This window comes from Acinetobacter sp. ANC_7634 (assembly GCF_056779875.1).
The window spans coordinates 230,685-288,355 of sequence record NZ_JBWYIT010000001.1 but is presented as its reverse complement, the minus strand read 5'-3'; the positions used below and the strand labels follow the sequence as shown (position 1 = coordinate 288,355).

The 57,671-nt window shown below is 38.1% G+C and carries 47 protein-coding genes and 1 tRNA gene (2 of these 48 cut by a window edge); 11 read left to right on the top strand and 37 right to left on the bottom strand.

Features of this window, described 5'->3' with window-relative positions; translation table 11 throughout:
• On the bottom strand, positions 1 to 1,845 hold the 5' portion of the coding sequence (gene clpB / locus AC1M9A_RS01335) for an ATP-dependent chaperone ClpB (protein WP_481609464.1). It extends 732 nt beyond the left edge of the window; only the first 1,845 of its 2,577 coding nucleotides appear in the window; it begins with the start codon at positions 1,843 to 1,845; its stop codon lies off the left edge, out of view.
• 442 nt (positions 1,846 to 2,287) lie between these two features.
• On the opposite strand from clpB, the gene AC1M9A_RS01330 reads away from it, so the two are divergent.
• Positions 2,288 to 2,776: a rhodanese-like domain-containing protein gene (locus tag AC1M9A_RS01330; RefSeq protein WP_092766120.1), complete on the top strand. Its 489-nt coding sequence runs from the start codon at positions 2,288 to 2,290 to the stop codon at positions 2,774 to 2,776.
• A gap of 65 nt (positions 2,777 to 2,841) precedes the next feature.
• On the opposite strand, the gene AC1M9A_RS01325 is transcribed toward AC1M9A_RS01330, so the two are convergent.
• Positions 2,842 to 3,267 carry an OsmC family protein gene (locus AC1M9A_RS01325; RefSeq protein ID WP_092766119.1) on the bottom strand — a complete coding sequence of 142 codons (426 nt, stop codon included), beginning with the start codon at positions 3,265 to 3,267 and terminating at the stop codon, positions 2,842 to 2,844.
• A gap of 149 nt (positions 3,268 to 3,416) precedes the next feature.
• On the opposite strand from AC1M9A_RS01325, the gene crp reads away from it, so the two are divergent.
• Together crp and AC1M9A_RS01315 are read left to right on the top strand one after the other, a co-directional pair.
• Complete coding sequence (gene crp / locus AC1M9A_RS01320) at positions 3,417 to 4,130, top strand: cAMP-activated global transcriptional regulator CRP (RefSeq protein WP_035265881.1); 714 nt, start codon at positions 3,417 to 3,419, stop codon at positions 4,128 to 4,130.
• 159 nt (positions 4,131 to 4,289) lie between these two features.
• Entirely contained in the window at positions 4,290 to 5,339 is a 1,050-nt protein-coding gene (locus AC1M9A_RS01315; protein ID WP_481609463.1) for an NADP(H)-dependent aldo-keto reductase, read from the top strand.
• Positions 5,340 to 5,455: 116 nt separating this feature from the next.
• Here AC1M9A_RS01315 and AC1M9A_RS01310 read toward each other — a convergent pair whose 3' ends face one another.
• The 5 genes from AC1M9A_RS01310 to gap all read right to left on the bottom strand — a co-directional run bounded on the left by AC1M9A_RS01310 (position 5,456) and on the right by gap (position 10,596).
• Positions 5,456 to 6,232 (bottom strand): M48 family metallopeptidase, encoded by a 777-nt coding sequence (locus AC1M9A_RS01310; RefSeq protein WP_035265878.1) that lies wholly within the window; start codon positions 6,230 to 6,232, stop codon positions 5,456 to 5,458.
• A gap of 102 nt (positions 6,233 to 6,334) precedes the next feature.
• Positions 6,335 to 6,643, bottom strand: coding sequence for a hypothetical protein (locus AC1M9A_RS01305; protein ID WP_180027584.1), 309 nt, complete (start codon positions 6,641 to 6,643; stop codon positions 6,335 to 6,337).
• Between the two features lie 137 nt (positions 6,644 to 6,780).
• A complete protein-coding gene (locus AC1M9A_RS01300; RefSeq protein WP_035265875.1) occupies positions 6,781 to 8,100 on the bottom strand; it encodes an adenylosuccinate synthase in 1,320 nt (439 codons plus the stop codon).
• 70 nt (positions 8,101 to 8,170) lie between these two features.
• Positions 8,171 to 9,337, bottom strand: a complete 1,167-nt coding sequence (locus tag AC1M9A_RS01295; protein WP_035265874.1) for an ATP phosphoribosyltransferase regulatory subunit — start codon at positions 9,335 to 9,337, stop codon at positions 8,171 to 8,173.
• Positions 9,338 to 9,564: 227 nt separating this feature from the next.
• Complete coding sequence (gap, locus tag AC1M9A_RS01290; protein ID WP_481588434.1) at positions 9,565 to 10,596, bottom strand: type I glyceraldehyde-3-phosphate dehydrogenase; 1,032 nt, start codon at positions 10,594 to 10,596, stop codon at positions 9,565 to 9,567.
• Between the two features lie 368 nt (positions 10,597 to 10,964).
• Between gap and alaS the strand changes: the two genes are divergently transcribed.
• From alaS to csrA, 3 genes are all read left to right on the top strand, one after another.
• Positions 10,965 to 13,658 (top strand): alanine--tRNA ligase, encoded by a 2,694-nt coding sequence (gene alaS / locus AC1M9A_RS01285; protein ID WP_481609462.1) that lies wholly within the window; start codon positions 10,965 to 10,967, stop codon positions 13,656 to 13,658.
• A gap of 65 nt (positions 13,659 to 13,723) precedes the next feature.
• The gene (locus tag AC1M9A_RS01280; protein ID WP_092766113.1) at positions 13,724 to 15,004 is read left to right on the top strand and encodes an aspartate kinase; all 1,281 of its coding nucleotides are present in this window, start codon (positions 13,724 to 13,726) and stop codon (positions 15,002 to 15,004) included.
• 244 nt (positions 15,005 to 15,248) lie between these two features.
• Positions 15,249 to 15,503 (top strand): carbon storage regulator CsrA, encoded by a 255-nt coding sequence (gene csrA, locus AC1M9A_RS01275; RefSeq protein WP_035265869.1) that lies wholly within the window; start codon positions 15,249 to 15,251, stop codon positions 15,501 to 15,503.
• A 66-nt stretch (positions 15,504 to 15,569) separates the two neighbouring features.
• On the opposite strand, the gene rnhB is transcribed toward csrA, so the two are convergent.
• Positions 15,570 to 16,136 (bottom strand): ribonuclease HII, encoded by a 567-nt coding sequence (gene rnhB, locus AC1M9A_RS01270; protein ID WP_092766112.1) that lies wholly within the window; start codon positions 16,134 to 16,136, stop codon positions 15,570 to 15,572.
• Positions 16,137 to 16,202: 66 nt separating this feature from the next.
• On the bottom strand, positions 16,203 to 16,583 hold the full coding sequence (locus AC1M9A_RS01265) for a hypothetical protein (RefSeq protein WP_180027580.1): 381 nt from the start codon (positions 16,581 to 16,583) through the stop codon (positions 16,203 to 16,205).
• A gap of 203 nt (positions 16,584 to 16,786) precedes the next feature.
• On the opposite strand from AC1M9A_RS01265, the gene AC1M9A_RS01260 reads away from it, so the two are divergent.
• On the top strand, positions 16,787 to 17,344 hold the full coding sequence (locus AC1M9A_RS01260; RefSeq protein ID WP_180027579.1) for a cytochrome b: 558 nt from the start codon (positions 16,787 to 16,789) through the stop codon (positions 17,342 to 17,344).
• A gap of 12 nt (positions 17,345 to 17,356) precedes the next feature.
• Here the strand turns inward: AC1M9A_RS01260 and AC1M9A_RS01255 are convergent, their stop codons facing one another.
• The 6 genes from AC1M9A_RS01255 to AC1M9A_RS01230 form a co-directional block, all read right to left on the bottom strand.
• Positions 17,357 to 17,680 carry a hypothetical protein gene (locus tag AC1M9A_RS01255; protein WP_481596856.1) on the bottom strand — a complete coding sequence of 108 codons (324 nt, stop codon included), beginning with the start codon at positions 17,678 to 17,680 and terminating at the stop codon, positions 17,357 to 17,359.
• A gap of 130 nt (positions 17,681 to 17,810) precedes the next feature.
• Positions 17,811 to 18,809: an adenosine deaminase gene (locus AC1M9A_RS01250; protein WP_481609461.1), complete on the bottom strand. Its 999-nt coding sequence runs from the start codon at positions 18,807 to 18,809 to the stop codon at positions 17,811 to 17,813.
• A gap of 73 nt (positions 18,810 to 18,882) precedes the next feature.
• Positions 18,883 to 20,202, bottom strand: coding sequence for an NCS2 family permease (locus AC1M9A_RS01245; protein WP_035265860.1), 1,320 nt, complete (start codon positions 20,200 to 20,202; stop codon positions 18,883 to 18,885).
• A 450-nt stretch (positions 20,203 to 20,652) separates the two neighbouring features.
• Positions 20,653 to 20,769 (bottom strand): hypothetical protein, encoded by a 117-nt coding sequence (locus AC1M9A_RS01240; RefSeq protein ID WP_092766106.1) that lies wholly within the window; start codon positions 20,767 to 20,769, stop codon positions 20,653 to 20,655.
• A gap of 236 nt (positions 20,770 to 21,005) precedes the next feature.
• Positions 21,006 to 23,210, bottom strand: a complete 2,205-nt coding sequence (locus AC1M9A_RS01235; protein ID WP_481586659.1) for an OsmC domain/YcaO domain-containing protein — start codon at positions 23,208 to 23,210, stop codon at positions 21,006 to 21,008.
• Positions 23,211 to 23,445: 235 nt separating this feature from the next.
• A complete protein-coding gene (locus AC1M9A_RS01230; protein ID WP_481586658.1) occupies positions 23,446 to 25,677 on the bottom strand; it encodes an NADP-dependent isocitrate dehydrogenase in 2,232 nt (743 codons plus the stop codon).
• A gap of 977 nt (positions 25,678 to 26,654) precedes the next feature.
• On the opposite strand from AC1M9A_RS01230, the gene AC1M9A_RS01225 reads away from it, so the two are divergent.
• Both AC1M9A_RS01225 and yddG (AC1M9A_RS01220) read left to right on the top strand, forming a co-directional pair.
• Positions 26,655 to 27,707: a GlxA family transcriptional regulator gene (locus AC1M9A_RS01225; protein ID WP_481609460.1), complete on the top strand. Its 1,053-nt coding sequence runs from the start codon at positions 26,655 to 26,657 to the stop codon at positions 27,705 to 27,707.
• A 158-nt stretch (positions 27,708 to 27,865) separates the two neighbouring features.
• Positions 27,866 to 28,813 carry an aromatic amino acid DMT transporter YddG gene (yddG, locus tag AC1M9A_RS01220; protein ID WP_481609459.1) on the top strand — a complete coding sequence of 316 codons (948 nt, stop codon included), beginning with the start codon at positions 27,866 to 27,868 and terminating at the stop codon, positions 28,811 to 28,813.
• A 23-nt stretch (positions 28,814 to 28,836) separates the two neighbouring features.
• Here yddG (AC1M9A_RS01220) and yddG (AC1M9A_RS01215) read toward each other — a convergent pair whose 3' ends face one another.
• The 8 genes from yddG (AC1M9A_RS01215) to AC1M9A_RS01180 form a co-directional block, all read right to left on the bottom strand.
• A complete protein-coding gene (gene yddG, locus AC1M9A_RS01215; protein ID WP_481609458.1) occupies positions 28,837 to 29,724 on the bottom strand; it encodes an aromatic amino acid DMT transporter YddG in 888 nt (295 codons plus the stop codon).
• A 33-nt stretch (positions 29,725 to 29,757) separates the two neighbouring features.
• Positions 29,758 to 33,195, bottom strand: a complete 3,438-nt coding sequence (locus AC1M9A_RS01210) for a pyruvate carboxylase (RefSeq protein WP_481609457.1) — start codon at positions 33,193 to 33,195, stop codon at positions 29,758 to 29,760.
• Between the two features lie 95 nt (positions 33,196 to 33,290).
• Positions 33,291 to 34,466 (bottom strand): hypothetical protein, encoded by a 1,176-nt coding sequence (locus AC1M9A_RS01205; RefSeq protein WP_481609456.1) that lies wholly within the window; start codon positions 34,464 to 34,466, stop codon positions 33,291 to 33,293.
• Between the two features lie 128 nt (positions 34,467 to 34,594).
• Positions 34,595 to 36,091: an aldehyde dehydrogenase gene (locus AC1M9A_RS01200; protein WP_481609455.1), complete on the bottom strand. Its 1,497-nt coding sequence runs from the start codon at positions 36,089 to 36,091 to the stop codon at positions 34,595 to 34,597.
• Positions 36,091 to 36,999: a dihydrodipicolinate synthase family protein gene (locus AC1M9A_RS01195; RefSeq protein WP_481609454.1), complete on the bottom strand. Its 909-nt coding sequence runs from the start codon at positions 36,997 to 36,999 to the stop codon at positions 36,091 to 36,093. The genes AC1M9A_RS01200 and AC1M9A_RS01195 overlap by 1 nt, the downstream gene beginning before the upstream one ends.
• Positions 37,000 to 37,062: 63 nt before the next feature.
• Positions 37,063 to 38,400, bottom strand: coding sequence for an MFS transporter (locus AC1M9A_RS01190; protein WP_481609453.1), 1,338 nt, complete (start codon positions 38,398 to 38,400; stop codon positions 37,063 to 37,065).
• Between the two features lie 171 nt (positions 38,401 to 38,571).
• Positions 38,572 to 39,897 (bottom strand): NAD(P)/FAD-dependent oxidoreductase, encoded by a 1,326-nt coding sequence (locus tag AC1M9A_RS01185; RefSeq protein WP_481609452.1) that lies wholly within the window; start codon positions 39,895 to 39,897, stop codon positions 38,572 to 38,574.
• A gap of 81 nt (positions 39,898 to 39,978) precedes the next feature.
• Complete coding sequence (locus tag AC1M9A_RS01180; protein WP_481609451.1) at positions 39,979 to 40,656, bottom strand: GntR family transcriptional regulator; 678 nt, start codon at positions 40,654 to 40,656, stop codon at positions 39,979 to 39,981.
• A 1,743-nt stretch (positions 40,657 to 42,399) separates the two neighbouring features.
• On the opposite strand from AC1M9A_RS01180, the gene AC1M9A_RS01175 reads away from it, so the two are divergent.
• Positions 42,400 to 44,436 carry an ATP-binding protein gene (locus AC1M9A_RS01175; RefSeq protein WP_481609450.1) on the top strand — a complete coding sequence of 679 codons (2,037 nt, stop codon included), beginning with the start codon at positions 42,400 to 42,402 and terminating at the stop codon, positions 44,434 to 44,436.
• Between the two features lie 88 nt (positions 44,437 to 44,524).
• Positions 44,525 to 45,901 (top strand): hypothetical protein, encoded by a 1,377-nt coding sequence (locus AC1M9A_RS01170; RefSeq protein WP_481609449.1) that lies wholly within the window; start codon positions 44,525 to 44,527, stop codon positions 45,899 to 45,901.
• Between the two features lie 4 nt (positions 45,902 to 45,905).
• Here the strand turns inward: AC1M9A_RS01170 and AC1M9A_RS01165 are convergent, their stop codons facing one another.
• From AC1M9A_RS01165 to AC1M9A_RS01100, 14 genes are all read right to left on the bottom strand, one after another.
• Entirely contained in the window at positions 45,906 to 46,133 is a 228-nt protein-coding gene (locus AC1M9A_RS01165; RefSeq protein WP_481609448.1) for a hypothetical protein, read from the bottom strand.
• A gap of 157 nt (positions 46,134 to 46,290) precedes the next feature.
• Positions 46,291 to 48,735, bottom strand: coding sequence for a DUF927 domain-containing protein (locus AC1M9A_RS01160; RefSeq protein ID WP_481609447.1), 2,445 nt, complete (start codon positions 48,733 to 48,735; stop codon positions 46,291 to 46,293).
• Entirely contained in the window at positions 48,732 to 49,049 is a 318-nt protein-coding gene (locus AC1M9A_RS01155; protein ID WP_045125799.1) for a hypothetical protein, read from the bottom strand. Before AC1M9A_RS01155 ends, AC1M9A_RS01160 begins: the two co-directional genes overlap by 4 nt.
• Positions 49,042 to 49,374 carry a hypothetical protein gene (locus tag AC1M9A_RS01150; protein WP_078221208.1) on the bottom strand — a complete coding sequence of 111 codons (333 nt, stop codon included), beginning with the start codon at positions 49,372 to 49,374 and terminating at the stop codon, positions 49,042 to 49,044. Before AC1M9A_RS01150 ends, AC1M9A_RS01155 begins: the two co-directional genes overlap by 8 nt.
• On the bottom strand, positions 49,361 to 49,612 hold the full coding sequence (locus AC1M9A_RS01145; protein WP_133481100.1) for a hypothetical protein: 252 nt from the start codon (positions 49,610 to 49,612) through the stop codon (positions 49,361 to 49,363). Before AC1M9A_RS01145 ends, AC1M9A_RS01150 begins: the two co-directional genes overlap by 14 nt.
• A 1-nt stretch (position 49,613) precedes the next feature.
• Positions 49,614 to 50,327: a phage antirepressor KilAC domain-containing protein gene (locus AC1M9A_RS01140; RefSeq protein ID WP_481609446.1), complete on the bottom strand. Its 714-nt coding sequence runs from the start codon at positions 50,325 to 50,327 to the stop codon at positions 49,614 to 49,616.
• 3 nt (positions 50,328 to 50,330) lie between these two features.
• Entirely contained in the window at positions 50,331 to 50,546 is a 216-nt protein-coding gene (locus AC1M9A_RS01135; RefSeq protein WP_064785856.1) for a hypothetical protein, read from the bottom strand.
• 131 nt (positions 50,547 to 50,677) lie between these two features.
• Complete coding sequence (locus tag AC1M9A_RS01130; RefSeq protein WP_481609445.1) at positions 50,678 to 52,054, bottom strand: hypothetical protein; 1,377 nt, start codon at positions 52,052 to 52,054, stop codon at positions 50,678 to 50,680.
• A gap of 396 nt (positions 52,055 to 52,450) precedes the next feature.
• Positions 52,451 to 52,930 (bottom strand): hypothetical protein, encoded by a 480-nt coding sequence (locus tag AC1M9A_RS01125; protein WP_481609444.1) that lies wholly within the window; start codon positions 52,928 to 52,930, stop codon positions 52,451 to 52,453.
• The gene (locus AC1M9A_RS01120; protein ID WP_481609443.1) at positions 52,923 to 54,128 is read right to left on the bottom strand and encodes a tyrosine-type recombinase/integrase; all 1,206 of its coding nucleotides are present in this window, start codon (positions 54,126 to 54,128) and stop codon (positions 52,923 to 52,925) included. Before AC1M9A_RS01120 ends, AC1M9A_RS01125 begins: the two co-directional genes overlap by 8 nt.
• A gap of 192 nt (positions 54,129 to 54,320) precedes the next feature.
• Positions 54,321 to 54,397, bottom strand: a tRNA-Val gene (locus AC1M9A_RS01115).
• 26 nt (positions 54,398 to 54,423) lie between these two features.
• The gene (locus tag AC1M9A_RS01110) at positions 54,424 to 56,436 is read right to left on the bottom strand and encodes a transglutaminase TgpA family protein (protein ID WP_481609442.1); all 2,013 of its coding nucleotides are present in this window, start codon (positions 56,434 to 56,436) and stop codon (positions 54,424 to 54,426) included.
• Between the two features lie 29 nt (positions 56,437 to 56,465).
• Positions 56,466 to 57,371, bottom strand: a complete 906-nt coding sequence (locus tag AC1M9A_RS01105; protein WP_481609441.1) for a DUF58 domain-containing protein — start codon at positions 57,369 to 57,371, stop codon at positions 56,466 to 56,468.
• A 10-nt stretch (positions 57,372 to 57,381) separates the two neighbouring features.
• Positions 57,382 to 57,671, bottom strand: the final stretch of a protein-coding gene (locus AC1M9A_RS01100) for an AAA family ATPase (RefSeq protein WP_035265922.1). The gene runs 670 nt beyond the window's last position; only the last 290 of its 960 coding nucleotides appear in the window; its start codon lies off the right edge, out of view; its stop codon occupies positions 57,382 to 57,384.

Here is a 57,671-nt window from a genome sequence, read left to right as displayed (position 1 = left end):
TAAAGCTTTAGTTAACTCAGTTTTACCGACACCTGTTGGACCTAAAAATAAGAAAGAACCACTTGGGCGATTTGGATCTGAAAGTCCAGCACGTGAGCGTCGTACAGCATTAGAAACTGCAACTACCGCTTCATCTTGGCCTACGACGCGGTTATGTAAAAATTTTTCCATACTGAGTAATTTTTCACGCTCACCCTGTAGCATTTTTGCTACAGGAATTCCTGTAGCTGCACTTACAACTTCGGCAATTTCATTGTCCGTCACTTTATTACGCAATAATTTAGGTTCAACTTTCTCTTCAGATGCTTCTTCACTGAGTCGTTTCTCCAAATCAGGAATTACTCCATATTGAAGTCGTGCCATTTCAGCTAGATCATTTTCACGTTGTGCCTTTTGCATCGCAATACGTGCTTGATCAAGCTCCGCCTGAGTTTGTTGATCGCCTTGGACCAAACGCTTTTCAGAAATCCACACTTCTTCAAGATCGCTGTATTCCTTCTCCACTTCAGCAATTTGTTTTTCTAAGTGTGAAACTTCAGCTTTACTTCCCGCATCTTCGTCTTTTTTTACAGCCTCAAGCTGTAATTTGAGTTGAATAAGACGACGCTCTAATTTATCTAGAGACTCAGGTTTTGAATCAAGCTCCATCTTAATTCGAGATGCCGCTTCATCAATTAGATCAATCGCTTTATCTGGTAGTTGACGATCTGTAATGTAGCGATGTGACATTTTAGCTGCAGCAATGATGGCAGAATCTAAGATTTTGACACCATGATGTACTTCATAGCGCTCTTTTAATCCACGTAAAATCGCAATCGTGTCTTCAACGCTAGGCTCGTCAACCAATACTTTCTGGAATCGACGTTCAAGTGCTGCATCTTTTTCAATGAATTGTCGATATTCATCTAAAGTTGTAGCACCTACACAACGTAATTCTCCGCGTGCTAAAGCAGGTTTCAACATGTTACCTGCATCCATTGCACCGTCGCCTTTACCTGCACCGACTAGAGTGTGCAACTCATCGATAAACAGAATAATTTCACCATCATGTTTAGCAAGATCTTTTAATACTGCTTTTAAACGCTCTTCAAATTCACCACGATATTTTGCACCAGCTAAAAGCGATCCAAGATCAAGTGATAAGACACGTTTATTTTTTAAACTTTCAGGCACTTCTCCATTGACGATACGCTGTGCTAAACCCTCAACAATGGCAGTTTTACCAACACCCGGTTCACCAATCAAAACAGGATTATTTTTTGTACGGCGTGATAAAACTTGGACTGTTCGACGAATTTCATCATCTCGCCCAATCACTGGATCAAGCTTGCCAGAAAGTGCTCGCTCAGTGAGATCAATGGTGTATTTGTTTAATGAATCACGTTGATCTTCATGATTGTTACTCATGACTTTTTCATCACCTCGAACTTTAGTTATCGCCGCTTTTAAACCTGCAGATTGAACACCAACCGCATTTAAAATAGTTTTGGTTGCACCTGTTTCTGCTAAACCAAGTAACACCCAATCTGTTGAAAGAAACTCATCACCCGATTTTTGTGCATAACTATCTGCTAAGTTAAGCGCTTTAACCGCATCTGGACTCAGATTAATATCACCAGTTGGATGAGCAAGTGTTGGTGCATCATCAAGCGCCTGTTGCAACTTTGTGCTTAATTCTCGTAAATTCGCCCCTGCCTGCTGCAACAAACTCATATTTGATGGCTCTTCAAGCAGGGTCGATAGTATATGGATGCCTTCAATCGCTGTATGATCCTTGCCCATTGCTAAAGATTGCGCATCAGATAAGGCTTGCTGTAAGCGATTTGTAAATTTTTCAAAACGCATTATTATTTTCCTCACAACAAATTTGGTACTTGCTTAGTTAATGGGTGAGAAGCGTCATATTTCAAGTCGGTTTTTTAATTATTTTCTTATATTTCAATTATTTAAAAAATAAAGATAGATTATAATTATAATATTTGTGCTGCTCATACATTTTTCAATACCACTTCACAATTTTTTCATGGTGATTATGATATTTATCTAATATTCACTAGATATGACAAAGAAAATATATTCTCAGTAAACGGTCATTATTGTTCTCAAATCATCACATAGGAGTACGCCGAACTTATATCGACTTAATCGGTACATGTTGTGCAAAATCATTCAATATGAATTTATAAGATAAACAATCAATTTTATATTTATTTAAAGAATATAGATAAAACTTATAATAATCACCGTTTTCCATAAACGGATGATTTAATCATTCAGGCATACTTACATGAATCATTTTATAAATCTCTCAGAAAATAAAGTTCATCAAGATAAAATTAAATTTATTTTATCTGAAGCAAAAAAAAATGTAGAAGATCATACACTCCTTTTTGCAGGCTCTTTAAAACCCCAAGATGCGTGGCTTTTGTTCCAATCCCAACAAGCGATCATTATTGATGTCAGAACACATGAAGAGCGAAAATTCGTAGGTTATGTCGAACATTCAGAACATATTCCTTGGCTGACAGGCATCTCACTTGAACGTAACCCAGAGTTTTTAGAGAAGTTACAATCTTTTGTTAATGTATATGACATCATTTTGCTCATGTGCCGTAGTGGAAAGCGCTCTGCGGCAGCAGCAAGTGTTGCGTATAATGCAGGTTTCACGAACGTATACAATATCGATCAAGGTTTTGAAGGTGATTTAGACCCTAACTCCCATCGTGGTACTTATAATGGTTGGCGATTTCACAATCTGCCATGGGTACAAGAGTAAAATTGATTTAATGACTTTACATAAAAAAAGCAACCTTAAGGTTGCTTTTTTTCAACTCGATAAAATCAAGCTTCAGCTTCAATAATTTCAAAATCATGTGTAATTTCAACACCGCCATCTGAAAGCATTTTACTTGCTGAACAATATTTTTCTGCAGATAAGTCAACCGCTTTAGCGACTTGCTTTTCTTTGACTGCTTTTCCTGTAACCACAAAATGCAAATGTATCTTCGTGAAAACCGCAGGAACTGTGTCTGCCCTCTCGGCTTTCAACTGACATTCAACACCAGTCACATCTTGTCTAGATTTCTTTAATATAGTCACAATATCAAACGAAGCACACCCACCAAGCCCCATTAATATAAGTTCCATCGGACGTGGACCACGGTTTTCACCACCGTAAGCTTCAGCACCATCCATGATAATTTGGTGACCGCTTTCAGATTTTGCTTCAAAAGCAACATTCTCTAACCAATGTACGCTAGTATGCATTGCAACTACCTAAAAAAAACTATAAATTTACTTAGGACTGTACACTAGCATATATTGAGCTGATAAGGAATTTCACCTCTTATGCTTCACGTGGCAAGTTTATTTAGGTCTAAAGATCTAGTTACTATCCAAATCGGAATTTAAAAAGCATGACTTCTAATTTTTCACAACTTAGTACAGATGCTTTGTCGCCAGGTCAATTACCTGAATCTGTCAAAGCTTTGCTCAAGCGTGCGCACATCAATAGATTTCCAAAACGAACTTCAATTATTGATGCGGGCTCAGAGTCGAAATCTCTGTATCTAATTTTAAAAGGGTCGGTTTCAATTATTTTACGTGAAGATGATGAACGTGAAATTGTTGTAGCCTATTTAAACCCAGGGGACTTTTTTGGAGAGATGGGATTATTTGAAAGTAATCCTCAGCGTACTGCAGAAGTACGTACACGTGATGTATGTGAGATTGCTGAAATTTCATATGCTAACTTCCATGAAGTAAGTAAGCAGTATCCAGATCTTAGCTATGCGGTGTTCGCACAGCTCGTTCGTCGCTTAAAAAATACAACTCGAAAAGTAACTGACCTAGCATTTATTGATGTATCGGGTCGTATTGCACGTTGTTTAATCGACTTGTCAGCTCAACCTGAAGCAATGATTCTTCCAAATGGACGCCAAATTCGTATTACTCGTCAAGAAATTGGTCGTATTGTAGGTTGTTCACGTGAAATGGTTGGTCGTGTTCTTAAAACACTTGAAGAACAAGGCATGATTGAAACTGATGGTAAAGCTATCTTAATTTTTGATTCATCATTAGAAGCAGTAAATTCTGTTGAAGAAGACTTTGACAACAATGATGATGAATAAATTTTCATCTGATCTAGATTCAAAAAAGCAAATCTGACGATTTGCTTTTTTATTGCCTTTTTTCTGAAAACTTTCGAATTTATTTGACATACGTTTTGAATCTTAGATTAGGTATGATTTAAATATATCAACTTAAAAAATACAGCAAGGATGTTTAGCATGAAATTTAATCGACTTGGGCAAACAGATATACACGTTCCCGAAATTTGTTTAGGAACAATGACCTTTGGTGAGCAAAATAGCCAGTCCGAGGCTTTCCAACAACTGGAATATGCACTCGAGCGGGGGTTAAATTTTTGGGATACTGCAGAGATGTACCCAGTACCACCTAAAGTCGAAACTCGAGGCGCGACGGAAGAAATTATCGGCAATTGGATTCAGCAGCGCGGCCAACGTGATCAACTTTTTCTTGCTTCAAAAATTGCAGGTCCAGGCCAAGGTGGTAGCAATATTAGAGGCGGCACAACTCGCTATACTGCCAGCGACATCAGCTCAGCCTTAGACTCAAATCTTAGACGCTTAAAAACTGACTATATTGATCTTTATCAGCTGCATTGGCCTCAACGCCCAACCAATATGTTTGGTCAATTGGGTTATACCAATCACCATGCTCACAGTACACTAGATATCACACCACTCGAGGAAACCTTATCTGCCCTTCAAGCGGAAATTAATAGAGGTAGAATTCGTTATATCGGACTCTCCAATGAGACACCATGGGGAACCATGAAATTTCTACATTTAGCTGAAAAGTTAGGGCTGTCTAAATTTGTTTCTGTACAAAACCCCTATAACTTATTAAATCGTACCTATGAAATCGGCATGTCGGAGATTGCTAAATTTGAAGGCATCGGTTTACTGGCCTATTCACCGCTCGCTTTTGGCTATTTAACAGGAAAATTTAGACATGGTGCGAGACCTGCAAATGCCAGAGTCACCTTATACTCTAGATTTGTGCGTTATAGTAATCCTGAAAGTGAATGGGCAACTGAACAATACGCCCTCTTAGCAGAAAAACATGGACTGACATTAACGCAATTGGCGTTAGCTTTCATTAAGCAGCAGTTCTTCGTGACCAGCACAATCATTGGTGCAACCGATTTAAATCAACTCAAAGAAAATATTGATGCTTTTAATGTGTCATTGTCAGAAGAAATACTTCAGGAAATTGAGATCATCCATAAACAACAGCCAAATCCAGCACCTTAAGTGTCTAATAAATTCGATTTCAATACATTTGAATCAAAGCCATACTGTGATAACAATTTACTAAGTGGTGAATATAAAAAAAGGATGCTAACGCATCCTTTTTTAGCTTTATTCTTTTAACGGCGACTTTGGTTATAAATCGCTTGAGCTGCAGGTAAGTTTTTACGCATCGCCTCAATTCGTTGAGCATTTGAAGGGTGTGTTGATAAGAAAGATGCATTGCCGCCATTACTTGCTTTAGCCATCTTTTCCCATAATGTAATCGCTGCTTGTGGGTTATACCCAGCTCGAGCCATTAACATTAATCCGCCCTGATCAGCACGGCTCTCCAAGTTACGTGAATAAGGCAACCCTACACCCAGTTGAGAACCAATTTGTGCAACTGCTGCGCCACCTTGACCTACCCCAGCTGCACTTAAACCAACACCTAAAGCCAAGTCAGTTAAAGCTTGAGCACCCAATTTACTTTTTGCATGCTCTTCTAAAGCATGGATCATTTCATGTCCCATGATGGCCGCAATTTCAGCATCTGTTAAATTTAAACGTTCCACAATACCTGTATAAAAAACAACTTTACCACCCGGCATGACAGAAGCATTTAATTCACTTGATTTAATTACAGATACCTGCCATTGGAATGGCTGACCCGTTTGATTCATTTGATCAGCATATGGACGCAAACGATTGTAGACATTGGTAATACGCTTATAGGTATTTGAGCTTGTATCCAATAAGCCCTTGCTGCGAGCTGTATCAATGGCTTGCGAGTAACTTTGTGCAGCAGCTGCATTTAATGTCGCTGAGTCCGCACCCGCCATATCCGCAAATGTTGTACACCCTGAAATCGAGATCACCGCAGATGCTGTAAGACCGAGCAATAATTTGTTCTTCATTATAATGTTCCAATCTACTTGAAAGTACTTGTTCATAATTATAGACAAACTCAGCTAAGCTTAATATCTCATTTTTCTTCACTTTTTTATTTGTTATGTAATTTAGTAAACAAATTGATAGCTGATCCAAAAGACCAAACAAAAAATATTAAGCACGAGATAGGTTTGACTCCACGGTTTTAAACGAGTTTCAAGCTTCTCATCTTTACGTTTAAAAAATAAATAGGTGTTCTGAATTAAAATAATAGGGACCAATATGCAAGCGATCATAATCGACAGCCCAATAAAGACTTGGTAAACCACATCTTCGGCTACTGTTTGAGATCGAATTATCATCATCGCAATCGTGGGTGCCCCCCCCATTGCAAATAACAACGAATAAAACATCGTTCCAGAAATATTTTTATGCATCCTGCACACTCTATTATTTTATACATTCGATTTTAACAATCTCTAAGATTCAGCACAGCCAATTTTTATACAACTTTGGTCGTTGTTTAGATCAAAAAAAGCCCTGTGATATCACAGGGCTTTTTTAAAACTTTTAATTAAGCTTCGAACGGGTGACGAAGAATAATCGTTTCATCACGGTCTGGACCAGTTGATACGATGTCGATTGGACATTCGATTAACTGTTCAAGTCGCTTAATATAGTTGATTGCTGCTTCTGGCAATTGGTCTAAAGATTTAGCACCAAAAGTAGACTCAGTCCAACCAGGCATTGTTTCGTAAATTGGTTTTAAAGTTTCAAATGCAAGTGCATCAGAAGAACCTACGCAGCCCGAATCTGCAGCTTCATAACCTACACAGATTTTGATTTCTTCTAAACCATCAAGAACGTCAAGTTTAGTCAAGCAAATACCCGAAAGTGAGTTTACTTCTACTGAACGACGAAGGATTTCAGCATCGAACCAACCACAGCGACGTTGGCGACCAGTAGATGCGCCAAATTCTGAACCTACAGTACCAAGGTGCTTACCAATTGCATCACCAACATCGTTTGCAGCATCATAAACCAACTCAGTTGGGAATGGACCTGCACCTACGCGAGTTGTATAAGCTTTGGTAATACCCAATACATAGTCAAGGTGTAATGGACCAAGACCAGAACCAGAACTCACACCACCAGCAGTCGTATTTGAAGATGTTACGTATGGATAAGTACCATGGTCAACATCAAGAAGTGAGCCTTGAGCACCTTCAAACATGATGTTGTCACCATTCTTACGATATTTATGCAATTCGCCAGTAACATCAACAACCAGTGGAGCAACAACTTCACGCCATTGATCACATAACGCAAGCACGTCTTCAAGCTTAACCGCTTCTACACCGTAGAATTGTGTTAATTGGAAGTTATGGTATTCAAGTAACTCTTCAAGCAATGCTTTAAGATGATCACCACCACGCACTAAATCAGCGACACGAACCGCACGACGTGCAACTTTATCCTCATACGCTGGACCAATACCACGACCTGTTGTACCAATCTTGGCATTCCCACGTTTTTTCTCACGTGCTTGGTCTAATGCAATATGGTTTGGCAAAATTAATGGACAGTTTGGAGAAATACGTAAACGTTCTTTAACTGGCACACCTTGCTCTTCAAGAATCGTCATCTCTTTGATTAACGCTTCAGGAGAAAGCACTACACCGTTACCAATTAAGCAAAGTACGTTTTCACGTAAAATACCAGATGGAATGAGGTGTAAAACAGTTTTCTTACCACCTACGACGAGAGTATGACCTGCATTGTGTCCACCTTGATAGCGAACAACTGCAGCCGCTTGATCTGTGAGCAGGTCAACGATTTTACCTTTACCTTCGTCGCCCCATTGGGTACCAAGTACCACAACATTCTTGCCCATAATAGCCTCATTGCATCATGCTGTTAAAATTGAAGAACATGATTTGAAATTTAGTATTCAAATCAGGTGATTAAATCTGTTCGAGTTTCCACTCACCCGCTTGATTCACCAACTGGTGAGTCGCGTTAGGTACTGAATTCAACTCATCTTGACCAAGCAACTGCACAACGCTTTTACCTTGATCACGTAATCCTTGAATTGCTTTGACTAGGTCAGCATTATTGCCCTTAGGTGCAACGATCACTTCCAATGCTTTAAATTGACCAGCGCTTAAAGCGTATAAGTCACATGAAAAGCCAGTTGCTGGACGTGCACGACCAAAATGCTCACCAATACCATCATAACGTCCACCTTGAGCTAATGGCGCAGCACGATTTGGTGCATACACTGCATACATTAAGCCAGTGTGATAGTGATATGAACGAAGCTCTACTACATCGATACCAATATGCAGATTTGGCCAACGTTGCTGAATCGCATCTTGTGTGCTTTGAACTGCATTAAATGCTTCTTGGAATGCCGAATCTTCTAAGATTTCTTGGCTTAAATGTGATTTTAAAGCGACTAAATCACTTGCATAACGACCAAGCGAATAAAAATCAGATCCGAATTTAAGTTGTTGCGTATATTCAGCAAGTTCTGGCAATGCTTTACGCTGATATAAATCAGATAGATGCGACTCTGTAGCTTTGTTCAATCCTGCATGTTTAACTAAGCTACGGAATAGACCAACGTGTCCAATATCTAAATGGATCGCCTCAGTTACACCTGTATTTTTTAATAATTCCAACATAACATCGATCATTTCGACGTCAGCATCGATACTGTCTGAACCAAACAACTCAGCACCGAGCTGTAAAGGCGCACGTGTGGTATTGAAACCTTGTGGTTTGGTATGAAGTACCGTTCCAGCGTAGCAATAGCGTGCAACACCTTCAACTGGATACACGTGTGCATCAATACGCGCCACCTGAGGCGTCATATCTGCACGCACACCAAGTAAACGACCTGAAAGTTGATCGATTACTTTAAATGTGGCTAAGTCTAAATCTTGATTCGATTCTGAAAGAGAAGATAGAGATTCGATGTATTCAATAAATGGCGTGTACACCAATTGATAACCTCGAGCTGCGAGGAAATCTAACGCGGTACGACGCAAAGTTTCAATAACTTGCGCTTGCTCTGGTAATACATCAGCTACACCATCAGGTAATAACCATGTCTCTGAAATGGGCATGTTGTAAACCTAAATTCTGTCAGCGCGGAACAAATCCGCATAAAAAAATCGGGAACACACCCGATTTCTCCTAGTCTATCACGATCAACCCCCATGTGCATCAGACTTTTAAATAATTAAATCGGAATTTTAGATTATTCATAAGCTTCTATTGGTAATTCTGAACGCACTAGCAGTTGATCTATGTTATAGACTTAAGCCTTTATAAAAGACACAGCATTTCAGTTTCATGACTGATCTGGAAATGAATGACATAAATCCAGTAAACGATTGGTATATCCCCATTCATTATCATACCAAGCATAGACTTTAGCTTGCTTCCCGACCACCATGGTTTGAGTTAAATCAACAATGAGTGAAAACGGAGAATGATTAAAGTCAGATGATACTAAAGGCTCATCTGTTACCGACATAATTTCCGAAAATTGCTCTCGTGCTGCTGAAATTAACGCTTCATTTAACTGATGGTCTGTAATTGGCTGTTGCGCTATAAATGTCAAATCAATAGCTGCCACATTAATGGTAGGAACACGAATTGAGTAACCGTCTATTCGCCCTTCCATTTTTGGCATGACACGTTTGATTGCACCTAGAGCAGATGAAGTCGTTGGAATAATGTTTTGCCCAGATGCCCTCGCACGACGTAAATCGCGGTGAACATGATCTAAAACGGATTGATCCGCTGTAACAGCATGAATTTCTGTCATTAACGCACTTTCTATGCCAAAGGCATCGTCAATAATTTTGACCAGAGGAACCAATGCTTGTGTCGTACATGAAACACTCGAAATAATCTGATCCGTAGTTTTAACCTCTGTATGATTTACCCCGTAGACAATTGCAGCATCAACCGTATCAAAAGGTGCAGCCCCAATTATCACACGTTGAGCGCCAGCATTGAGATGGCGTGTCGCTTCTGCTCGAGATCTAAATAAACCAGTACACTCTAAAACAACATCAACGTTTAAACGCTTCCATGGCAGTTGATCAGGTTCTGTTTGACAGTGGACTTCAATAGATAATTTTTTTTGATAGGCATAAATATTGAGAAATACTTGCTCTGCAACATAACTCAACTCCACTTCCCCATGAAATCTTCCATGTGTGGTGTCATATTTAAATAAATGAATTAAAGTTTCTACATCAGCCACATCATTAATCGCAACGATTTCAAAATTGAATTGTTTTGGATTTTCAAACCAAGCTCTTAAAACATTTCGCCCGATTCGTCCAAATCCATTAATTGCGATACGCTGCATATGTAACCTTCAACTCTTTAATACAAGTTCTTGAAAGCTCTATGTTAAAGTATTTCTAAAATATTCAGTAATAAATAATGGTCTTATGACTACTCAATATTTTTGATTGATCTTCGTGCGAGATACACTGCTTAAGCATTTGAAAATGATCTCAACACCAATAATGATTAAAATTTCACCTAAAATCAGAATTAAAGAGAATTGTCATTAAAACACTTTAAAATCATTGGTACAGGTGGCAAATTCCGTTATAATTTGGCGTTTTTAAACTTTTAGCCCGGTATGCTGGGGTGAATTTTTTTGTGAATTCGCACTTTATTTCCCAGACATATTATTTGCCAATACAGAATTAATGGAGTGACTTGGTTGTGAGTACTCGTTTTATGACATCAGCTGAAATTCGTGAAGCATTTTTGCGTTACTTTGAATCGCAAGGCCACACACGTGTCGCGTCGAGTTCTCTAGTTCCTGCCAACGACCCAACTTTGCTCTTTACAAATGCTGGTATGAACCAGTTCAAAGATTGCTTCTTAGGCCTAGAAAAACGAGATTATGTACGTGCAGTGTCATCACAAAAATGTGTTCGTGCTGGCGGTAAACATAACGACTTAGATAACGTGGGCTACACAGCTCGTCACCATACGTTTTTTGAAATGTTAGGTAACTTCTCTTTCGGAGATTACTTTAAACGTGACGCGATTAAATTCGCTTGGGATTTCTTAACCAATGAAAAATGGTTAGGTCTACCTAAAGACAAATTATATGCAACGGTTTATCACACTGATGATGAAGCATTCGACATCTGGAACAAAGAAATCGGTCTAGATGAGTCTCGCATTATCCGTATCGGCGACAACAAAGGCGGTCAATACGCTTCAGATAACTTCTGGGCAATGGGCGATACAGGTCCTTGTGGTCCATGTTCTGAAATTTTCTATGACCATGGCGATCACATTTGGGGCGGCTTACCAGGCACACCTGAAGAAGATGGCGACCGCTTCATCGAAATTTGGAACAACGTATTCATGCAGTTTAACCGTACTGCTGATGGCGTACTCCATCCGCTTCCTGCTCCGTCTGTCGATACAGGTATGGGCTTAGAGCGTATTTCTGCTGTTTTACAACACGTCAACTCAAACTACGAAATTGATCTATTCCAACACTTATTAAAATCTGCAGCTGAAATTATTGGTTTAGATACTGCTGAACTTGAAGCGAAAGCGCAAGCGGAAGGCAAACCAGTTGAATACCCAGCATCACTTAAAGTCGTTGCCGACCATGCACGCTCGTGCTCATTCCTAATCGCTGATGGCGTAAACCCATCAAATGAAGGGCGTGGCTACGTTCTACGTCGTATCATCCGTCGTGCAGTTCGTCATGGTAACAAGTTGGGTGCGACAGGTTCATTCTTCCACAAAATGTTAAAGCCTTTAATTGAGGTGATGGGCGCTGCCTATCCTGAACTTGAAGCACAACAAGCGCGTATCGAAGCGCAACTTTTAAAAGAAGAAGAGCAATTTGCTAAAACCTTAGAACAAGGTTTGAAATTGCTTGAGGGCGAACTTGCTAACTTAAAAGGTTCTGTAATTCCAGGCGAAGTAGTATTCAAACTTTACGACACGTACGGCTTCCCAACTGACTTAACGGCTGACATCGCACGTGAACGTGATTTAACGATTGACGAAGCTGGTTTTGAAAAAGAAATGGCTGCTCAACGTCAACGTGCACGTGATGCGGGTAAATTCGCAATCGACTACAACAGCGTTGTAAAAGTTGAAGGCGAAACTCAGTTTGACGGCTACGATGCAACTGCTGGTGAGGGTCAAATCATCGCAATCTATAAGGATGGCGAACAAGTTGATGAAGTCGTTGAAGGTGATGAAGCTTTAATCGTTCTAAACCAAACACCTTTCTATGCAGAAAGCGGTGGTCAAATTGGTGATACAGGTATCTTTAAAAACGATACAGGTATTTTCGAAGTTCAAGACACGAAAAAATCTGGTGGTGCGTTCGTTCACCAAGGTATCGTGACCATGGGTAACTTTAAAGTTACTCAAAATGTAGAAGCAACAGTTAAAGCAGACATTCGTGCAGCAACAGCACGTAACCACTCTGCGACTCACCTTCTACATGCTGCACTTCGTCAAATCTTGGGTTCACATGTTCAACAAAAAGGTTCATTGGTTGCTTCTGACGTGTTACGTTTCGACTTTGCCAATGATCAACCCGTGACATTTGAACAGATTCAAGAAATTGAACGTCTGGTAAATGCTGAAGTGATTGCCAATACGCCTGTAACAACCGAACTCCTTGACATCGAATCTGCAAAAGCTAAAGGCGCGATGATGTTGTTTGGTGAGAAATATGGCGAAGAAGTTCGCGTACTTTCTATGGGTTCAATCATTGAAGAGAAAAACTTCTCGATCGAACTTTGTGGCGGTATTCACGTAAAACGTACAGGTGACATTGGTCTGTTCAAAATCACTTCTGAAGGCGGTGTTGCTGCAGGTGTACGTCGTATTGAGGCAGTTACAGGTACGAAAGCAATTGAGGTGGCTCAAAAAGCTGATCGAGACATCAACACGATTAATGGCTTATTGAAAGCACAAAAAGATCAAACGATTGAGAAAGTTGAAGCCTTAGCGGACACAGCATCAAGCTTACAAAAGCAAATTGATCAATTGAATCAAAAACTTGCACATTTACAGGCGGCTGAACTACTTAGCCAAGTTAAGGAAATTGCAGGTCGCAAAACATTAATCACGACTGTTCAAGGTATGGATGCGAAATCACTTCGCAATCTACACGACGGCGTGAAATCAAAATTAGAAAATGCTGTGATTGTCCTTGCAGGTGTAGAGGGTGACAAGGTGAGCTTGATCGCATCTGTAGCTAAAGACTTCACAGCTTCTATAAAAGCAGGTGACATCATCAAACACTTAGCAACTGAGCTAGGTGGTAAAGGTGGTGGTAAGCCTGATTTGGCACAAGGTGGCGCGCCACTTAACGAGAAGTTTGCTTCTGTCATGGCAGAATTAACTGCTTGGCTAGCTGCAAAATAAAACTTCACCTTTTGTGTAACTGACCTTGAACAACTCTTCAAGGTCATGGTTTATATGGAACAACTATGGCATTAATCGTTCAAAAATATGGCGGTACTTCAATGGGTACTCCTGAGCGCATTTTAAATGTTGCTCGTCGTGTAAAGCGTTGGCATGATCACGGCCACAAGGTTGTGGTTGTTGTATCAGCAATGAGTGGTGAAACTAATCGCCTACTCGCTTTAGCGAAAGCCATTACCGACACCCCTGACCCACGAGAATTAGACCAAATGGTTTCAACGGGTGAACAGGTAACGATTTCAATGTTAGCAATGGCACTGAACTCTATCGGTGTGGAAGCGAAATCTTTGACTGGACGCCAAGTTGGTATTAAAACTGACAGCTCATTCACAAAAGCACGTATTGAATCAATTGATACAGATGTCATGACTGAACAATTAGATGCTGGTCGTGTCATCGTTGTTGCAGGTTTCCAAGGTTTTGATGCTAATGGAAACACAACAACTTTGGGTCGTGGTGGTTCTGATACTTCTGGTGTTGCATTAGCAGCTGCACTCAAAGCGGATGAATGCCAAATTTATACAGATGTGGATGGTGTATATACAACAGATCCACGTGTTGCACCAAAAGCGAAGAAAGTTGATCGTATTTCTTTTGAAGAAATGCTTGAAATGGCTTCTCTTGGTTCTAAAGTTTTACAGATACGTTCTGTTGAGTTCGCGGGTAAATATCAAGTCCCTTTACGCGTACTCTCTAGCTTCGACAATGAAAATGATGGCGCATTTGACGAAGAATTTAAAAACAACGTCGGAACACTTATCACTACTGAATTGGAAGACAACATGGAACAGCCAATTATCTCTGGTATCGCATTTAACCGTGACGAAGCTAAATTAACTATCTTAGGTGTGCCTGATCTTCCTGGTATTGCATCTAAAATTTTAAAACCGATTGGTGATGCTAATATCGAAGTGGATATGATCATCCAAAACGTTGAAGAAGATGGTACAACTGACTTCACATTCACAGTCAATCGTGGCGAACTTGCTAAAGCTAAAAAAATTCTTGAAGAAACTGCTCAAGCAATCGGTGCTCGTGAAGTTGCAACACGTGATGATATTGTAAAAGTATCTATCGTAGGTGTTGGTATGCGCTCTCATGCTGGTGTTGCAAGTAAAATGTTTACAGCACTTGCTGATGAAGGCATCAATATCCTGATGATTTCAACTTCTGAAATCAAAATCTCTGTTATTATTGAAGAAAATTATTTAGAGCTTGCTGTTCGCTCACTTCACACTGCGTTTGGTCTTGACCGCGAACATGGTGAGTCTAGCGCACGTGCTTAATTTTCTGCCATGAGTTAGCAGAAACAATGCATACTTGATGAAGAAATATTCAGAGCCACTATAGTTTTTCCTATAGTGGCTCTGTTATATTAGGTCTAGAGGTTTATGGGATAATTTCAATAGTCCTGTGCGAATGGTTAAATTCGTCACATTTATCTATTAAAATATTTCGTGGTGCCGAGGTTGTTATTTTCACTTTTTGAAAAAACTATCGCAGGTTTAGCGTTTAAGCAAGGAGATAAACATGCTGATTCTCACCCGTCGTGTTGGTGAAACATTAATGATTGGGGATCAAGTCAGTGTCACTGTACTTGGTGTAAAAGGTAACCAAGTGCGAATTGGTGTGAATGCGCCTAAAGAAGTATCTGTACATCGTGAAGAAATCTATCAACGAATTCAGCATGAACGTGCGATGCATGAGCACTTGCAACATCTTGACCAAGATTACCAACCTTCTTACGAAGAAGAGAATTACACTCAAAATGATTTCAATCGTTGATTAGAAATGATTTTGTGACTAAAGCGGCTAAATTTAGCCGCTTTAAATTTTTGGTGTTTAAGCTGTTTAAAGTCCCAATGATTTGCGTACTGGACCAAAACTACGCCTGTGCTCTTCAACCACGCCAAACTGTGCAATAGCTTCAAAATGAGCTTTGGTCGGGTAGCCTTTATGTTTTGCAAAACCAAACTGAGGATATTTAGCATCAAGTTCTAACATTTGATGATCACGTGTCACCTTAGCCAGGATACTGGCAGCAGAAATTTCTGGATGTAATGCATCTCCTCCAACTACAGCATCACAACTCATACTCAATCCTTGGGGAATTTTATTACCATCAACCAATACATGTTGTGGTTGCACAGTCAATTGTTCAACGGCACGACGCATTGCCAACAACGAAGCATTCAATATATTGAGGTCATCAATTTCTTGATGACTCGCTTCAGCGATAGCCCAAGCTAGTGCTTTTTCTTTGATCTCTATAAATAATTTTTCACGTTTCTTTTCACTGAGTTTTTTAGAATCATTTAACCCAAGAATCGGATTGTTAGGATCCAAAATTACAGCAGCCGCAACGACCGATCCCACCAGCGGACCGCGCCCTGCTTCATCAGCACCAGCAATCAACATCATTTTCCTAATTTATCCTTAAAAAAATAGGCCGATCATAATCAGCCTATTCATGTATCTTTGAAATTAACGTACAGCTTCAGCTACACATTCATTAATAGTTTTAGTCACGATATTGCTGACGATTGTTGCACGTGCTGTTGGATCAATCGCTGCTGTAGCCAAATCAACCGTAGTTACGCTTTGCGGAGCCTTTTCACTTACACATCCACAAATTTCACCTTGGATATTTTCTTTCTGCTCTGCAGTCATTAATTTCGTTGCAGTTTTCCAAGCAGAAATATTGTTCAATTCAGTTGTGCATTTTGCATTGATCGCAATTTTAAGTGCAGCCGAACCTAACTGTTGAGTAGTATTTGCGGCAGGTGATGATGTCCCCGTTGTACCTGTAGCACAAGCACCGAGTACTAATGTCATTGGTGCAAGTAAAGCAATTAATTTTTTCACAGTGTTGTCCTTATGATCTTACGAATTGAGCTATTTTGCCTAATGTAACATCATGAAGAAATAGATTTTTTGTATTTACCGACTATATGTTCAGTTATAAGTCGCATTCCGTTGCATATTTTCAACACTGTGTCTCATTTCAATACTTATAAATCATTTATGCTTAAATTATTATGTGCGAAATTCAATCATAAGTTTATATCATGAATAATAAATCCAAATATTACACACGTACGGCTCAAGTCTTGCATTGGGTCATGGCGATTATTTTTATCACGGCGTGGACGATCGGCTTTTATAGCGGCAATTTTTTAAGTTATGAAGTAGATGGTAGCTTCAAAGGTGACGTCATCACGCTTCACAAAAATATTGCAACCACTATTATTTTTCTGGTCGTGGTTCGTATCTTTTGGCGCTACACCCATCCTGCACCCGAGTTACCAGAGACAATGTCTCCCCTCATGAAAAGACTCGCACATTTAGGGCATCTTGGACTTTATTTTATGCTTCTGGCTTTACCAATTACGGGTTGCTTATGGAGTTGGAGTCTCGGCTACCCTGCACCAGTATTATTCTTATTTGATCTACCTGCTTTAATAGGTGAGAATCCTCAAGTAACTGAAATTGTAAAACCACTTCATATTTGGATTTCTTGGGCTGCAGGTTTACTTTTACTCGGACATATTGCTGCGGCATTAAAGCATCACTTTATAGATAAAGATCATGTCTTAGACAGCATGACCAAACAACCTAAAGATTGATTGAGTACGGCTCTAAATTTCTGAGTGAGATTTAGAGCTAATCACACATGCTTTTAGGCTATTCAACATGGCTTTTCGAATGACTTCTTGCTTGATATCTTCGTTAACTGTTGCTTTGGCAAGTTCCTGAGCCGGAATATCTTTTAAAGCATGATTTGATACACAATCACAGGTTTCTAATTTTAATTTCTTTTTGTTTTCTTCATTCATTAAATATGTCGTTATTTTCCATATTTTTGAATGGTCGACTTCACGCTCACATTGATACTGGATGACAGGCTTTAATATACGCTGTGTCAATATCGTATTTGCATTCGCGATAACTACGGGCAACATTAGCAGACTCAGGCAAAACAAAGACTTCAATTTCAACATCACATTCGGCTCTATTGTTTAAAGCATATTAAACCAAAGGTGGGATTTTGCCCCCACCTTCCAGTATTTCACATAAACAAATTTAACTGTTTTAAATTGCGAGAATTTTATCTTTCCACTTTTGTTTTTGCACATCGGAAATAAACGATGCTTCAAATGAATTTATAGCGAGTTGCTTTAATTCATAATTTGTTAAATCTAAGGCCTCAGCAATCGCAATAAAGTTATCATTCATATACCCACCGAAATAAGATGGATCATCTGAATTGACGGTTACATGCACACCCTGCTGTAACAAACGGCGAATATTATGATCTGCCATATCATCTACAACACAAAGCTTTAAATTTGATAATGGACAAACCGTTAAAGGCATTTTTTCAGCAATCAAACGCGCCAACAACTTTGGATCTTCTTCAGAGCGTACGCCGTGATCAATACGATTCACTTTAAGTACATCCAAAGCTTCCCAAACATATTCTGCTGGACCTTCTTCACCTGCATGAGCAACAACCAAAAATCCTTCATCACGTGCTTTTGTGAATACCCTTTCAAATTTAGAAGGTGGATGCCCAACTTCACTTGAATCTAACCCTACCCCAATAATTTGGTCTTTGTAAGGTAAAGCTTGTTCAAGTGTTTCAAATGCTGCCTCTTCACTCAAATGACGTAAGAAACACATAATCAAATGCGTTGTGATGCCTAATTTTACCTCAGCATCGTGGCAAGCTCGTTTTAAGCCTTTAATTACCGTTTCAAATGACACACCACGATCCGTATGGGTTTGCGGATCAAAAAACATTTCAGTATGAACCACTCGATCTTCTGCACATTTTTCAAAATATGCCCATGCAAGATCATAAAAATCTTGCTCATTGATCAATACATTCGCACCTGCATAGTAAATATCTAGAAATGATTGCAGATTGTGAAAATTATAAGCCTGTTTGACTTCTTCAACTGATTGATATGGGATTGCAATTTCATTGCGCTGAGCAATGGCAAACATCAACTCAGGTTCAAATGTCCCTTCAATATGGACATGAAGCTCAGCTTTAGGTAAAGCTTTAATTAACTCAACACGGTTCATTGCTACTCCTCATGAAACCAAAAAATAAAAAGGGTGCAAACTGAGTTTACACCCTTTTAAAAACTGTTAAAAATTAGCCGCCAAACATTGCAAATTTTAGCGCCCATAATACTGCGATAATCCATACCATATATGGTACTGTAGATGCTTTACCTGTAAGTAACTTCACCAATGCATAACTGATAAAGCCCATGGCAATACCATCAGCGATTGAGTAAGTGAACGGCATAAACACGATCGTTAAGAAAGCAGGAACCGCTTCAGTAATATCATCCCAATCAATATGCGTAATTCCCTGAATCATCAATACCCCTACAAAGAGTAAGGCTGGTGCAGTTGCAAACCCAGGAACAGATTGAGCTAACGGTGCTAAGAACAAACAAGCAATAAAAAGTAAGCCAACTATTACCGCTGTAAGACCTGTACGCCCCCCTGCTGCTACACCCGCAGAAGACTCAATATATGGTGTCGTTGATGATGTACCTAATGCAGCACCAGCAACAATCGCTGAAGAGTCCGCAAACAGAGCTTTCTTTAAGCGTGGCAATTTACCATCTTTGAGTAAACCAGCACGATGTGAAACACCAACCAGCGTTCCTGTTGAATCAAATAGATCAACTAAGAAGAACACAAAAATTACACCGATTAAACTTGCGGTAAATAAGCCTTCAAAATCCATTTGCATGAATGTTGGTGCAATTGAAGGAATTTGACCAACCACACCTTTAAATTCACTCAATCCTAGGAATGTTGAGATTGCAGTCAACACTAAAATACTAATGATAATCGCACCACGTATTTTAAAGTGATGCATAACAACAACCATCAAAAAACCGAATAAGGCTAAGAGAACGGTTGGTTGTTTTAAATCACCTAAACCCACTAGAGTCGCAGGATTATCCACAATGATGCCAGCATTTTTCAAAGCGATTAATGCTAGGAATAAACCAATACCACCACCAATAGCCAATTTTAAAGACATTGGAATGGCATTCACGATAGCTTCACGAATTTTAAACATACTGATCGCGATGAAGACCAGACCAGACACAAATACCGCAGCTAAAGCGGTTTGCCAAGGCACACCCATTCCTAAACATACCGAATAGGTGAAATATGCATTTAAGCCCATACCCGGAGCCAATGCGATTGGGTAATTGGCAATAATACCCATGACAAAACAACCAATTGCTGCTGCCAAACATGTCGCAACAAATACCGCACCATGATCCATTCCTGTTTCAGACAGAATCATTGGATTGACAATGATGATGTAGCACATTGTCAGGAATGTCGTCATCCCTGCAATCATTTCAGTTCGAAAAGTTGTTTTGTTTTCGCTTAGTTTAAATAAGCGTTCAAGCAAACCCGCTGAAGAATTTGGATTTGTCATTGTCGAGCCCCTGCTTAAGATCGAGCGAGTCGTAAAAATTATTTAGATCATTTATTCAATGATTCATTGGCAAATGTAGCTCAGATGACGCATTCAATAAACGTACCAAAATGACATTTCCGATAAATTGAAGCACAATTAAAAAAGCTGCAATAAAGCAGCTTTGATATGATGATCTATCAATTGAACAGTCGCTAGACAATTCGATCTATCGGGATATATTTTTAATTATAACATAGACTGAATTTGAAGGGCTGAATACACAGTCATAGGTTATAAAGCGCAAAAATTTAATCTTTATTTAAATTATGTTAAAAAATATAAATTTAAATATACCCCTTAAAAAATCACTGATGATTTTTAGATCATTTAATTTTAAATGGTAAATAGATTAAGCTTGCTGACAGTGAATACTTTCTAAATTTGCATTCTCACCGATCAGCATGAACTTTATTTCATTTGGAGGTATTCCCAAATCAGGTAACCTAATCCAAAGCCTAGACAGGAATACGCAGTAATAATAAAGAAAACGAAACTTGCTTTATTCTTTTTTTTCAAGAAATTCATAATGTTCGCCTTAAGTTAACTCGTCATGCACTATGATAATGCATTTAGCAAATAATACTAGTGAAATAGAATTATTTTCCTTAAATATCAATAAATTACTATTTTTAATAAATACTATCAGTACTTTTCATAACCACTTCATTTTATTATAAAAAAATTGAATATCCCACCTAAATGCATCAATTTTCAGATCTTTAAAATAAAAAGGCCACTCTTCATAGTGGCCTTTCATTCGATCAGTTTTGTTGAGAAACAAAACGTGCTCTGGCAGCATGAAGCTTCTTATAGCTCTCAATAAGTTTTAAATGACGATCGAGGCCTTCGAGTTGCATATTGGTTGGCGTTAATCCATAAAAACGTACATCGCCTTCGATTGAGCCTATTGCAGCATCGACTCTCTCATCACCAAACATACGTCTAAAATTTGGTTCGTAGTCTTCAATTTCCATCTCTTCATCTAACAATACTTCTAATACAACATCCATGCATTGATAGAATAAACCGCGTTCTACAGTATTGGTGTTGTATTGTAAGAACTGTTCTACTTGGTCTTTCGCTTCTTCGAAATTTTCCAAAGCTAAGTTAATCAATAATTTTAATTCAAGAATAGTTAACTGACCCCACACCGTATTATCGTCAAATTCAACACCAATCAAGGTAATAATATCGGTATAGTCATCCACTTCAACTTCTTCAAGTTTCTCAAGCAAAGCTTCGAGCTGTTCATTATCCAAACGATGTAAATTAAGAATATCTTCTCTAAAGGCTAAAGCTTTATTGGTATTGTCCCAAACCAGATCCTCAACCAAATACACCTCAGAATATCCTGGCACCAGAATTCGGCATGCAGTTGCACCTAAATGTTGGTATACAGCCATGTAAACTTCTTTACCCATCTCTTTTAGGATATTGAACATCTTTTCAGCTTCTTCAGCATTTGTATTTTCACCCTGACTGGTGAAATCCCACTCTACGAAATCATAATCAGATTTCGAACTAAAGAATCTCCAAGATACAACGCCCGATGAATCAATAAAGTGTTCCACAAAGTTATTTGGTTCTGTCAGTGCATGGCTATTGAAAGTAGGACGTGGTAAGTCATTTAAACCTTCAAAACTACGACCTTGTAAAAGTTCGGTAAGGCTGCGTTCCAATGCAACTTCAAAGTTTGGATGAGCCCCGAATGATGCAAAAACACCACCCGTTCTTGGATTCATTAATGTCACGCACATGACTGGGAATTTCCCACCTAATGAAGCATCTTTGACCAGCACTGGAAAACCTTGCTCCTCAAGTCCCTTAATACCCTCAACTATTTTTGGGTACTTTGCTAGAACATGTTCAGGTACATCTGGCAGGGTAATTTCACCCTCTAAAATTTCGCGCTTCACCGCACGCTCAAATATTTCAGATAAACATTGTACTTGTGCTTCAGCCAAGGTATTTCCTGCGCTCATACCATTTGACAGATACAAATTTTCGATCAAATTTGAAGGGAAATATACAATCTCACCGTCTGACTGGCGCACAAATGGTAACGAACAGATACCTCTCTCAATATTGCCAGAATTTGTGTCGTACAGATGTGTGCCTAATAACTCATCTTCGGGATCGTAAATTTCAAGTGTATATTCATCTAAAATTTCTGATGGCAATTCACCATTTGGACCTGGTTGGAACCACTTTTCATCTGGGTAATGCACAAATTCAGCATTTGCGATTTCTTCACCCCAAAATTGGTCGTTATAGAAGAAATTACAATTCAAACGTTCAATAAACTCGCCTAATGCAGATGCTAAGGCACTCTCTTTCGTTGAACCTTTACCATTGGTAAAACACATTGGCGCTTGTGCATCGCGAATATGTAAAGACCATACGTTTGGCACTATATTCCGCCAAGACGCAATTTCAATCTTCATCCCTAAGCCCGCCAAAATTGCAGACATGTTGGCAATCGTTTCTTCAAGCGGCAAATCTTTGCCCGGAATAACAGTCACATTTTCCTTGGCAATATTTGGCATAAGTAAAGCTTGAGCATCCGCATCAATGCTTTCAACTTCCTCAATAACAAATTCTGGACCTGTTTGAATCACTTTTTTTACAGTGCAACGGTCGATTGAACGTAAAATACCTTGTCGATCCTTATCAGAGATATCTGAGGGTAATTCGACTTGAATTTTAAAAATTTGTTTATAACGGTTTTCTGGATCAACAATATTATTTTGGGATAATCGAATATTTTCTGTAGGAATATCTCGTGCAGCACAATACACCTTTACAAAATAAGCTGCACATAATGCTGAAGACGCAAGAAAATAGTCAAATGGGCCTGGCGCAGATCCATCACCTTTATAACGAATAGGTTGATCGGCAATAACCGTGAAATCATCGAACTTTGCTTCCTGTCGAAGATTGTCGAGATAATTGACTTTGATTTCCATGCGGGCACCTACAGAACTTATCCAAACAGCTAGATAAGTTAAAAATAAATTAAAACGCATTGTAATCAGAAATGCTTGCAAATTGAATGAAAGTTTTTTAAATCCTCCCCTTAAGCTCTCTCTAATTGGGCGTAATCAGTATTTTATTTACAAAAATTTTAACAAAAAAAAGCTGGTACCGTAGTACCAGCTTTTTTAATCCGCCAAACTGAAATTCAGTTCAACTTAAGTGTTATTAGATGCTTGCAATAGCAGCATTTAAAGTTGCACTTGGACGCATAACTGCATTTACTTTCTCTGGATCGATTGCGTAGTAACCACCGATATCAACAGATTTACCTTGAACTTCTGCAAGTTCAGCAACGATCTTCTCTTCATTTTCAGCTAAAGTCTTCGCTAAAGTAGAGAATGTCGCTTTTAATTCAGCATCTTCGTCTTGAGCTGCTAATTCTTCAGCCCAGAACTTCGCTAAATAGAAATGGCTACCACGGTTGTCTAACTCACCTGTACGACGTGATGGAGATTTGTCGTTGTCAAGTAATTTACCAGTTGCAGCATCCAATGTTTTCGCAAGAAGTTTAGCTTTAGGGTTGTTTTCTTTAATACCAAGCTCTTCAAGTGAAACAGCGAGTGCAAGGAACTCACCTAAAGAATCCCAACGTAAGTGGTTTTCTTCAACAAGTTGTTGTACGTGTTTAGGTGCTGAACCACCTGCACCAGTTTCGTACATACCGCCACCCGCCATTAAAGGCACGATAGACAGCATTTTCGCAGAAGTACCAAGCTCCATAATTGGGAACAAGTCAGTGAGGTAGTCACGTAGAATGTTACCCGTTACAGAGATTGTATCTAGACCACGAGCAACACGTTCAAGTGTGTAACGCATTGCACGTACTTGAGACATGATTTGGATGTCTAGACCATCTGTATCGTGATCTTTTAAGTATTTTTGAACTTTCTTGATCAATTCGTTTTCGTGTGGACGGTATGGGTCTAACCAGAAGATTGCTGGCATACCAGAGTTACGTGCACGTGTTACAGCTAGTTTTACCCAGTCGCGGATCGGTGCATCTTTCACCTGACACATACGCCAGATATCACCTTCTTCCACGTTTTGAGACATTAAAACTTCGCCAGTTTCAATATCTGTGATGTTAGCAACACCAGCTTGCGCGATTTCGAAAGTTTTGTCGTGTGAACCGTATTCTTCAGCTTTTTGAGCCATTAGACCAACGTTAGGTACAGTACCCATTGTACGTGGGTCAAAGTTACCATTCCACTTACAGAAGTTGATCATTTCTTGGTAAATACGTGCAAATGTAGATTCAGGCATTACTGCTTTACAGTCGTAAGGCTTGCCGTCAGCACCCCACATTTTACCACCACCACGGATCATTGCAGGCATAGAAGCATCTACGATCACGTCGTTTGGAGAATGGAAATTAGTGATACCTTTTGCTGAATCCACCATTGCTAAAGCAGGACGGTGTTCTTGACATGCGTGTAGATCTTCGATGATCTCTTCACGTAAAGAAGTCGGTAAAGTTTCGATCTTCTCGTAAAGACCAGCCATACCGTTGTTTACGTTAATACCTAGTTCGTCGAACAGTTTACCGTGTTTTTCGAACGCTTCTTTGTAATAAATCTTCACACAGTGACCAAATACGATCGGGTGTGAAACTTTCATCATGGTTGCTTTAACGTGTAAAGAGAACAAGATGCCCGCTTCTTTACAATCATCTAATTCTTTTTCATAGAAGTCACAAAGCGCTTTCTTGCTCATGAACATTGAATCGATGATTTCGCCGTCTTGCAGTGCAACTTTGTCTTTAAGAACGATAGTTTCACCAGAATTCGTGATCAATTCCATTTTCACATTGCGAGGACGATCTAAAGTCATAGACTTTTCGCCGTGATAGAAGTCACCTTCATCCATGTGAGAAACGTGAGTTTGTGACCACTGTTTCCACTCACCCATAGAATGTGGGTGTTTTTTCGCATAGTTTTTAACAGCAGCAGGCGCACGACGGTCAGAGTTCCCTTCACGCAATACTGGGTTTACTGCTGAACCTAAGCATTTACCAAAACGTGCTTTGAGTGCTTTTTCTTCTTCAGTCGTAGGATTCTCAGGATAATCTGGAATTGCATAGCCTTTTGATTGAAGCTCTTTGATACATGCAGTCAACTGAGCTACAGATGCACTGATGTTTGGAAGTTTGATGATGTTTGTGTCTGGATCTTGTGTAAGACGACCTAATTCTGCAAGATTGTCTGATACTTTCTGCTCTTCGCTAAGGTATTCAGAGAATTCAGCGAGCACGCGTGCTGCAACTGAGATGTCAGTTTTTACAATCTCAACACCAGCAGGCTTAGTAAAGGTCTCAATGATCGGCAGTAGTGAGTAAGTCGCCAGTAATGGCGCCTCGTCGGTCAGTGTGTAGATGATAGTTGACTTTCCACCAGCCATATATAGCCCCTTGCTTTGGATTGAGTTACAGAGCACCGAACTTTTGGTCCAGTCTCTTAGAACCGATTTGCTTAAATTAAAACGTTGAGAGTATCGTTCTTCGTCGCATTTCAGTCAATGAAATAAGCTTTTAGTACGCTATTTTGATGAAATAACATACAAAATAGTATCCATCTTTAGTTTGATAATACTGTATGAATTTCATTACTTCTGAATGAAAAGTGAAGAACTGGTAATGAACGTTGATCTCAACTTCCCTGTAATATGAACATTATACGTGTCTCATATTTAAACAGGATGGCAAAAGCGTACATTTCGGGCGTTATTGTAAGTGTTAATGTACGGGTATATTAATAAATTACGGAAATACCCAATATTTAGATTAAAGCATTTTGGGTATTTATACTTAAAATATATAATTTAATATCAAATTTAGAGATTTTTTAAACGCAATTTTTCTTGATAGAGCAAGTGATAACGAATACTTTACTTTTAAAAAAGAAGTAATGTCTTGATTACGAAAAAAGGGCTTAAGTAAAATACTTAAGCCCTTTTTTTTAAATCGTGGTAGGTATATCCAATACCAAACAAGCAAATAACCTATTGATAATTAAATACTTAATTAAATAAATCATATTATTGATACAAATTATGATACAAAAATATTCCTACTGTCTTTACTGTGGCTTTGTATCAATACCCATATTGTCACTTTAATTTAAGAAACAGCTAAATTTTAGAGGTTACAAAGGTTACTGAGGTTACAGCCTTATGGAGCAAGGGTTTAGAGATGTAACCTTTTAGAAAAGTGAAAAGGTTACAGATTTCTGAGGTTACAATTTTTATTAAAGAAGAATATATTAAACAAATGATCACTTTTTATTAATACAATATCTTTTACTATCTTCAGAACCTATAATTAAGTATCGCAGATTCTAAGAATCACTGCTCTATATGGATATTGACGGTGAAGTTATATGAAATATTCTTCTCATGCTTATGATGAAACATCCCCCTCTGAAGAAAGTCTATCCTCAGTTCACCCGGATTTACGGGTTGGATTTATTCTGATGAATAAATTTACCTTAGCACCTATTTCCGGTTTCGTTGAATCTCTTAGATTTGCAGCAGATAAGTCTTTTCGTAGTTTGCAAATTTACTGTAAATGGGACTGGATGACCTTTAATGATGAACCCGTTACTGCAAGTTGTGGACTATCAGTTAACCCAACAACATCACTTAACGTAAAAGATTTAAAAGAAAATTATGATTACATTGTTATTGCAGGTGGTTTACTCACAGAAACACGTAATCCTCCAGAAAAACTATTAGAAATACTCATCGACATACACAATGCAAAAATACCTATTATTGCTTTATGTTCAGGCTGTTTCGTTTTAGGAAATGCAGGGCTTATGGATGGTCGGAAATGTGCAATTCATTTCACTACTAGAGAAGAGTTTTCAGAAAGATTTCCTAAAGCAATCACAGTGGTGGATAAAGCTTATGTCGAAGACCAGGGTATTTTTACCTGCCCCGGCGGAACTGCCATAGATTTAGCAGCAGATTTAATACGGCGTCACTGTGGCGATATTCGGGCACAAAAAAGCTTAGAATATTTACTCGTTAATGCTGAAAAACAAATCATTGATGAAAAAGAGGAGATACATTTAAATAGTCCAAGTACTTATGAAAATAGTATTGTCTCTAAGGCTATATCCTTTATGAGCGAAAATTTAAGTGCGCACGTTACCCTAAAAGAAGTAGCTGAGCATGTGAGAACAAACCCGAGACAACTGCACCGCGCATTTTTATCGAGTACCAATGAACCTCCATCAAATTATTGGCGAAAACTAAGACTAGAACATGCCAGAAAGTTACTTGCAAACACCAATGCTTACATCACCAATATTGCCATTGAATGTGGTTTTTCTGATGCCTCTCATTTTATTCTTTGGTTTAAAAAACAATACGGCGAAACACCTTTTACATATAGAAAACGCCGTCATGAGGTAGAAAAACTCAAATAATAAATAAATTCAATCGCTCAACTAAAATAGAAAATTTTATATAAATTGTCCTTAATAATCTATTTTTTGACTTTAAATTCTTTTAACCTGTCAGACTTCGTGCTTTTCCTACTTCCCTTTAGCAGCTCAGTCAACTCTTTGAGTTATCCAACTTTGTTATGTCAAAAAATCTAGCAACTTTGATTGGTTTAAGCGCCATTCTCATGTGGGCATCTATGGTCGGCCTTATTAAGCATATTACTGCCGCAATTGGTCCAGATATGGGTATTACGCTGATTTATACTTTTAGTGCCGTACTGTTGCTGATTATTTTTAGAGTTCCAAATTTTAAGTTAATTTCTAAAAAATATTTAATTATAGGTACAGCTCTATTCATTGCTTACGAACTCTGTTTTTCATTTGCAATTGCCTATTCTAAAACAGCTCAACAGGCTATTGAAGTGAGCATTATTAACTACCTCTGGCCAAGCTTAACGGTTTTAGCCTTTGTTATTTTTAAAGAATTAAAGTTCAATTTTATTATTATCTTAGGTTTAGTCATCTCAATTGTAGGCATTATTTTTATTCAGACCGGAAATGGCGATTTTAGTCTAAATAGTATTGTCGATAATTTTCATAGTAATCCTTTAAGTTATATTTTGGCATTTGCTGGTGCCATCATTTGGGCTTTTTACTGTGTGTTAACAAAGAAAATGAGTAATGGACAAAATCCGATTACTATTTTCTTTATCTGTGTAGCGCTCACCCTATGGATTAAGCTATTTATCACGGGTCACGCAACTCTACCTTCTATAGATCTAGCGACATTTATATCGTTAGGTGCTGCTTCTGTTGCAATTGGTTTAGGTTATGCAGCCTGGAATATTGGTATCATTCATGGAAATATTACCATGCTGGTTGTTGCTTCTTACTTTACTCCGATCATATCATCCCTTTTGGCCATGTTCGTTTTGCAAACCGAATTGTCTATAAGTTTTTGGCAAGGAACTGCAATGGTAACTACAGGTTCCTTTATTTGCTGGATTTCTACTAACTGGTCAGTTATTCGTCCTTTTATTAGAAAGATAGCTAGAGAAATTCAATATCTCTTTACATCGAATCGTTAGGAACTGAACCGACCATCTTTTTTTTAACGCTTCTGCCGCGTGGCAAGCCAGCATAAAACCGAACCGATACATACCATAGCTGCCCCCTGCCAAAAAGACATTGATAGCGGTGTTTGTAAAACGATTGCTGCTAGAGCTGCTGAAAACACAGGTATAAAATAAGATGCACCTGCCAGAATCGTTACATTGCCATGCAAGATCCCGACGTTCCATGCGGCATAACCAAAACCCATTGCCGCCGCAGCGAGTACTAGATAGATAATTGCGTGAAGGTTAAACACCATTGGCGCCCCTCCAATGACGAGGTATTTCACCCATAAAACTAGTGCTGTAAGCATGAAAAAAAGCGTTACACCATTTTTTCCGTTGGCGATTCTTGCAGTTACCGTGCAATAAGTCGCCCAAATTAATGCGCCGATAAAAGCCAATCCATAACTGAGCGGATTATCTTTTATATTTTCGAGCATGCTTGCCAAATCAAGTCCTTGCTCACCGCCAAGTACCCAGCAGATTCCCAAAATGGCAATGACAAATCCGGGAATCACTAACCAGTTAGATTTTTGATTATTAAATAAAATAGCTGCAACCATTGTTAAAGCTGGCCATAAATAATTGACCATTCCCACTTCAATAGCTTGGCGATTGGTATTTGAATAACCAATAGATAAGGCAAGGCATAACTCATAAGATACAAACAATAAGCTTCCCCAAATTAAATAGCGCTTAGGGAATTCACTAATCTTTGGAAACCCAATACTAATCAAGAGAAAGACAGAAGCAACGCTATACATCATGGCCGCCCCACCAGTTGCTCCCAAGCTCTCGCTTACACTACGAATTAGCCCAACAATAGAACTCCATAACAAAACAGCGATGAGTCCTATTAACGTTGCATTTCTCTTGCTTATCATATCTTTAAACCACTTCTCAAATTGATAGCCGTTCTATTGAACGACTAAAACCAAGTCCATATTTCTCACTTGCTTACCGGCACTTATTAAAATCTCCTGAACTACACAGTCCTGATCAGCTTTGACAGCCAACTCCATTTTCATCGCTTCAATGGTAAATAAAGTTTCGCCTTTTTTGACAGACTGACCCAGTTTCACTGGTACTGTACTGATCATGCCTGGCATTGATGCTCCTATATGTTTCGGATTTGTTGGGTCAGCTTTAGGATGAGCACTTACCTCTTTCTGACTCGCCTGATTAATTTGTACCAGACGCAACTGACCATTCAGCTCTACAAATAGATCAATCACCCCATCTTTGACTTCTGAGCGGCCCAGCAGTTTTATTTCTAGTGTCTTGCCGCGTTCAAGCTCAATTTCAACTGGACTTTGCTCTTTTAAACCATAAAAGAAGGCTGAAGATGGAATACTTGATACCGTGCCATATTTCAGTTTGTGCTTCATAAAGTCTGTAAAGACTTTTGGATACATCAGATATGATGCCAATTCCTGTTCGGTCATTTCTTTCCCGAACATATTTTCAAGCATTGTTTTTTCACCAGCCAAATCGACTGGTGGCATCACTGCTCCTGGGCGATCACTTAACGGTGCTGCACCTTTTAACACCTTGTGCTGTAAATCTTTTGGAAAGCCATGTGCCGGTGTGCCTAGCTCACCTTTAAACAGTGAAACCACCGATTCAGGGAAATCAATCTCAAGCTTCGGGTTTTCAATATCTTCTGAATTAAGATTATTCGACACCATATACAAAGCCATATCACCCACTACTTTAGACGTCGGGGTAACTTTCACAATGTCGCCAAACAATAAGTTGACTTGTGCATAGGCATCGGAAACTTCCGACCAGCGTTCTTCAATGCCAAGGGAACGAGCCTGTTCACGTAAGTTGGTATATTGTCCACCCGGCATTTCATGATGATAGACATCGGCTGTACCTGCACGCATATCTGCCTCAAACGGTGCATAGATATGGCGTACACCTTCCCAGTAAGTAGAAAGCTGTTGCAGGTTATTCGGGTTGAGTCCTGTATCACGATCGGTATTCTGTAAGGCTGCAACCACTGAGCCCATACTCGGTTGTGAAGTGAGTCCACTCATGGCATCCATGGCAGTATCGACTGCATCAACGCCAGCATCGATGGCAGACAAAATGCTAGCCGCGGCGATACCGCTGGTATCATGGGTGTGAAAGTGTATCGGCAATCCGGTTTCTTCTTTCAATGCCTTGATCAGCTCACATGCTGCGGCTGGCTTACAAATACCGGCCATATCCTTAATGGCAAGAATATTGGCCCCTGCTTTTTGCAGCTGCTTTGCCATATCAACATAGTAGTTGAGGTTATATCTGCGGTTGTTATCAAAAATATCACTGGTATAGCAGATTGCTGTTTCACACAGCATGCCTGACTCTCGAACGGCATCAATGGCAACCCGCATGTTATCGACCGCATTAAGTGAGTCAAATACACGGAACAGGTCGATCCCACCTTGCGCAGCTTGTCCAATAAAGTGACGGACGACATTATCTGGATAATTGGTATATCCTACTGCATTGGATGAGCGAAGTAGCATTTGGAATAAAATGTTCGGCACCGCTTCACGCAGTTGAGCCAGACGCTCCCACGGGTCTTCTTTTAAAAAGCGCATCGACACATCAAAGGTTGCCCCACCCCAGCATTCCAGTGAAAACAGCTCACTAGCCATATGAGAATAATAAGGTGCAATCGCCAACATATCTGCGGTACGCATTCGTGTTGCAAATAAGGACTGATGGGCATCACGCATGGTGGTATCAGTGACCAATACTCGTTTTTGGTCAAGCATCCAGTTTGAGAAACCCTCTGCACCCAGTAATTTAAACTGATCTCGGGTTCCACTCGGAAGAGGCTGGTTTAAGTTAAATGTCGGTAACTGTGCCGGAGCTGGTACGGTTTCAGGAAGTGAACGTCCTTTGAGTTCGGGTTGTCCATTGACGGTAATGTCACCTAAAAACTCCAGTAACTTAGTCGCACGATCCTGCTTAGGTTTAAGGTTAAATAATTCAGGCGTAGTATCAATAAAACGGGTGGTACAGGTGCCTTGTGTGAATAAAGGATGTGTTACCACATTTTCTAAAAATGCCAGATTATTTGAGACGCCGCGGATACGGAACTCCTGTAATGCTCGCAGCATACGGGCATTGGCTTCATCCCCACTTGCGCCGCGAACTGTGACTTTAGCCAGTAAAGAATCATAATATGGCGTAATGACTGCACCGGTATAGGCAGTACCACTGTCTACCCGTACACCGAAACCAGTTGCGCTACGAAATGCAGTCAAACGTCCATAGTCCGGCATAAAGCCATTATTAGGGTCTTCAGTAGTGAGACGGCATTGTAATGCATGGCCTAATAATTTGATCTGCTCTTGTGGTGGAATAAAACTACTGCCATCGCCGACTGCAGCTCCTTCAGTTACCCGAATTTGTGCTTTGACAATATCAATGCCCGTAATTTCTTCTGTGACCGTATGTTCAACTTGAATACGTGGATTGACTTCGATGAAATAAAATTCATCTGTGTCAGCATCCATTAAGAATTCAACCGTACCCGCATGCGTGTAATTTACCGCACGGGCAAGTCTTAAAGCAGCGTCACAGATTTTACTGCGCTGCGTTTCTGACAAATAAGGTGCTGGCGCACGCTCGACCACCTTCTGGTTACGTCGTTGTACCGTACAATCCCTTTCAAACAGATGTACGATATTGCCATGGGTATCCCCCAAAATCTGTACTTCGACATGGCGGGCATGGCGAATCAGTTTCTCTAGATAGACTTCGTCATTGCCAAATGCGGATTTGGCTTCACGACGTGCAACGATAATTGCATCTTCGAGTTCATTTTCATTTTCAACCACACGCATGCCACGACCACCACCACCCCAGCTCGCTTTAAGCATGAGTGGATACCCCACTTCAGCAGCCAGTAACTGGCAGTCTTCAATACGTTCCGGTAGTGCCGATGTGGCAGGAACAACAGGTACACATGCAACCATTGCAACGTTACGCGCCATTACCTTATTGCCTAACTGACGCATCACTTCCGGTTTTGGACCGATAAAACGGATTCCCGCTTTGCTACAAGCTTCGGCAAACTCAGGATTTTCAGACAAGAAACCATAGCCCGGATGAATGGCATCTACCTCTGCCTCAAGAGCAATACGGATAATATCTTCAATATCCAGATAGGCCGCAATTGGCTTTTTGCCAGCACCTACCCGATAAGCTTCATCCGACTTGAAGCGATGCAAGGCAAATTTATCTTCTTCTGCATAAATTGCAACCGTGCGGATACCCATTTCTGTGGCAGCACGCATCACTCGAATTGCGATTTCACCACGGTTGGCAACTAAGATTTTACGTATTGGTTTCATCTTTTTAACACTTTTAAATTACTCTCAAGCATTCTTGTCAGCTCTGCTTGAGAGCGTAGTTAATTGAAGTAGATTGAACAGTTAAGGCGCAACTCTTAGAAGTTATAAACCAGCATCACATTTAAGAGCTTGTTCCACTTGCCATCATCGCCCGTTGCAAGTGAGTTGCCTGTTCCACCCACAAATGGATCGTTTTTACTCATTAAATATTCGGTATAGACCGAAATATTCTTGTAATCCCATGCAATACCCATAATGTTTCGCTGTGAGTCATCGAAGTCCTGTTTTTTCTTGTTGAAACCACTAAAAACAACATAAGGTGTTACATTGAGTGAGTCTTTTACATTCTTAAAGGTGTAACTGGTATCTACGGTGTAGAAATAACCCTTGTTGGCAATGTCGTACTCACCGTCGAATGAACCAAAAGTAGAGCTCGCTGGGCTTAAGGTATCTTTGTTGCTAATCGACTGTCTCCCACCTGTAAGTACCACATTTAAATTTTTATAATAAATGCGGTTAAACACAGCCCATGTGTTTCGATTTCCATCGGCAGATGTCTTTTTATTTTCAATATCTGAAGACCAGTAGCTTCCTCCAACTGATACTTTTAAATCATCCGTACTTAAAAACTTAAGGTCTTGATCAACACGAGCCATCCACATGTTTTTTTCATTTAGGTTGGTTTTAAGTGGATCAGATGAAGTGACTACATTGGCGGTATAGCGTGCAGAATCCTTACTTGTTCCGTGATAGTTGCCACCGTCAGTTGCGAAATATGCGAGATCAACTTTGGTAGCGGTTGGCATTTCAAAGTGATAGTTCACACCTAAATCTAAAGCATCTTGTAGGCCCATGGTATTGTTAATACCTGCATAGAAACTGCTATCCCAATAGCGGCCCGGACCAAAAGGAATCGGTTGCAAACCGACCGTAATATTATCGGTCGCATTTAAGCGGTAGCCTGCATAGGCCTGTACCAAAGTCGAGAAATCACAAAATTTATCGTATTGATAGCAGCGGTATTGGACTTTACCAAACCAGTCGGGTGACTCATAAGCTACATTTAGAATCGCTGCATCAAACTTAATTTTCTGATCAGAAGTAAATTCGCCGTAGTGTTTATCTTGATAGTTGGCCCGTAAAGTTCCCGAAACTGTTACTGCCCCCAATTCAGTTTTTGGGTCACCGAAAGTTACACCAGCAAAAATAGGTGTAGACATACCAGCTACAAACAAACCCATTCCCACTTTTTTGATATAGACATTATTCATTTACATTTCCTTATTTAAATGAATTTTGGATAAAACGATCCCTTCAAAAACTTTTTTGTTTTCGAATTAAAAGTTAACGTGTTTTTTAAAACTCCCTTGGCTCCCAAGAACCAAGGGTTACAGAAGTTTTAAGACTCAGACACATCAATCCAGATGGTCTTTAATTCTGTGTATTGGTCATGCGCCCAAATCGATTTATCTCGGCCACCAAAACCAGACTCTTTGTAACCACCAAATGGTGTCGTAATGTCACCTTCCCCAAAACAGTTCACGGTCACTACGCCAGCACGAATAGCGCGTGAAAGCTTGATCGCATTGCGTAAGTTACTGGTATAAACCGAACCTGCAAGGCCATAAACCGAATCATTGGCAAGTGCGATGGCTTCATCAATTGTATTGAACGTGGTCACTGACAGAATTGGACCAAAGACCTCTTCTTTAAATAAGGTATCTGTCGCCTTAATGCCATCAACCACGGTTGGCTGAACGAAAATATCTTGTTCAGTGTTGCCACCAAAAACGATTCTTTGTTTTTCAGCTTTTGCCTGATCGATATAAGACTTCACTTTTTCATAGTGTGATTTGCTAACCATCGAACCCAGTTTATGATCTGGATCAAGTGGGTTACCCATTTTCCAGTCATTCAGATGTATACCAATTAAACCTAATAGCTCATCTTTAACATCAGAATGAACAATTAAACGAGAAGATGCAGAACAGTTTTCGCCCATGTTCCAAAAAGCACCATTCACGATATGCTGTGCAACCTGATCTAAATCATCGACATCATTCATCACAACAGCAGGGTTTTTCCCACCACACTCAAGAACAACACGTTTTAGATTTGATTCGGCAGCATATTGTAAAAATAGACGGCCTGTTTCAGTAGAGCCGGTAAAACTCACCATAGTGACATCCATATGTCTACCTAGTGGTTCACCGACTTCACGCCCACCACCCGGCAAAATATTGAATACACCAGCTGGAATACCAGCCTCGGCAGCCAACTCAGCAACACGCAGCGCAGTTAAAGTCGTTTCCTTAGCTGGTTTAATTACCACCGAACAGCCTGCTGCTAAAGACGGCGCAATTTTCCAAGCTAACATCAGTAATGGGAAATTCCAAGGTAAAACAAGCCCAACTACACCAATCGCTTCTCGCACCACCAGTGATAGAGTGTCTGAACCTACAGGTGCTGTATTGTCATAAATCTTGTCGATCAGTTCCGCATGCCAACGAATGGTATGAATCATTTCTGGCACATCAGTTAGCTGACATTCACTGACTGGTTTACCACTGTCTAGACTTTCCATCACGGCCAATTCAACCGTATTTTTCTCTAGAAGGTCAGCAAATTTAAGTAAAACGTTTTTACGCTCATTCGGAGATAAACGATGCCAGCGACCATCATCAAATGCTGCTTTAGCTTTAGCAACCGCAAGGTCCACATCTTGGCTATTACATGAAGTAATTTCAGCAAGTAACTCACCTGTTGCAGGGTTGGTCGTTTTAAACGTTTTGCCTGAAACAGATGCCTGAAATTCACCGTCAATATACGCTAAAGTCTGAAATGATAAGTTTTTGGCAATCGTTGCATATTCAGATGCAGTTAAAAGCTCAGACATTAAATGCCTCCTGTAATGGCTGCAACTTCACGCTTAAGCTCTTCTACAATCACTTTGAAAGCTTGTTTCTTTTCGGCATCCATATCTTGTAACGGTGCACGAACACTACCTGCTTTTAAACCATTAAGTTCACAACCATATTTAATACATTGAATGAAATGACCAGTTTCAAGAAAATCCATTAAAGGCATCATTGCAGCCATAATACGACGACCCTTATCAAAGTCTTTTTCAATTACACAAGCTTCATATAAGGCAATGTGTTCACGAGGTAAAAAGTTTGAACCTGCACAAACCCAACTACGTGCTCCCCATGCAAAAAACTCAAGTGCCTGATCATCCCAACCGCAAGAAAGTTCGAAGATAGGATAGTTACGCGCCAACATGTGTAGCTGGTTCATATCGCCAGAACTTTCTTTAATACCAACAAAGTTCTTTGATTCAGCAAAAACAGTATCAAAAAACTCTTTACCCATGCTTACGCCCATACGAGCTGGGTAGTTATAGAACATAATTGGTAAGCCTGCTGCTTTATCAATTGTTAAAGCATGAGCTGCAACTTCTTGTTCAGTTGGCAATGCATAAGGCGGAATAGTCACTAAAATACTGTCAGCTTTAATTTCTTTAGCCACTTTTGCATATTCAACCGAATCTTCAGTACGAATTGCGCCTGTACCAATCATCAATGAAGTACGTGAACCAATAACATCTTTCGCGTATTTAGCAAGGTCATAACGTTCTTCGGCAGTATGTGCGTAATATTCACCAGTTGTTGCTGCCACAATAATCCCGTGTACTTTTGCATCAATTAAATATTCTAAAACTTCCGCAAAAGCAGCTTTATCAATTGAACCGTCAACTGCTAAAGGAGTAATTGCTGGTGTATAAATACCTTCAAAAAATGTCATGTTTATTCTCCATTACAAAAATTTGTATTCGTTTTTGTCATTAAATCTTTAATGACATATTAATCAGTGTTTCTTTTTTAAAGCTGTTGCTTCTTCTAAACTCAATCCACGAGTTTCAGGAGCTAAAAATACTGAAATAATCAAGCCTAAAAGAGTGACTGCAGCCGCAAAAAACATGGTATTTCCGATACCTACAGTGTCTAAAGAAATTGGTACTAACCATGTTCCTATTGCGGCTCCAATGCGAGAGAACGAAGTTCCCATTCCTACTCCTACAGCTCGAATTTCAGTAGGAAATAATTCATTTGGATAAACTAATTGCAGTACCTGTGCACCACCTATGAATAAAGCGTAAAGTCCAAATAAAACTAGAATTAATAACTGAGAACCCTCAGAAAAAATTCCCAATCCTAGTAGTGCTATACCCGACCAAAGAAAGCTGTGAATTACCATTTTCCTACGACCCATGGTATTAATTAAACGCGTCGCAATAACACATCCAACTACAAAAAGCATAGTAATAATGACTGAGCCGTATGCAGACCATCCACCTTTTAGATTAAGTGCATCTAAGACTCTTGGAGCAAATGCATAGACAGCAAATACAGGAATTACCGAACATGTCCAAAACATTGAGCAGAAAAAAACGCGTTTACCATATCCTGAAGAAAGTACCTCGGTAAAAGACATTTCATTCCGAGTAGGCTGAGCAGGAACATTAGATAATGAGAATGTTGAGCCATACACTTTTTTAATAATTTTTTCTGCTTCTATAGTGCGACCTTTACTAATCAGCCATCGCGGTGATTCAGGAGTGCCTATTCTAATCAATACCAATAAGAGACCAATTACAGCTGGACTTGCTAAAACTAAGCGCCAGGAATCGTGGTACCCACTAGTTAATATAATATTACCAATGATATAAGCTAAAGCTGCACCAACGAACCACATGATTGTAAGCATTGCTAACCGAGGACCACGTGATTTTTTGGGTAAAAACTCTGCTAGTAATGAGCCACCAGCAGTATATTCAAAGCCTACACCTACTCCTATTAGAAATCGACATAGGAAAATTACAATTGCAGATTCCACCCAGAGCTGAGCCAGTGAACAAATTATAAATAGGACAGGGCCAACATAAAATAATATTTTTCGACCTAAAATTCCTCCCATCCATCCACCTATGAATCCTCCAAAGAAGATACCTATTAGAGCCGATGCTGCAATCATTCCTTGCCAAAAATTAGTTAAATGTAGATCTGTTGATAATTGCATTAAGGCTACACCTATAATGCTTAGAACATATCCATCTAATAACCAACCACCACCTGTACGGATACTTAGTAATTGATGAAAACCATTTAATGGGACATCATCAATTGACATATGCTTAGTTTTCATTTATATCTCCAATAATAGTCCACCAAAGTGGATGTGCTTCCTACACATTTAAGAAATTTAAGGTTGAATAGCTCCAGCGAAACTGAAAAAATCAATTTCGCCATCTTTACTATTTAAAGCTATTTACTTAATTAACTTGATTTAAAACCTATAAACCTGATGCCATCTAAATCACTCTTCCAACCCCGCTTTTCTTTGTCCCCACCACAAGGTTGCATTAACACCGATGGACAAAAATGGCTCAGGTGGAACTTTGTTTGGACCTGAAGTTTCCAAAAGAAAATCGATCAGTTCACTGCGCTGGCCTGCAATCCAGTCAGCTAACAAAGTCCCTGTAACTGTTCCACGGGTGATTCCTAAACCGTTGCAACACAACGCACCATAAACATTTGGAGCGAGCTGCCCAAAAAAACCTTTATGGTTTTGAGATAATGCCAGTGAACCACTCCACGTATATTCAAAATTAACATCTGTCAACATTGGAAAGCGATTATCAAACGAACGCTGATGCTTAGAAATAAAACGCTCTAAACAATGCGGTTTCGGTTTTCCATTTGGGTTAAAACTAAAACTGTTGCGCATTAAAATACGGTTATCGTGGGTACGGCGAACGGTACTACCAAAAGGGTCTGATGGAATCACGCCCCAGAAATCTTTACCGCCTAGTTCAGCTTGTTCACTTGGTGTTAAAGGACGAGTCATGCTTGCATATAAAAAGACAGGCAACATGGTGCGTTTTAAATGTGAAAAACCAAAACGTTGCCCAAAAGCATTATTTGCCAGAATCAATTTATCCGCAGTGATTTGGCCAAGGTCGTGCTTTAATACAACTTTATCGCCGTATTCAACTTCAGTAATTGCAGTATTTTCATATAGCGTCACATTTGACGGTAAACTGTCTGCCAAGCCTTTTACTAATGCTGATGGCTGAACCAACATTGTTCCTGGTGTGAACAGTGCTTTTTTATAAAATGATGTTCCAATATGGCTTGGTAATTCTGAGCCATTAATGACTTGGTACTCTTGTCCGAGTTTATCTAAACCACGTTGATAAGCTTCCAAAACCTTAATACCACGGTCTTCTACCGCACCTTGATATTTACCGCTTGGACGCATGTGACAATCGATTGCGTGTTTTTTTACTAAGTCATGCAGAATAGACTGACCTAACAAATTTAACTTCAATGTCGTTTTGGCAATATCGATATCACCGATATAGTCTTCAGCGCCAATATCATGTGGAAGATCAATTGCAAAACCGGCATTTCGACCAGCTGTACCAAAACCAACTTCTTGTGCTTCAATCAGGATCACTTCATCATTTGGAAAATTGAGTGCCAATTGACGTGCTGCCGCCAAGCCCGTATATCCTGCACCAATTACTGCCCAGCGTGCTGTACTTCTGCCAGTATGACTTGGTTTAACCATTCGTTTTGGGCTGAGGTGATACCATGCACATCGTTGGTCATCGGCAGGTAAGGCTGTAACTTTAGTCATTTCAAAAACTCCATTTATATTGTCCACTCACCTACTTTTCCTGTAAGTGAAAGTATTATTTGTAAAAGGTTTTGCCTTTAATTAATAAGTAAGTGGAACATCAATACCTGCCGGAACAACATATTCAGTCATTCGACGGCGAGATAAATCCATGTGCACGCGGATCAGCTCACCAGCTTCACCTGCGTTGTGACGCTCTATGGCATCAATAATCTGGTCATGCTGAAGAACTGCTGTATCGAGGTCTTCTTGCATATCTGTTGAGGTAGGTTGGCGATAGAAAATTTTGCCTAATCGTGCATGCTCAATGAGCAAACGCTCTAGACTTGGTAAGAGATATGCATTTTGTGCAATTCGTCCTATTTCCAAATGAAATTGGTTGTTATAGTAAACACGGCCTTCCAAGTCATTTTCATCAATCGCTTGACGGAATCGTTGCTGAATTTCTTTCAATTGATTAATCTCAATTGGCCCTGCATTTATTGCAGCCAGCTGGGTAGTTGCAATATAAATAAGTGGCGCAGCAAGAAAGAAATTACGGAGTGATTGATGGCTCATCGAAGAAACACGAGCAGCACGATTTGCTTCAAGTTCAAGATAACCTTCGGCAGCCATTTGACGGATGAGTTCACGAACGGGTGATCTGGAAATACCAAATTCTTCGCTTAGGGATATTTCATCTACAATAGCACCCGGCGCCAACTCCATGCTAATAATGCGGCGTTTTAATGTTTCGGCTAATCGTATTTTCTTATCCATTTTAACCACTCCATCCATAAGCCCGAGCTCGGTTCCTACCTGATGGGGAATGTCTACAATTTGTATAATTCTCCATTTCTCAAATAATACAATGTATCTACAATCTAAAAAGATAAAGAAAAGGACAGAAAATATAATGGATTTACCTATATTCTTTTTATAGTGATGAAGTTAAAATTAGTGTTTATTAAATTACTAATAACAATTTTTCCAACTGAAAATTTCTTTTATATACAGATTTTCTTTTTTCGAGCACAGCAATTAATGAAGACTCAAATGCTTGTATCCCTAAACTTATAAACACTTCACCCCTCTAGCATTAAAAAGATAATTATCTCCTTTTATTCTTAACTTTTGTTTGACGTAGTTTGACAAGATCAAGGGTTCAAAACTCACTCAAAACCTTTCTATATATAGTTTTCAAAGAACTTAGAGATAACGACCGTCCAACAAAAAGCTAAGTTTTTTGCTTTACGTAGCTTTACGAGATGGAAGTTTAGAAAAAACTAAACCCTTAGGGCCCATAACGTACGGCATATTTTTCATAAAACGCCGTAAAGCAAAATTTACTTGGACGTACTTGGACAGGTTTAGATAAATATACTTTCTAGAAATCTTCTTCATCCATTGATATACATAACTTATAGAGCATTTTAAATCATGATCGATGGCTAAGTCGTCCAAGTAATTACTTAGATGTACTTAGATAGAATTGTATATAAATCATCTTTTTGCTTTACGTAGCTTTACGAGATGGATAATTGAAAAATGCTAAAACTCTTATGGCACATAGCTTACGGCCTATTTTTTATAAAACGCCGTAAAGCAAAATTTACTTGGACGTACTTGGACAGAATTGAATATAAATCATGTTTTTGTTGTGCGTAGCTGTACGAAATTAAAACTATAAAAGAGCCAGAACTATTGTACTGCCTAGCATGGAAGCTATTTTCAAAAAATATTGCTGTACAGCTAAATGCTCTATTACGGCTGAAATAATTAAATCTTAAACTTGGTTATCTTAATTATACGAGTTTACCTTGACGTACCTTGACAAAACACAACTTTTTAAAAAGCCACTAAAATGCATTTTATCTTTTGATATATAAGGGATTTAAAAGAAATTTCATCTATTTTTAGAGGTTAGTCTGTCAAGGTAAATTGCAAACGCTTCGTATAAGTAAAAAGTTAAAGTTTCCTTGATGTCCCTTGATGAAATATCAATTATCAAAAAGAGATGAAATGTAATATCGTGGGCTTTTGAACGCAATTGATCAATCATTCTATAAGTTGGCCATCAAGGAAATGAGAAGTGATCACGAGTTAAAGTCATTTCTTTTGTTATACGCAGTCATACAAAATCGTAAAATGAATGGAAAAATTTAGTCAGCCTTCAAAGGAGAATTTAAAGACATTTACTCTTACGTAGTCTTACGAGATAGTATTTGCCAAAAAGATGTAAAGCTTGTGCTGTATAGGTTAGAACCTATTTCAGTGCTATCCAGAATATTATGCCGTAAGACTAGTTTTGCTAGACGTAGCAAGACGGAATTCTTTTTTAAGAAAAGTTGAAGTAAGGCTTCCGCTATAAAATTTTGAGAGTTATTTGAATTGTATTTTAGATGACTGATGTCGAGCAAAATTTTAAGGAAAGATTTAACTTTATATGAACTACTATTATTGAATAGATGAATTTTAATAGCCTATACTCATCTCAATAATAAGTGTTCGCTTGGAATAGGCATGGCTCTGAATACATCTTTACAAGGTCGTTTACGTAATACTACTTTACCTTATAGTCAAAGTTTAATGCCTTTATTTGAAGCCGTTGTAAACTCTATTCATGCTATAGATGAAGCTAAAATATTAGTAACTGGTACAATAACAATAGAAATTATGAGAAAAATTCAAAACACATTGAAAGTTGCTGTACCTCAGGAGGAAAAATCTACACCTATTTACGGTTTTAAAATTATTGATAATGGTATTGGCTTTACCAAGAACAATATGTTGTCTTTCGAGACTTTAGACAGCGAGTATAAAGCTAGTCAAGGATGTAGAGGTATTGGACGTTTAATGTGGCTAAAAGCGTTCACTAATGTTTCTGTTTATAGTGAATTTGTCGATGAAAATCATGATCCCAAATTGAAGACATTCTTATTTAATGCAAAAAACGGGGTATATCGACTAGAAGAAAAAAAGTTAGCTATTTTAGAAGAAAATAAAACTGTAATTACATTAGAAGATTTTATAGATAAATATGAGAAAAGAGCGCCAAAATCTTGCATAAGTATCGCTGAAAGCTTACTTGAACATTGTCTTTGGTACTTTGTTAGAGAAAATGGGGCACCAAATATTTTTATCAAAGATCAAGAAGAAACTATTAATTTAAATGAGCTTTTTGATCAACATATGTATGGTTTAGCCTCTTCAGACTCCTTCAAAATTGGAGAAGTAGAGTTTGAGCTTTTACATATAAAACTTAAATCAAAAGCGAAACAATCTTGTATTGCTTGGTGTGCTGCTGGTCGAGTAGTAAAAGAAGAGAATATAACCTCAGGAAAGATTCCTGGTCTGCATGGTCGTATACAGGCTAAGGGTGAAGATTTTACTTACTGTTGCTATCTAACTTCTAAGTTTTTGGATGAAAATGTACGCCCCGAACGTATAGATTTCAATTTATCGAGTCTGAATGATGAAGATTTGTATGCAACCGGCATCACAGAGCCAAAAATTAGAGAAGCCGCTTACTCTAAAATCTCTACTTATCTCAATGAATATTTAAATGAGAGTAAAGAGCTTGGAAAAAAAAGAGTAAATGACTTTGTAGCAAAAAAAGCTCCCCGATATAGATCAATATTAAAATACATACCAGAACCATTATTTTTTGTGAACCCAGATATATCAGATAAAGATTTAGATCTACTTCTTCATAAACAGCTTTCAGAAGTTGAAAATAATGTATTAGCTGAAGGTCATGAGATATTAAATAAAACTATTAGTAAAAAGGATGAATATGAAACTGAAATAACAAAATATATGGAAAAAATTGATGATATAAAAAAATCAGATCTCGCAGGTTATGTATGCAATAGGAAAGTCATCTTGGATATCCTTGAAAAAGCTATCCAACGTGGAGCGGATGGTAAATATGCTCGGGAAGACTTAATTCATCAACTGATTATGCCTATGAGAAAAACATCCGATGAAGTCTTACTAGAAAATTGTAATTTATGGTTAATTGATGAGAGGCTGGCCTTTCATGATTTCTTGGCATCTGATAAAACTTTAAACTCCATGCCTATTACAGATAATAAAGAGAATAAAGAACCTGATATTTGTGCTTTGAATGTTTATGATGAACCGCTACTAGTATCAGAGGGTAAAAAACTTCCTTTAGCTACCCTTACAATTATTGAAATTAAAAGACCAATGAGAAATGATGCTTCATCAGGTGAAGATAAAGATCCTGTTGAACAAGTTTTTGGTTATCTTAAAAGAATTAGAAATGGTAATACAACTACAGCATCGGGGCGTCCTATTCCCGATTCTAAAGATATACCTGGTTTTTGTTATATAATTTGTGATTTAACTTCCTCTATGAAAGAACGTTGTAGAGATGTGCATGATCTAACAGAAACAGAAGATAAATTAGGATTTTTTGGTTATAAAAAGAATATTAATTGCTATATTGAAGTTATCTCCTTTGATCGCCTAGTAAATTCTGCAAAAGAAAGGAATAGAGCTTTTTTTGATAAACTAGGTCTACCTTCAAACTAAATTAGTAGTAATAATTATTCTTTAAATAAATTTTGAGCATTATTTAAAGTTATTCAAAAATTAATATTAATTTCAAATGGTATAATAAATGATAAATACATTTTCAGATAAGGCTCTTGAAAAGATACGAGATTTCACCTTCGAAACACACTGTCCTTCAGTCAAAATTTATCAAGAGCACGGTTTGATTTTAGAAGGGTATGGGATTATAAAAATTAATGATTTTGGTACTTTCTATTTAGAATTTATCTGCTTAAAGAAAAAAAATATTCCTCATATAAAATGGGAATTACAGCTTCCTAGTGACATGCTTGATGAGTCTCAAACATGCTATTTAGAAGCAACTGATACACAAGGAAAAATTTATAAAAGTGAAGGATTTAGGTTTACCTTAAATGTATTATCTATTGTCAAAACATCTATTCATCATATTTTATTAATCAACTTAAAAATTACTGCTCCTTCCTCAATTAATTCTAAAAATTATCTTTATTTAGAGTTTAATCAAAGTTTAAATATTCCTAGAAATAAATTAAATAAAAGTACTTCTACTTTGGGCACTAGCTCATCATGGAATGAATCTATAATTAATTTTGAAAAAGAAAATTACAATATAAGAATAGTTAACAATGATAAAGATAATCAAAATTTTATAGTAGTTGAAGGTGCTGAAAATTCTGAAGAATTAATAGACTGTTTAGCATTTTATCTTGGTTTAACTTCCGGAATTTTATTACAACCTTATTATTCTATTTATAATTATAACAATCAAGAAACTATTACATTATATAGCACTAATAAACTTTATCTAAATAAAAGATTTATGCCAGCTATCCCCTATTCTTTGAGTAATGAAATATTTAGAGATGGAGAGTATCATTTTAATATTTTAAGAAGCTCTATTCAATTGAGCAAAGAAAAACCAGACATTTTCCGTAGCATTTATGCTCAGTGGAAACGTGTCTGGTATTCTTACAATTCCGAGCAAGACATCACTAATCTCACATTAACAACAGCAATTGAAGGTTTATTGAATGATATATTTATCCCTATTTTATCGCGAACAAAAAGAGATGAAAAGTTAGAAACTGATATTAATAAAATTAAAGTTATAATTAAAAATTTAGAGATAGAGCAGACATATAAAGATAGACTTTTGGGTTCTATTTCATATTTAAAAAATATAACTGCTAATAAGGCATTATCTTTACTAGTAGATTCAGCAATTCTAAAAAAAGAAGAAATTGAAGCTTGGAAATTGCTTAGAAATGAAGTAGCCCACCCAAAAGTTAAAGTTTATAACTTATCCAAACAATACCAAAAAAAGGAAAATTTTTTCCTTTGTATTAATTTATTTAATTCTTTAATTTTTCAAATATTGCCCTATACTGGCCCAATAAATTATTTTAATGCGTCCAAAGAGGCAGATATTTTTATATTTAATTATAAGAACCTAGAACATTAACCGATTATTTTAATACATTTATCTGCCAATCAGTTACACCCATACCAATAAGGATTTCCTCATCACCTTTCAAAAACTCCTTATTGGTATGATAGAAGTATCCTTCCTCATCTTTACCTAGAGTAATAATAGATTGACCATATGGCGGAGTCTCTTTCTTAAGAGACTTCCACTCATTCACGGCGTACCCTTCTTGCTGCTCCAGAATCCTCAAAAATTCTTTCTTACTCATTGTCATTTTATTACCCACGTATTAATGAATTAGATAAAACTATGTAACCTCAGAAATCTGTAACCTTTTCTCTTTTTTAAAAGGTTACACTCTGAAAGCCTTGCCCCATAAGGCTGTAACCTCAGTAACCTTTGTAACCTCAGTTTTTTCACTATTCCTAGAGTTCATCCAGATCATCTGTAAGTACCTTTTCATTAAATACATACATAGGAATTGCTTTAGGCATACCATCAATGCCACGAGTGAGCTTTGTAGACTTGCCATTATTTAGATGATCCAGCCATCCACGTTGTATAAGTAACTTGCCGACACGTTTAGGATTTAGCCCTTTGCAAAGCTCTTTTTTGAATTGTTCCGGATAGACCAGATATTTCTTTTCGCCGTTCTCAATCTTCCAGTAACCTACTCGATTAATGACTTTATCCAGATGTTCCGCATCTGGAGTCATACCTTCAAAGCGGCTATTACCATGCGCTTCAAAGAAAGCTTTAATCTGAGCCAGAATTTCCATATCTTCATAGTTGCCAACCCGATCAAAGCTACCTAACCATTGTTTAAAAACAGCTTGTACGGCCTTAAATGCGGTACCGCTTTTCCAACCAGTTATTCCCGCTTGTGTTGCCAGTTCACCAGCTGTAGCAATCAAAGCAAATGTATTTGCTACACGGATAATAGGTCCTTCTGAATGACCATCAATCAATGGTTCTCGGTATTGCTCCCATAACTGTCGAGCGTGTTTAATAATTTCATTTTTATCACTACAAAGATATTCAAGCCAAGCTATACCCGCTTCACCGTAATACATATTCGAACGTTCTACTAACATTCTGGATTGAATTGCACCATCCGAAGCAAAATCAATACTGTCAAACACGCCATACTCTGACTGATCTACATCAATATCGATTAATCGGATCTCTTGTCCTAGTTTGGCCTTTTGACCATGCTTGGCCATAATATCTTTGAGCCCTTCTTCCCCACTGGACAGAAAGATAAGTTTCCAGTTAAAAGCAGGTTTAGCTGTGATTTGCTTGTTTAAACGAGCTTTACCTAATCCATTGGCCAGCATATAAACAATGTTACCTAGCTCTTTAGGATTGGCAATTTCTCCAATCTCATCTAAAGCCAAAAAGCTATCATTGTGCATATAGGCTGTATGCTCAAGAGCATTGCCGGTTGCTCTCCATGTACGATAAAAACGGCTTGGTTTACCCCATACGCTACAACCTAAAAATAATGCAGTTGATTTACCTTTAGATGACTTCCCAACAAAGTGAACGCCTGCTCCATTCTGTTGTTCAAGTGGACCTAAAAGCTGGCCCGCAAACGCTGTGCTTATGGCACAAACTAACTTGCTATGGTCCTGTGCTAGCTTGGATACTTCTTCTCTCCATTGAATTAATGTGCCATTACGTTGGTAGCGATTATCTAAACCATGAATAGCCTGATAGACAATTAAATCGTTAACTTTACTTTGGCCAACCTCAAAATGAGGCAATACATACACCTCATCATGCCAGCCTACGCGATCGACACATAAGGCCCTCTGCTCAACTGGATAACTCATCAAATAACTTTGTAATAAGCTTCTCGCTTTGGCATCCGGTGCTATTGTCATTCCTTGATAAGAAAGTGCTTTGCGTAGTTCTACGCCGTCAGACTGGAAGAACTCCATAGAAACAGCTTGTAGATGCTTAATACCATCTGGATCGTACCATTCGAGCAACCGTCCCCATGAGGTACTAGAATTATCTCGAGTCAGAGCAACGACTTTAATTGGACTAGAAATATAACGCTTATAGTCATCTCCCTTGTTATTCGTTTCTAAAAAGTACAATCCAGATTCTAAAAGATGAAAGCGTCCATCACCCCATTTGAATGGTTTGGCCATATGACCTTTTGGTAAAGGTTCAGTATGAGGAAGTTTGGTAATGGCTTCTTTTAAAAATGCTGCAACTTCTTTCGGATCTTCATCTTTAATCAGTTCAATTAGAAACTCATTCTCATCAATTTTCTGGTACTGGTTAATTAAGCGAACACAAGTATTCTGCTCGAGCTTTTGAAAGGCATCATTTTTGAAATATTCAGGTCGTACAGGAAGGTAAAGCTTTTTAAAACCAGCTTGTGCCAATTGATTAATGACAAACTGGATCTGCTCAAAATCGAAAGCCTTAAGTGTTTCTGCTAAGCGTGAAGCGCATAAGTTATTGAGTACAACCAAAACTACAGATAACCCACTAGAAGCAATCTTAAAGAAAGACTCAAGGCTATAAGTAATAATTACAGGCTTGTCATGCTGTAGTTCACCATAACAAGCAAACCCACGGGCTAATCCATCAGGAAAGATAGAAATAGTTTTTCCACTTTCCATAACGGCGCATTGAACCACACTTAATTCACCGTTATAGATCGGTAGAATTAAGGGATTAGAGTATTCAACGTTATCTATCTCAACATTTTGATCAATATAAATAGCCTGATTAGGCCCACCAAAACGCTGGAAAATTTTATGCTGAAGATATTCAGTTTGATTAGGTGTATATATCTGACAATGAGCCAAAACTTCAGTTGGCGTCATGTTTGAGGTGTCACGTTTAGTCATGCTTGTGACTCCTCATATTCTTTTTGAAACTGATCTTCTTGTGCTTTGGAAAACTCCAGATTTTCATCAATCATGCTATCTGTAATACTCAAAAGACGTTTTAAATCTTTAAATACACTTTCTGGCACGCTATAGACTTGTTGTAAGTACTCTGCAGTTTTTTCATATTTACTACGAATGGAATCAAGCATTACGGCGAGGTCAGCAACCTGTTCATATGCCAACGCATAACCTTCAGACACATCACTGGCGTCATAAGTTTTTATAGCTATTTCTATATGAGAATTTTTTAGAGACGAGTTGTTATTAGGCATTATGAATGCGCTCCTTTTGCAAGTTTGGAGCTTCACCATTCACGGCCAAGTGAGGGTGGCGAAGCTGAAAAGGGTTGGCCGACAGGCGCAAAAGGTCACCTGCACACCCGAAGGTGTCCCTCTCCAGCCCCGCCATAACATGCAGGTGCATAGAGATTTTACGCACAAAAAAAGTCCTATAAGCGGACTGTGCGCCTTTTGCGATATAACCGGCCAAGGTTAGCTCATCTGCTTTCTGATGAACGTCCTTAGCATAACTAGGCACATGACAGCTTGCAAGAAGTATTGTTAAAAATATGGGTAACAGGTTCTTATGCTTTTCCATAAGGCGGCTCTCCCATAATGCTGGTGAGTAATACCTGAAGGCTACCAGCGTGCAGGACTAAGACGTCCTGCACAGAAGGATTTTGCAATAATAATTCTCGGGTATCTTTAACTTCTTGAAGCTCGCCATTTATAGCGAGGGTTTCAATAAACTTCATGGCTTGGTCATTTACAACCAAATCAGCCGTATCATCTTCTTCAGTAAGCGGAGCATATGAAGCTAAAACAAAACTCTTCATCTTAAGCCCCCTTACCAAAATGTTTAGCTAGAACATTCATACCTTTAGGAAGGATGAAGAACTCTATTTTAGTAAAGGTATATGGATCACCATTAGGTCGAATCCGAGCCACTTCTTCATACTTGGTTTCGCAATAACCACGCTCTTGGCTATAGTAGGTTGAAGCACGTACTCCATTAAGCTTGCGATCCCAAGCGTGTTTACGTAGCCAGTTGGCCAATACTTCTCTTTTAATATTTAAGATTTTGCATGCTTGCTGAAACTTCACACCTGCAGGTGTTTGAGTAATTGTGTCGATGGTTCGTTCTAAAGACTGATTCTGAGTTTCAAGATGAATTACTTGCTCTGTATAATCCAAAAGAGCGCGGCGTAAAGCATGAGGGTTAGAAATATCTACCACCACTTCATCCTTAATTTTATATTCAAGTTCTTGCCAGCGATCGACTAAACTCGCCGTGAACTCAGGGCAAAGCTGAGCAACAACAATAATGCTATCTCGTTTGCCCTGCTCACCTTCAAAAACATATACACCAACTTTCGAAGTAAACCCTAAGTTATTGATTCTTTCGAAATTCGTCATTGGAGTATTTCGAATAACACCTTTTTGCATAAGTCTCTCAATTGAGACTTTTACATTTCGATGTTCAGATTGGACCAGCTCAGAAATTTCCAAACTGGTCATTTTAAGAATTGATGGATTAACTAATTGATTCATGAGTTAAGCCTCCAATTCTGCATTGGTTTGGCTTTTAATTTGGTTGTTATGCCATTCAATTAGTTGTGCATAATCAAAATAGACTGGTGCCTGGCGAGTTGTACCAGCTTTATAGGCTTTAGGGAAAGTTGGATCATTTATGGTGAGTTCACGTAAAGCATTGCGCTTAATACTCAATAACTCACATGCTTGGTTATATGTAACTCGGATTGGTTGCATTTATTTAGCTCCATACAGTTGTGTTTGATGGAGCTAGTGAAGCAAATCAAATAAGGTGACATACAAGTGACACCTCTATAAAAAAAGGTAATACCTTAAAGTGTCACCTCATAGTAAGTATTTATATTATATCACTTTTTTGGATTAGTAATTGCACAAATTCTTTTCACTAAATTTACTTGAGTAATATTCCGCTTTTTTAGAATATTAGTTATAGCTGGGGTATGTTCTTGATAAGGATATTCATTATGTAAATACTTTGCTTCCCAAGCCTCAATAGCTATTAAGAGCTCAGGAGCAAAACTTGCGGTATTTTTGTTAAGTGAAGGATGAATAAGTTGATCACATTTATCGATTTGATTTATTTGGCCTCCTTTTTCAATTTTTTCTTGTAAAATTTTTACTTCAGCTGCTAGTTCGTATTTTTCATGTTCTATCCATAACAAAGCATTTTTTAAATTGGAAACATTTCTTTCCAACTCTTGATTTTCCTCTGTTAAAGAGACCACTTCATTTTGTGCATTAAGAGCAATCTTTCTTATCTCTTCAAACTTAGCAAGATTATCATGAAGCTGTTCATTTTCTTTAATTAACATTTCTAAATCATTATTATCAACATATATAATTTCATCATTTCTAAATGAATCCTCTTCAACATCATTAAAGCCTTCAATAAAAATATTTTTACTTGTAAAAAAATCCTTAAGTTGAGCAGATTTAATTACAAAAAGGCCAGAAGAAACCTCCTCAAATAAATCTCCTCTCACTGCTGAGTAAATAAAATTCATAGCTTCCTCAAATAAAGGATTTTCATTAAGCCACATAACTCTATTATATTTATTACCAACAAGAACAGGATCATAACCAGAAAATAGACATGCTGCTTCTTGGGCGGTAAAAGTCTCATTCTTATAAAATAAGGGATATTTTTTAGTCTGTTCTTCATAATCCCATAACTCATGGGGAATCTCACTTTCATTAATAACACCAAATTCAAAACCATATATGAATTGATCCTCTAATAATTCAGAGTGAGGAACATCATTTTCTTGGATAGTTAAATATTTTTGATCCCATATATATATTTGTTGCCTATCTTTCGTAACTTCTTCAGATCCCAATAAATTAAGACTTTTTATACCCTCCAAGTTAAAAAAATCTACTCTACTCCAAAAAACCTCTTCACATTCTTTATTGTATGTAGAAAAGTTATGAATACTTGATGACGCTTGTCCATCAACATTTTTAATAATGCGCTTTAATATATCAAAGGCATAATTCTCACCATTCCACCCTGACCCATCATAACGCCCTGCACTTGATACATGAATTTTATGATCTATACCTCGTATATAACAATCTATATAGGATTCAACATTCTTATTAAGTAGATATACTGCAACTTCATAAATATTTGATGTAGTTTTCTCAGCTAGTAAGTTAATAGCTTCTTTCAAAGAAATATATTTATAAGTCTCATCTTCTTTTATTAGATTCAATAAACCCATGATGCCTCCCACAGCACAAAATCCCATATCAATAACAGCTAAGCCAATCAGATTGGGTATCTGACTTTCGGGAGCAAACCTAGACTTAGCAAATTAAATATAAGTGATAAAAATCTAAATAAGAACATATAAAGCCAAGTAATACGTCTAATCGTGTCGCACAATATTTTCAAAACCATAAAAATAAAATGTTGATGAGTTCAAGCAAAAGACGAATGATATTCAAAATTAAATTTAGTGAATCTAACAGCGCTTTAAGGTTTGACTTTAATAAATATGAAGCAATTTTTCTGGATTGATTAATTTTATTCGACATCTAAATACATCCTTTTGAAATTAACAGGGATGTACTTAATTATTCACATGATAGCCTTAGAAAATAGGGAAAAACTTTTTTTACTTTTTCCCTTTAATTTTTTCATAACTAGTAATTATGCTTTCTGGATTTTTAATAATTCTATGATCTGCTTGTTTTTTGATTGGATAACCAGCTTCTTTCTCTTGTTTTATCCAACTTTTTAAGTTATCCGGTGTAATACCTTCGTAAGAATAACAAACTAATTCAATGGCTCGTCTTTGAACCTTTAGAATTTTTAGATAGGAATAATATCTAAGAACCACTTCATATCTCCTAGGATCTGCTGGAGCTCCATTCTCTTCTTTAGAAATATATTCTGCTGGATTTATTATTTGATCTTTACCCCTTGCTCTTACTATACCTGCTGCCCATTCTCTTTCCATTTCAGTTAACGGTTCATTCTTTTTTATTTTTTCAGCAATTTCGATCATGAATTTGCCTTGATTTATGCAAGTACTTATTTCGTCCTCAGGTGTAACATCACCAGACAAACCTTTAAACATCCAGTCTTTAGCCATTTCCAACTACCCTATCAATCTCATCTGCCCACCACTGCATCATCCCTATACGCTCTTCAAAGTGAGCTCCTTTGTCATAGGCACCTTTAACACCTTTCTTTAAATGTGCCAGTGTGGCTTCTACTACCTGCTCTTTATCACTAAATCTATTGTTTAGCTGAGTACTAGCAATGTGTCTAAAGCCATGAGGATTTTGTCTATCTTTATATCCCAATCGATTTAATGCTGTATTAAACGTATTATCAGATACCGGCTCGCTTAAGCTTCCTCTCCCAGGGAACAGAAAATTAGACTCAGTTTTATAAGTTAATAATTCTTTTAAAAGGACTATGGCCTGACGTGGTAAAGGTACAGCATGAGCAATATCTTTTTTCATGATTACAGCCGGCTTAATCCACACAGCTTTATCAAGATCAAATTGATCCCAAGTGGCATATCTTAATTCGACAGGACGTGGAAACAATAAAGCAAATAATTCCAAACCAATTGCTTTATCCCGTTTAGGATAACTTCTGATAGCTCTAATCAAAGCAGGAAATTCATCAATATCTACAAACTTCATATTCCCGCCCTGGTTTTTATCGAGGTGTTTTGTTATGCCTTCTAACGGATTAAATTTTATTTTCTCTTGGAACTTTGCCCAATCATATGCATTACGACAATAAGACGTCAGCTTTTCAGTTTGAGTATAAATACCTAAATCACGCTGTAGACTTTGAAAGAAATCAAACCATTCTTTAGGTGAAATACCAGTAAAGTCTCTATTTCCAAATTTAGGAATAATATGTCTTTCGATAGATTTCTTTGCTTTATCAAAAGTATCAAATCCCCAATTTGGCTCTTTAGTATTTAACCAGTCATACATTAGATTTTTAAATAGCAGCGCTTTTTTCTCAGTGGCCTGTTTTCTTATATCTGCCTTAGTTTCTATCATCTCACCATTAGAGAGCTTATTTAATATTTCATTTGCCTTCTTTCTAGCTAATGCTCCACTAATAGCTGGATAAGCTCCCAGCCCCATCCAAGACCACTTGCCATCAGGTTTTTTATATCTTAATTGCCATGATTTATTTCCTTTCTTTTGTACGAGGAAATACAGACCATTACTATCCAATTCTCTATAGTCTTTATCTTCTGGCTCAAGACTGGCCAAAGTCGTATCAGATAAGGGTCTTTTCTTAATTGCAGTTCTTTTCATACAAATTATGGCAAACAAGCTTGTATCATGAGTTCAGTAATTGAATCATGATACACACGATGATACAAGGATAGATCTGCTATATGAGTTTATGTTAGTTTATCTAAAGCAATAAAAAAGCCCTAAATCATTATAATTTAGGGCTTTTCTAAGTCATATAAAGCTATGCAAGTTTATATGATTTTAATATCTTGGTAGGTATATCCAGACTCGAACTGGAGACCTCTACGATGTCAACGTAGCGCTCTAACCAACTGAGCTATACACCTAGAATGCTTCGCATCTTATGCAAAAATCACTTGGCTGACAAGCCTTTTTCATATTTAACCAAAAGATATGAACAAGTTTTAATCATTGACTTAAAATTTGCGAACTCTTGTTTAGAAATACTCGATTGTGAATAACTTAAGTGCTCGTACAGAATAATAATTTCGAGGAAAACAGCTCTATCATTTTGACTTAAAGGGGATGAAATTCTTTCCAACCATTGTCGAACCGTTTCGTAAGAATAACGGCGATTGTGAAGTCCTAATTTTCTATTAACAACATGAAGTACCCAATCGATTTGTGAATAATGTTTTCTTTTTTTCCTCAACATCCATAGTGCATAACATCCTAATATGATCAGTGAGCCTGCAAGGATAATCACAAACACTGAAGCAACTGAATGAATTCCAAATTTTGTCATCCAACTCTGCTGTTGATCAGCGTTATATCCAACAACTTTACTTTGCCATTGATAACTTGCGTAATCACTCCATACACGAATTTTTGTTAAAAAAGGATATTTTGTAACTGACCAATTTTTATTCTCAGAGTAAAGTGTTTGATTATTTTGAATTAAACTTTGCATTCCCTGGTCAATACGCTCTGGAGCAATCATTGCAGTGGGATCAATCCTCTGCCATTGACCTCCAAAATATACTTCAGTCCAAGCATGTGCATCTAACTGCCTCACTTCCCAACTTTTTTGGTCTGGCGCAAATTGACCTCCTTGATAACCTGTTACGACTCGGGCAGGAATACCGACATAACGCATCATCATGACAAAACTAGAAGCAAAATGCTCACAAAATCCTTGTTGTGAATTAAACATAAATGCATCTATCCGATCACCACTCAAAACACCGGGAGATAAAGAATACTGAAAGCTATTTTGCTTAAACCAGTCTAAAACTTGCTGGATATAACGCTCTGGCTGCTCTCCACTTTTAATAAATAAGTCCCATGCTAAACTTTGACTTTTGATATCGCGCTGACGGAGATACTGGGTGTAATACTGAATTTGAAACTGACTAAGTTCATGATTTATTTTCGTCCCACGCCCTAACCAAACTAAGTTTATGGGTTGAGCCGTTTGAATAGGTCGTTGAGCTGAAATACCACCGTCATAACGGAGATAATAATTTCGTTGTTGAGGTACAGATTGCTCTAATCCCATGATCCATTCTACAGAAGGATCTTTAGCCAAATACTGATATTCAACTTTTTGATTTAAATTAGAAAGTTGATAAGAGTTTAACTCGTTTAACCCTCTATTAAATCCATGACTCGTCCATTTTTGACCATCATATTGATCTAAGACCAAAGCTCGCCAATACATTTCTGAACGCGTCGGTAATTTTGTGATATCACCAATAATACGAAATGCCAATTCATTTGACTGAGACAGCTCAGCAATGTCACCTGGGGACATAGAGTCACTGATTCCTGTCATTCCCTTATTTTGCTGAATCGGGAGATGCCAAAGCGGAGGTAATCTTGGGAAAAAAATAAAGAGTAGTATAAAAAAAGGAATTGCCAATCCGATGAATTTACCAACATGAATGACATCGTGCTTTAAGCCATTTTTAGTTTCTCGAGTGGACAGAAACTCCGCGGTTTGAATTCTATAGAGTCCTACAAAACAGCTCACTAAGCACAGCACCACTCCCAAAGCAACATACAACGTTTGACTATATAAAAACGTACTTGCCGCCACGAATAAGGCAAAATTAAAAACGATGATCAAATCACGTTTTTTTTGGGTTTCTAATGCTTTTGCAAATAGAAAAGTTGTCAGCGATGCTACCCCAGCCTCAACACCAACAAAGGTATGGTAATGCAGATAAATCGCGCCAAGTGCAATTGCTGTAAAACTAAATTTTATTGCTTTGGAGACATTTTTTTTACTTTTTTGAATATGCCATAAATATATAAGCTCAATACAGAGCACCAAAATTAAAGCATAAGGCAGATAAATAATCTGGATAAATAAAATGAGTGCCAAACTCAATAGCATGGATTGTGAAACTTTAGGATGTACCATATATCAAAACCTATTTTCTATTTCACACTTTATGCCTGAGCAAGCAGAATTTTAGCCTGCTTGATATGCTCAGCTCCAAATCCTTGATTCAATTCGGCATGAGGTAACACCAGCTTAAAAGGAATTTGTAATTGCTCACACTGCTCCACCACACCCATCATATATTTGAGCTTTTCTTCATGCTCGACTGACGGCATATGATGATAATGAATATCAACACATCGATCCTGTTGATGCTCTTCAAAAACTTTAATATACAAACCTTGTCCACGAGCAGCCTGCTTCCAAGATACACTTTGTAATGAGTCGCCGACCTGAAAACTTCTTAATTCTTTAAACTCATCTTTTTCCTGATCCAATACAAATGCATTTGAAAAGCTTGTATTCGGATTTATTTTGGCTTGAGGCGCAATCCATGCATGTCGTCCATGAAAGATAAAAGTCCAAGCTCGAACAAGACCAAATGGATACACTGAAGCAATGTGTATATCGGGATAGTTATACTGTCCTCGTTGATCAACCTGAATCTGAATAACACATTCAGACTGTTTTTGGTCAATGTGAATATGCTGTGTCTCAGAATCGATGGAGATCGATAAATAACGTGAATATGAATAAGGTTGATTCAAGTAGATTTTAAATAAAATCGAGTGCCCTACCTGTCCGACTTCATCAGTAATGATGTCTATCTCAAGACCATGCAATTGTTTAAAGGTGATATAAAAACTAATGCATAAGATCGCACTAATTAAAAAGCAGAAACCTAATATCAAATTATTGGCATAGTTAATACCCGCGATAAATGTGATCAAAATCAACACAAGATATAAGAAACCTTGCTGATAAATAAAAATCAAAATATCGCGTTGACCAATTTTTTTACTCTGCTCAAACCGAAATCTTTTTTTTAACCATTGCTTCCAGATACTGGTCACCTGCATACCCTCAAATCAATTTAACCTGATTCATTAGGGAGACCGTCTCATCCTCACTCAAGTTTAATCGATGAGCGCATACTGCTGAAAATACAGCTTTTACATCATCAGGAATGACAAAGGCTCTGGCATGCACGATCGCTCTCGCTTGTGATGCTCGTTTTAAAGCCAATAATCCACGCGTCGATAAACCATGCGCACTTTTTCGTGTTACCGCAGCCAAATCCAATAAATAGTCTTGAATTGCATCACTTAAATGGACTTGATGAGTCAAGGATTGCAATCTTAGTATTTCAGTCT

Bases quoted from the DNA above. Each gene is read 5' to 3' on its own strand.
- AC1M9A_RS01225 (WP_481609460.1), top strand. From the start codon at position 26,655: ATGAAATATTCTTCTCATGCTTATGATGAAACATCCCCCTCTGAAGAA.
- AC1M9A_RS01295 (WP_035265874.1), bottom strand. From the start codon at position 9,337: ATGCCCATTTCAGAGACATGGTTATTACCTGATGGTGTAGCTGATGTA.
- AC1M9A_RS01230 (WP_481586658.1), bottom strand. From the start codon at position 25,677: ATGGCTGGTGGAAAGTCAACTATCATCTACACACTGACCGACGAGGCG.
- AC1M9A_RS01170 (WP_481609449.1), top strand. From the start codon at position 44,525: ATGATAAATACATTTTCAGATAAGGCTCTTGAAAAGATACGAGATTTC.
- AC1M9A_RS01140 (WP_481609446.1), bottom strand. From the start codon at position 50,327: ATGAATCAATTAGTTAATCCATCAATTCTTAAAATGACCAGTTTGGAA.
- AC1M9A_RS01185 (WP_481609452.1), bottom strand. From the start codon at position 39,897: ATGACTAAAGTTACAGCCTTACCTGCCGATGACCAACGATGTGCATGG.
- AC1M9A_RS01120 (WP_481609443.1), bottom strand. From the start codon at position 54,128: ATGAAAAGAACTGCAATTAAGAAAAGACCCTTATCTGATACGACTTTG.
- AC1M9A_RS01205 (WP_481609456.1), bottom strand. From the start codon at position 34,466: ATGAATAATGTCTATATCAAAAAAGTGGGAATGGGTTTGTTTGTAGCT.
- AC1M9A_RS01305 (WP_180027584.1), bottom strand. From the start codon at position 6,643: ATGCATAAAAATATTTCTGGAACGATGTTTTATTCGTTGTTATTTGCA.
- AC1M9A_RS01255 (WP_481596856.1), bottom strand. From the start codon at position 17,680: ATGTTGCCCGTAGTTATCGCGAATGCAAATACGATATTGACACAGCGT.
- yddG (WP_481609458.1), bottom strand. From the start codon at position 29,724: ATGATAAGCAAGAGAAATGCAACGTTAATAGGACTCATCGCTGTTTTG.
- AC1M9A_RS01175 (WP_481609450.1), top strand. From the start codon at position 42,400: ATGGCTCTGAATACATCTTTACAAGGTCGTTTACGTAATACTACTTTA.
- crp (WP_035265881.1), top strand. From the start codon at position 3,417: ATGACTTCTAATTTTTCACAACTTAGTACAGATGCTTTGTCGCCAGGT.
- csrA (WP_035265869.1), top strand. From the start codon at position 15,249: ATGCTGATTCTCACCCGTCGTGTTGGTGAAACATTAATGATTGGGGAT.
- AC1M9A_RS01280 (WP_092766113.1), top strand. From the start codon at position 13,724: ATGGCATTAATCGTTCAAAAATATGGCGGTACTTCAATGGGTACTCCT.
- AC1M9A_RS01180 (WP_481609451.1), bottom strand. From the start codon at position 40,656: ATGGATAAGAAAATACGATTAGCCGAAACATTAAAACGCCGCATTATT.
- AC1M9A_RS01150 (WP_078221208.1), bottom strand. From the start codon at position 49,374: ATGGAAAAGCATAAGAACCTGTTACCCATATTTTTAACAATACTTCTT.
- AC1M9A_RS01195 (WP_481609454.1), bottom strand. From the start codon at position 36,999: ATGACATTTTTTGAAGGTATTTATACACCAGCAATTACTCCTTTAGCA.
- AC1M9A_RS01200 (WP_481609455.1), bottom strand. From the start codon at position 36,091: ATGTCTGAGCTTTTAACTGCATCTGAATATGCAACGATTGCCAAAAAC.
- AC1M9A_RS01325 (WP_092766119.1), bottom strand. From the start codon at position 3,267: ATGCATACTAGCGTACATTGGTTAGAGAATGTTGCTTTTGAAGCAAAA.
- AC1M9A_RS01155 (WP_045125799.1), bottom strand. From the start codon at position 49,049: ATGCCTAATAACAACTCGTCTCTAAAAAATTCTCATATAGAAATAGCT.
- gap (WP_481588434.1), bottom strand. From the start codon at position 10,596: ATGCAGCGTATCGCAATTAATGGATTTGGACGAATCGGGCGAAATGTT.
- AC1M9A_RS01110 (WP_481609442.1), bottom strand. From the start codon at position 56,436: ATGGTACATCCTAAAGTTTCACAATCCATGCTATTGAGTTTGGCACTC.
- AC1M9A_RS01235 (WP_481586659.1), bottom strand. From the start codon at position 23,210: ATGGAAATCAAAGTCAATTATCTCGACAATCTTCGACAGGAAGCAAAG.
- AC1M9A_RS01260 (WP_180027579.1), top strand. From the start codon at position 16,787: ATGAATAATAAATCCAAATATTACACACGTACGGCTCAAGTCTTGCAT.
- AC1M9A_RS01190 (WP_481609453.1), bottom strand. From the start codon at position 38,400: ATGAAAACTAAGCATATGTCAATTGATGATGTCCCATTAAATGGTTTT.
- AC1M9A_RS01160 (WP_481609447.1), bottom strand. From the start codon at position 48,735: ATGACTAAACGTGACACCTCAAACATGACGCCAACTGAAGTTTTGGCT.
- AC1M9A_RS01130 (WP_481609445.1), bottom strand. From the start codon at position 52,054: ATGGGTTTATTGAATCTAATAAAAGAAGATGAGACTTATAAATATATT.
- yddG (WP_481609459.1), top strand. From the start codon at position 27,866: ATGTCAAAAAATCTAGCAACTTTGATTGGTTTAAGCGCCATTCTCATG.
- AC1M9A_RS01135 (WP_064785856.1), bottom strand. From the start codon at position 50,546: ATGCAACCAATCCGAGTTACATATAACCAAGCATGTGAGTTATTGAGT.
- AC1M9A_RS01125 (WP_481609444.1), bottom strand. From the start codon at position 52,930: ATGGCTAAAGACTGGATGTTTAAAGGTTTGTCTGGTGATGTTACACCT.
- AC1M9A_RS01210 (WP_481609457.1), bottom strand. From the start codon at position 33,195: ATGAAACCAATACGTAAAATCTTAGTTGCCAACCGTGGTGAAATCGCA.
- AC1M9A_RS01300 (WP_035265875.1), bottom strand. From the start codon at position 8,100: ATGGGCAAGAATGTTGTGGTACTTGGTACCCAATGGGGCGACGAAGGT.
- AC1M9A_RS01330 (WP_092766120.1), top strand. From the start codon at position 2,288: ATGAATCATTTTATAAATCTCTCAGAAAATAAAGTTCATCAAGATAAA.
- AC1M9A_RS01310 (WP_035265878.1), bottom strand. From the start codon at position 6,232: ATGAAGAACAAATTATTGCTCGGTCTTACAGCATCTGCGGTGATCTCG.
- AC1M9A_RS01240 (WP_092766106.1), bottom strand. From the start codon at position 20,769: ATGAATTTCTTGAAAAAAAAGAATAAAGCAAGTTTCGTTTTCTTTATT.
- AC1M9A_RS01145 (WP_133481100.1), bottom strand. From the start codon at position 49,612: ATGAAGAGTTTTGTTTTAGCTTCATATGCTCCGCTTACTGAAGAAGAT.
- rnhB (WP_092766112.1), bottom strand. From the start codon at position 16,136: ATGTTGATTGCTGGTGCTGATGAAGCAGGGCGCGGTCCGCTGGTGGGA.
- AC1M9A_RS01315 (WP_481609463.1), top strand. From the start codon at position 4,290: ATGAAATTTAATCGACTTGGGCAAACAGATATACACGTTCCCGAAATT.
- AC1M9A_RS01165 (WP_481609448.1), bottom strand. From the start codon at position 46,133: ATGAGTAAGAAAGAATTTTTGAGGATTCTGGAGCAGCAAGAAGGGTAC.
- AC1M9A_RS01245 (WP_035265860.1), bottom strand. From the start codon at position 20,202: ATGACAAATCCAAATTCTTCAGCGGGTTTGCTTGAACGCTTATTTAAA.
- AC1M9A_RS01250 (WP_481609461.1), bottom strand. From the start codon at position 18,809: ATGAACCGTGTTGAGTTAATTAAAGCTTTACCTAAAGCTGAGCTTCAT.